Annotated in this window: 53 protein-coding genes (2 of these 53 only partly in view); 27 read left to right on the forward strand and 26 right to left on the reverse strand. The window is 72.9% G+C overall.

Going from position 1 to position 55,062, the window contains the following annotated elements:
• Positions 1 to 297 carry the 3' portion of a carboxymuconolactone decarboxylase family protein gene (locus AMK29_RS21805; protein ID WP_073815441.1) on the forward strand. It extends 192 nt beyond the left edge of the window, so only the last 297 of its 489 coding nucleotides appear in the window; its start codon lies beyond the left edge, outside the window; its stop codon occupies positions 295 to 297.
• 98 nt (positions 298 to 395) lie between these two features.
• On the opposite strand, the gene AMK29_RS21810 is transcribed toward AMK29_RS21805, so the two are convergent.
• Both AMK29_RS21810 and AMK29_RS21815 read right to left on the reverse strand, forming a co-directional pair.
• Positions 396 to 2,048 (reverse strand): GMC oxidoreductase, encoded by a 1,653-nt coding sequence (locus AMK29_RS21810; protein WP_073815443.1) that lies wholly within the window; start codon positions 2,046 to 2,048, stop codon positions 396 to 398.
• 178 nt (positions 2,049 to 2,226) lie between these two features.
• Entirely contained in the window at positions 2,227 to 3,336 is a 1,110-nt protein-coding gene (locus tag AMK29_RS21815) for an asparaginase (protein WP_073815445.1), read from the reverse strand.
• A 117-nt stretch (positions 3,337 to 3,453) separates the two neighbouring features.
• Between AMK29_RS21815 and AMK29_RS21820 the strand changes: the two genes are divergently transcribed.
• The 6 genes from AMK29_RS21820 to thpD all read left to right on the forward strand — a co-directional run bounded on the left by AMK29_RS21820 (position 3,454) and on the right by thpD (position 8,593).
• Positions 3,454 to 3,918 (forward strand): Lrp/AsnC family transcriptional regulator, encoded by a 465-nt coding sequence (locus AMK29_RS21820; RefSeq protein WP_073815447.1) that lies wholly within the window; start codon positions 3,454 to 3,456, stop codon positions 3,916 to 3,918.
• A 245-nt stretch (positions 3,919 to 4,163) separates the two neighbouring features.
• Positions 4,164 to 4,967 carry an endonuclease I family protein gene (locus AMK29_RS21825; protein ID WP_073815449.1) on the forward strand — a complete coding sequence of 268 codons (804 nt, stop codon included), beginning with the start codon at positions 4,164 to 4,166 and terminating at the stop codon, positions 4,965 to 4,967.
• Positions 4,968 to 5,314: 347 nt separating this feature from the next.
• On the forward strand, positions 5,315 to 5,830 hold the full coding sequence (ectA, locus tag AMK29_RS21830) for a diaminobutyrate acetyltransferase (protein WP_073815450.1): 516 nt from the start codon (positions 5,315 to 5,317) through the stop codon (positions 5,828 to 5,830).
• 78 nt (positions 5,831 to 5,908) lie between these two features.
• Entirely contained in the window at positions 5,909 to 7,174 is a 1,266-nt protein-coding gene (gene ectB / locus AMK29_RS21835; RefSeq protein ID WP_073815868.1) for a diaminobutyrate--2-oxoglutarate transaminase, read from the forward strand.
• A 55-nt stretch (positions 7,175 to 7,229) separates the two neighbouring features.
• Positions 7,230 to 7,649 carry an ectoine synthase gene (locus tag AMK29_RS21840; protein WP_073815452.1) on the forward strand — a complete coding sequence of 140 codons (420 nt, stop codon included), beginning with the start codon at positions 7,230 to 7,232 and terminating at the stop codon, positions 7,647 to 7,649.
• Between the two features lie 59 nt (positions 7,650 to 7,708).
• Positions 7,709 to 8,593, forward strand: coding sequence for an ectoine hydroxylase (thpD, locus tag AMK29_RS21845; RefSeq protein ID WP_073815455.1), 885 nt, complete (start codon positions 7,709 to 7,711; stop codon positions 8,591 to 8,593).
• A gap of 117 nt (positions 8,594 to 8,710) precedes the next feature.
• Here the strand turns inward: thpD and AMK29_RS21850 are convergent, their stop codons facing one another.
• A complete protein-coding gene (locus AMK29_RS21850; protein WP_073815457.1) occupies positions 8,711 to 9,583 on the reverse strand; it encodes an RNA polymerase sigma factor SigF in 873 nt (290 codons plus the stop codon).
• Between the two features lie 177 nt (positions 9,584 to 9,760).
• Between AMK29_RS21850 and AMK29_RS21855 the strand changes: the two genes are divergently transcribed.
• Positions 9,761 to 10,186 carry an ATP-binding protein gene (locus AMK29_RS21855; RefSeq protein ID WP_241845620.1) on the forward strand — a complete coding sequence of 142 codons (426 nt, stop codon included), beginning with the start codon at positions 9,761 to 9,763 and terminating at the stop codon, positions 10,184 to 10,186.
• Between the two features lie 112 nt (positions 10,187 to 10,298).
• Here AMK29_RS21855 and AMK29_RS21860 read toward each other — a convergent pair whose 3' ends face one another.
• Both AMK29_RS21860 and AMK29_RS21865 read right to left on the reverse strand, forming a co-directional pair.
• The gene (locus tag AMK29_RS21860) at positions 10,299 to 10,523 is read right to left on the reverse strand and encodes a DUF6458 family protein (protein WP_073815459.1); all 225 of its coding nucleotides are present in this window, start codon (positions 10,521 to 10,523) and stop codon (positions 10,299 to 10,301) included.
• 76 nt (positions 10,524 to 10,599) lie between these two features.
• Positions 10,600 to 11,172 (reverse strand): HPP family protein, encoded by a 573-nt coding sequence (locus tag AMK29_RS21865; protein WP_079197034.1) that lies wholly within the window; start codon positions 11,170 to 11,172, stop codon positions 10,600 to 10,602.
• A gap of 220 nt (positions 11,173 to 11,392) precedes the next feature.
• Here AMK29_RS21865 and AMK29_RS21870 point away from each other — a divergent pair, with 220 nt between their 5' ends.
• Positions 11,393 to 12,667, forward strand: a complete 1,275-nt coding sequence (locus AMK29_RS21870; RefSeq protein WP_073815461.1) for a VWA domain-containing protein — start codon at positions 11,393 to 11,395, stop codon at positions 12,665 to 12,667.
• Positions 12,667 to 13,506, forward strand: coding sequence for a hypothetical protein (locus AMK29_RS21875; RefSeq protein WP_073815463.1), 840 nt, complete (start codon positions 12,667 to 12,669; stop codon positions 13,504 to 13,506). The genes AMK29_RS21870 and AMK29_RS21875 overlap by 1 nt, the downstream gene beginning before the upstream one ends.
• 81 nt (positions 13,507 to 13,587) lie before the next feature.
• Here the strand turns inward: AMK29_RS21875 and AMK29_RS21880 are convergent, their stop codons facing one another.
• A complete protein-coding gene (locus AMK29_RS21880; protein WP_073815466.1) occupies positions 13,588 to 13,809 on the reverse strand; it encodes a hypothetical protein in 222 nt (73 codons plus the stop codon).
• A 124-nt stretch (positions 13,810 to 13,933) separates the two neighbouring features.
• Here AMK29_RS21880 and AMK29_RS21885 point away from each other — a divergent pair, with 124 nt between their 5' ends.
• On the forward strand, positions 13,934 to 14,371 hold the full coding sequence (locus tag AMK29_RS21885; RefSeq protein WP_073815468.1) for an OsmC family protein: 438 nt from the start codon (positions 13,934 to 13,936) through the stop codon (positions 14,369 to 14,371).
• A 15-nt stretch (positions 14,372 to 14,386) separates the two neighbouring features.
• Here the strand turns inward: AMK29_RS21885 and AMK29_RS21890 are convergent, their stop codons facing one another.
• Complete coding sequence (locus tag AMK29_RS21890) at positions 14,387 to 15,079, reverse strand: RraA family protein (RefSeq protein WP_073815471.1); 693 nt, start codon at positions 15,077 to 15,079, stop codon at positions 14,387 to 14,389.
• A 191-nt stretch (positions 15,080 to 15,270) separates the two neighbouring features.
• Here AMK29_RS21890 and AMK29_RS21895 point away from each other — a divergent pair, with 191 nt between their 5' ends.
• Positions 15,271 to 16,770: an APC family permease gene (locus tag AMK29_RS21895; protein ID WP_073815473.1), complete on the forward strand. Its 1,500-nt coding sequence runs from the start codon at positions 15,271 to 15,273 to the stop codon at positions 16,768 to 16,770.
• 1 nt (position 16,771) lies between these two features.
• Positions 16,772 to 17,188, forward strand: coding sequence for a universal stress protein (locus tag AMK29_RS21900; RefSeq protein ID WP_073815475.1), 417 nt, complete (start codon positions 16,772 to 16,774; stop codon positions 17,186 to 17,188).
• Positions 17,189 to 17,200: 12 nt separating this feature from the next.
• Here AMK29_RS21900 and AMK29_RS21905 read toward each other — a convergent pair whose 3' ends face one another.
• Positions 17,201 to 18,652, reverse strand: a complete 1,452-nt coding sequence (locus AMK29_RS21905) for a carboxylesterase/lipase family protein (protein ID WP_073815478.1) — start codon at positions 18,650 to 18,652, stop codon at positions 17,201 to 17,203.
• Positions 18,653 to 18,852: 200 nt separating this feature from the next.
• On the opposite strand from AMK29_RS21905, the gene AMK29_RS21910 reads away from it, so the two are divergent.
• Positions 18,853 to 19,200: a hypothetical protein gene (locus AMK29_RS21910; protein WP_073815480.1), complete on the forward strand. Its 348-nt coding sequence runs from the start codon at positions 18,853 to 18,855 to the stop codon at positions 19,198 to 19,200.
• Here the strand turns inward: AMK29_RS21910 and AMK29_RS21915 are convergent.
• From AMK29_RS21915 to AMK29_RS21925, 3 genes are all read right to left on the reverse strand, one after another.
• The gene (locus AMK29_RS21915) at positions 19,191 to 19,538 is read right to left on the reverse strand and encodes a nuclear transport factor 2 family protein (protein ID WP_073815876.1); all 348 of its coding nucleotides are present in this window, start codon (positions 19,536 to 19,538) and stop codon (positions 19,191 to 19,193) included. The two genes, AMK29_RS21910 and AMK29_RS21915, sit on opposite strands and share 10 nt — an antisense overlap.
• Positions 19,539 to 19,609: 71 nt before the next feature.
• The gene (locus AMK29_RS21920) at positions 19,610 to 20,116 is read right to left on the reverse strand and encodes a DinB family protein (protein ID WP_073815484.1); all 507 of its coding nucleotides are present in this window, start codon (positions 20,114 to 20,116) and stop codon (positions 19,610 to 19,612) included.
• A 111-nt stretch (positions 20,117 to 20,227) separates the two neighbouring features.
• On the reverse strand, positions 20,228 to 20,599 hold the full coding sequence (locus AMK29_RS21925; protein WP_073815487.1) for a cupin domain-containing protein: 372 nt from the start codon (positions 20,597 to 20,599) through the stop codon (positions 20,228 to 20,230).
• Between the two features lie 365 nt (positions 20,600 to 20,964).
• Between AMK29_RS21925 and AMK29_RS21930 the strand changes: the two genes are divergently transcribed.
• The 3 genes from AMK29_RS21930 to AMK29_RS21940 all read left to right on the forward strand — a co-directional run bounded on the left by AMK29_RS21930 (position 20,965) and on the right by AMK29_RS21940 (position 23,382).
• A complete protein-coding gene (locus AMK29_RS21930) occupies positions 20,965 to 21,324 on the forward strand; it encodes an SPW repeat protein (protein ID WP_241845622.1) in 360 nt (119 codons plus the stop codon).
• 189 nt (positions 21,325 to 21,513) lie between these two features.
• Positions 21,514 to 21,867, forward strand: a complete 354-nt coding sequence (locus tag AMK29_RS21935) for a DUF805 domain-containing protein (RefSeq protein ID WP_073815492.1) — start codon at positions 21,514 to 21,516, stop codon at positions 21,865 to 21,867.
• 225 nt (positions 21,868 to 22,092) lie between these two features.
• Positions 22,093 to 23,382, forward strand: coding sequence for an ATP-binding protein (locus tag AMK29_RS21940; protein ID WP_073815494.1), 1,290 nt, complete (start codon positions 22,093 to 22,095; stop codon positions 23,380 to 23,382).
• On the opposite strand, the gene AMK29_RS21945 is transcribed toward AMK29_RS21940, so the two are convergent.
• The gene (locus tag AMK29_RS21945; protein WP_073815496.1) at positions 23,360 to 24,298 is read right to left on the reverse strand and encodes a carbohydrate kinase family protein; all 939 of its coding nucleotides are present in this window, start codon (positions 24,296 to 24,298) and stop codon (positions 23,360 to 23,362) included. The genes AMK29_RS21940 and AMK29_RS21945 overlap by 23 nt on opposite strands.
• Positions 24,299 to 24,486: 188 nt before the next feature.
• Here AMK29_RS21945 and AMK29_RS21950 point away from each other — a divergent pair, with 188 nt between their 5' ends.
• A complete protein-coding gene (locus AMK29_RS21950; protein WP_073815499.1) occupies positions 24,487 to 25,080 on the forward strand; it encodes a YdeI/OmpD-associated family protein in 594 nt (197 codons plus the stop codon).
• Positions 25,081 to 25,111: 31 nt separating this feature from the next.
• Here AMK29_RS21950 and AMK29_RS21955 read toward each other — a convergent pair whose 3' ends face one another.
• Entirely contained in the window at positions 25,112 to 25,636 is a 525-nt protein-coding gene (locus tag AMK29_RS21955) for a GNAT family N-acetyltransferase (protein ID WP_241845624.1), read from the reverse strand.
• Positions 25,637 to 25,755: 119 nt separating this feature from the next.
• Between AMK29_RS21955 and AMK29_RS21960 the strand changes: the two genes are divergently transcribed.
• Positions 25,756 to 26,433 (forward strand): NADPH-dependent F420 reductase, encoded by a 678-nt coding sequence (locus AMK29_RS21960; RefSeq protein WP_073815502.1) that lies wholly within the window; start codon positions 25,756 to 25,758, stop codon positions 26,431 to 26,433.
• Between the two features lie 303 nt (positions 26,434 to 26,736).
• Here the strand turns inward: AMK29_RS21960 and AMK29_RS21965 are convergent, their stop codons facing one another.
• Positions 26,737 to 27,744: a hypothetical protein gene (locus AMK29_RS21965; RefSeq protein WP_198942317.1), complete on the reverse strand. Its 1,008-nt coding sequence runs from the start codon at positions 27,742 to 27,744 to the stop codon at positions 26,737 to 26,739.
• Positions 27,745 to 28,127: 383 nt separating this feature from the next.
• Between AMK29_RS21965 and AMK29_RS21970 the strand changes: the two genes are divergently transcribed.
• Positions 28,128 to 29,612 (forward strand): PP2C family protein-serine/threonine phosphatase, encoded by a 1,485-nt coding sequence (locus AMK29_RS21970; RefSeq protein ID WP_073815504.1) that lies wholly within the window; start codon positions 28,128 to 28,130, stop codon positions 29,610 to 29,612.
• Positions 29,613 to 29,682: 70 nt separating this feature from the next.
• Here AMK29_RS21970 and AMK29_RS21975 read toward each other — a convergent pair whose 3' ends face one another.
• On the reverse strand, positions 29,683 to 31,176 hold the full coding sequence (locus AMK29_RS21975; protein ID WP_073815506.1) for a DNA-binding protein NsdB: 1,494 nt from the start codon (positions 31,174 to 31,176) through the stop codon (positions 29,683 to 29,685).
• A gap of 233 nt (positions 31,177 to 31,409) precedes the next feature.
• Here AMK29_RS21975 and AMK29_RS21980 point away from each other — a divergent pair, with 233 nt between their 5' ends.
• The 3 genes from AMK29_RS21980 to AMK29_RS21990 all read left to right on the forward strand — a co-directional run bounded on the left by AMK29_RS21980 (position 31,410) and on the right by AMK29_RS21990 (position 37,161).
• Complete coding sequence (locus AMK29_RS21980) at positions 31,410 to 32,543, forward strand: aminoglycoside phosphotransferase family protein (RefSeq protein WP_073815509.1); 1,134 nt, start codon at positions 31,410 to 31,412, stop codon at positions 32,541 to 32,543.
• Between the two features lie 340 nt (positions 32,544 to 32,883).
• The gene (locus AMK29_RS21985) at positions 32,884 to 34,803 is read left to right on the forward strand and encodes an N-acetylmuramoyl-L-alanine amidase (protein ID WP_073815512.1); all 1,920 of its coding nucleotides are present in this window, start codon (positions 32,884 to 32,886) and stop codon (positions 34,801 to 34,803) included.
• A gap of 159 nt (positions 34,804 to 34,962) precedes the next feature.
• A complete protein-coding gene (locus AMK29_RS21990; RefSeq protein WP_073815514.1) occupies positions 34,963 to 37,161 on the forward strand; it encodes a terpene synthase family protein in 2,199 nt (732 codons plus the stop codon).
• A gap of 60 nt (positions 37,162 to 37,221) precedes the next feature.
• Here the strand turns inward: AMK29_RS21990 and AMK29_RS21995 are convergent, their stop codons facing one another.
• The 6 genes from AMK29_RS21995 to AMK29_RS22020 form a co-directional block, all read right to left on the reverse strand.
• A complete protein-coding gene (locus AMK29_RS21995; RefSeq protein ID WP_073815517.1) occupies positions 37,222 to 37,587 on the reverse strand; it encodes an RNA-binding S4 domain-containing protein in 366 nt (121 codons plus the stop codon).
• A 17-nt stretch (positions 37,588 to 37,604) separates the two neighbouring features.
• Positions 37,605 to 38,105, reverse strand: coding sequence for a hypothetical protein (locus AMK29_RS22000; protein ID WP_073815519.1), 501 nt, complete (start codon positions 38,103 to 38,105; stop codon positions 37,605 to 37,607).
• Positions 38,106 to 38,319: 214 nt separating this feature from the next.
• Positions 38,320 to 39,486 (reverse strand): thiolase domain-containing protein, encoded by a 1,167-nt coding sequence (locus AMK29_RS22005; RefSeq protein WP_073815882.1) that lies wholly within the window; start codon positions 39,484 to 39,486, stop codon positions 38,320 to 38,322.
• Positions 39,487 to 39,490: 4 nt separating this feature from the next.
• Positions 39,491 to 40,561 (reverse strand): thiolase domain-containing protein, encoded by a 1,071-nt coding sequence (locus tag AMK29_RS22010; protein WP_073815521.1) that lies wholly within the window; start codon positions 40,559 to 40,561, stop codon positions 39,491 to 39,493.
• Positions 40,558 to 41,526, reverse strand: coding sequence for a Zn-ribbon domain-containing OB-fold protein (locus AMK29_RS22015; RefSeq protein WP_073815523.1), 969 nt, complete (start codon positions 41,524 to 41,526; stop codon positions 40,558 to 40,560). The genes AMK29_RS22010 and AMK29_RS22015 overlap by 4 nt, the downstream gene beginning before the upstream one ends.
• A 73-nt stretch (positions 41,527 to 41,599) precedes the next feature.
• The gene (locus AMK29_RS22020; protein WP_073815526.1) at positions 41,600 to 42,400 is read right to left on the reverse strand and encodes a crotonase/enoyl-CoA hydratase family protein; all 801 of its coding nucleotides are present in this window, start codon (positions 42,398 to 42,400) and stop codon (positions 41,600 to 41,602) included.
• 165 nt (positions 42,401 to 42,565) lie between these two features.
• Between AMK29_RS22020 and AMK29_RS22025 the strand changes: the two genes are divergently transcribed.
• Positions 42,566 to 44,206, forward strand: a complete 1,641-nt coding sequence (locus AMK29_RS22025) for an acyl-CoA synthetase (protein ID WP_073815528.1) — start codon at positions 42,566 to 42,568, stop codon at positions 44,204 to 44,206.
• A 101-nt stretch (positions 44,207 to 44,307) separates the two neighbouring features.
• Positions 44,308 to 45,123 (forward strand): pentapeptide repeat-containing protein, encoded by an 816-nt coding sequence (locus AMK29_RS22030; protein ID WP_073815530.1) that lies wholly within the window; start codon positions 44,308 to 44,310, stop codon positions 45,121 to 45,123.
• Between the two features lie 9 nt (positions 45,124 to 45,132).
• On the opposite strand, the gene AMK29_RS22035 is transcribed toward AMK29_RS22030, so the two are convergent.
• The 4 genes from AMK29_RS22035 to AMK29_RS22050 all read right to left on the reverse strand — a co-directional run bounded on the left by AMK29_RS22035 (position 45,133) and on the right by AMK29_RS22050 (position 49,811).
• A complete protein-coding gene (locus AMK29_RS22035; RefSeq protein ID WP_073815532.1) occupies positions 45,133 to 47,031 on the reverse strand; it encodes a serine/threonine-protein kinase in 1,899 nt (632 codons plus the stop codon).
• Between the two features lie 79 nt (positions 47,032 to 47,110).
• On the reverse strand, positions 47,111 to 47,911 hold the full coding sequence (locus AMK29_RS22040) for a GNAT family N-acetyltransferase (protein ID WP_073815535.1): 801 nt from the start codon (positions 47,909 to 47,911) through the stop codon (positions 47,111 to 47,113).
• 51 nt (positions 47,912 to 47,962) lie between these two features.
• The gene (locus tag AMK29_RS22045; protein ID WP_073815537.1) at positions 47,963 to 48,568 is read right to left on the reverse strand and encodes a cupin domain-containing protein; all 606 of its coding nucleotides are present in this window, start codon (positions 48,566 to 48,568) and stop codon (positions 47,963 to 47,965) included.
• A 16-nt stretch (positions 48,569 to 48,584) separates the two neighbouring features.
• Positions 48,585 to 49,811, reverse strand: coding sequence for a cytochrome P450 (locus AMK29_RS22050; protein ID WP_443334077.1), 1,227 nt, complete (start codon positions 49,809 to 49,811; stop codon positions 48,585 to 48,587).
• A 343-nt stretch (positions 49,812 to 50,154) separates the two neighbouring features.
• On the opposite strand from AMK29_RS22050, the gene paaK reads away from it, so the two are divergent.
• Positions 50,155 to 51,441, forward strand: a complete 1,287-nt coding sequence (paaK, locus tag AMK29_RS22055) for a phenylacetate--CoA ligase PaaK (protein WP_073815540.1) — start codon at positions 50,155 to 50,157, stop codon at positions 51,439 to 51,441.
• Here paaK and AMK29_RS22060 read toward each other — a convergent pair.
• A complete protein-coding gene (locus AMK29_RS22060; RefSeq protein ID WP_073815543.1) occupies positions 51,438 to 52,997 on the reverse strand; it encodes a fatty acyl-CoA synthetase in 1,560 nt (519 codons plus the stop codon). The two genes, paaK and AMK29_RS22060, sit on opposite strands and share 4 nt — an antisense overlap.
• A 156-nt stretch (positions 52,998 to 53,153) precedes the next feature.
• Between AMK29_RS22060 and AMK29_RS22065 the strand changes: the two genes are divergently transcribed.
• A protein-coding gene (locus AMK29_RS22065; RefSeq protein ID WP_073815545.1) for a penicillin acylase family protein crosses the window boundary here: on the forward strand, positions 53,154 to 55,062 show its 5' portion. It continues 479 nt past the right edge of the window; the window shows 1,909 of its 2,388 coding nt (coding positions 1-1,909); it begins with the start codon at positions 53,154 to 53,156; its stop codon lies beyond the right edge, outside the window.

Raw genomic sequence — 55,062 nt, forward strand, 5'->3', positions numbered from 1 at the left:
CGTACCGACCGGGACGGGGTGAAGGTCGAGGAGGGCTTCGACGAGGCCGTGGCGGCGTGGCGGGAGACGGAGGTCTCGGAGGCCTTCGACGAGCGGACGCGGCTCGCGGCCGAGTACGCGGAGCGGTACGCGCTGGACCACCACGGTCTGGACGAGGAGTTCTGGGAGCGGATGACGGCGCGGTACAGCCAGGCGGAGATCGTGGAGCTGACGATGAGTCTGGGCTCGTGGCTGGCGTTTGGCCGGCTCAACCGGGTGCTGGGGCTCGACACGGTGTGCGTGCTGCCGACCCACTGAGCGCGGGAGGGGGAAGGGCCGGCCGGACACACCGGCCGGCCCTTCCCGGCTCGGGCCCTCGTCGCACGGGAGGGTCCCGTCGTAAGGTGACGCCCCGGTCAGAAGTCCTGGGCGACGATCCGTTCGATGTTGCGTTCGGCGAGGGCCGTGATGGTGACGAACGGGTTGACGCTGGCGTTGCCGGGGATCAGGGCGCCGTCGATGACGTACAGGCCGTCGTAGCCGTGCAGCCGGCCGTGGTTGTCCGTCGCGCGGCCCAGGACGGCGCCGCCGAGCGGGTGGTAGGTGAGGTGGTCGCCCCAGATCTTGTACACACCGAAGAGGTCGGTGCGGTAGATCGTGCCCTCCTTCGCGTTGATCTTGTCGAAGATGGTCTTGGCGGCGTCGATGGAGGTCTGCTTCCACGCCCGGTCCCAGCTCAGGTCGACCTTGCCGGTGGCCGCGTTCCAGGTGAACTCGGCCCGGTGGGGGGTCTTGGTGATGGACAGGTAGAAGGAGGCGTAGGTCTCGATGCCGGTGGGCAGCGGGGCCACCTCGGCGAAGGCGCCGCCGGCGTCCCAGTTGTCGATGCCGGCGGTGGGCATGGCCGACTGGAGTTTGCCGGTCGGGTCCCACATGTGGTTGGCGCGGCCGCACATGACGTTGCCGTTGTCGCCCCAGCCCTTGCCGATCTGGTCGTTGAGGGCGGGCAGCGCGCCGGTGGCCTTGAGGCGGGTGAGGAGCTTGCTGGTCCCGACGCTTCCTGCGGCGAAGAAGACCTTGTCGGCGGTGACGGTCTTGCTCGCGAGGGTGGCGCCCGTGGTGTCGATCTGGTCGACGGCGACGGTGTAGCCGCCGCCGGCCGCGGGGGTGACGGAGGTGACCTTGTGCAGCGCGGAGACGGTGACGCGGCCGGTGGCGGCGGCCTGGGCGAGATAGGTCTTCTGCAGCGTCTTCTTGCCCGCGTTGTTGCCGTAGATGACCTCGCCGTCGAGGGCCGACTTCGGTACGGCCCCGGCGGCCTCCCGCTTCATGTACTCCCAGTCGTAGACGTTGGGGACGAACACGAAGGGGAAGCCGGAGCGCTGGGCGTGCTTGCGGCCGACGCGGGCGTACTGGTAGCAGGCGGCGCTCTCCCACCAGGCCTCGTCCACGGCGGTGACGCCGAGGCCGGCGTTGGCGCGCGGATAGTAGGTGGAGTACATCTCCCCCGCGTCGACGGTGGGCAGGATCGCGGCGAAGTTCTCGCGGCGGGGGGTGACGGCCATGCCGCCGTTCACCAGGGAGCCGCCGCCGACGCCACGGCCCTGGTAGACGGTGATGCCGGCGAAGTCCTCGGCGTCGAGGATCCCGGTGTGGCGGGGGACGTCCTTGTCGAGAGGGAAGCCGAGGAAGTTGCTCAGGGGCTGCTTGGTGCGGGTCCGCAGCCAGAAGGAGCGGTAGTCGGGCCGGGTGGTGTTGGCGAAGATCTTGCCGTCGGGGCCGGGGGTGTCCCAGGCCATCCCCATCTCGACCATGTGGACGTCGACGCCCGCCCGGGCCAGCCGGAGAGCGGCCACGGAGCCGCCGTACCCGGTGCCGATGACGAGTGCGCGGACGTGGGCGCCGGTGGGGAGGGGGGTGTCGGGGAGGGCGGCCGGTCCGGTGTCGGCGTGGGCGGGGGCGGCGTGACCGGCGAGGGCCGCGGCGCCGAGGAGAGAACCTGTTCCTGCCAGGAACCGGCGACGGCTGACGCCGCCGGTTCCCAGGGCAGGCAGGAGATGTTCACTCATGTGATGTTCCTCACTCGTGAGCGAATGGGAACATGTTCTACTGTCGGCGATCGGGGAAGTCACGCGAAACCGACGGGTAACTTGCGTCCGGGCATGCTGACCGACGGCCGCCACGGACCGCTCGCGCGCGCGGGAGGCGGGAGCGGGGACCGGGGGCCGTTCACCGCACGGGCGGCGGTCAGGTGCGGGCGGCGACCGCCGAGGCCGATCGGGAGGCGCCGGTGGCGAGCGCGGGTTCCGCGCGGACCGGCCCTTCGAGGAGGCGCCGCAGGAGAGCGGCGCTGCGGGCGGGGTCGCCCGGGCCGCCGTCGGCGAGGAGCGTCGCGAGGACGGCGATCCGTGCCTGGGCGGCGCGGAGCGTGCCGGTGAGCAGCGCACCGGCGGCGACCAGGTCCACCGCGCCGCCGCCGGTGTAGATCTCGGCGAGCGGCCCCGCGGGGACGCGGGTGGTCACGGCGACGAGGACCCCCTGGGCGACGGCGTCCGCCACGGCGGCGGCGATCTCGGGGGTGGCGTTGCCCGCGCCGGTCGCTTCGAGGACGATGCCCCGCGCACCGGCGGCGACGGCCGCGTTCAACAGGAACGGGTCGCCGTCGGAGTGGTGGCTGACGATGTCGACCCGGGGCAGCGGGACGGGCCCGGGAACGCCGGGGGTCGCGGTGTGGGCGGCGACGGGGAGCGGCAGCGGCGCGGGGCGCTCCGGGCGGCGCTCGATGTCGACGCGGGAGAACCCGACGCGCCCCAGACGCTCGGCCGACGGGTCGGAGAAGGCGTCGGCGGCCAGGGTCTGGCTCTTGACGGTGCCGCGGGCGGCGTGGACCCGGCCGTCGAAGACGACGAGGACGCCGAGGTCGCTGACGGATGAGGCGACCTGGAGCGCGTCGTAGAGGTTGCCGGGGCCGTCCCCGTCGCCGGTGCCGAAGGGACGCTGGGCGCCGGTGAGGACGACCGGGCGGACGTCGGTGTGGTGGAGGTCCAGGAGGAAGGCGGTCTCCTCCAGGGTGTCGGTGCCGTGGGTGATCACGATGCCGTCGACGCCGGGGTCGGCGAGGGTCTCGTGGACGGTGCGCAGGAGGGCCAGCTGATGGGCCGCGGTCATGCGGGAGCTGTTGACGTTGAACAGGTCGACGACCTCGACGGTGACGCCCTCGGGGAGGGGGGCGGTGGCGAGGACGTCGTCGCCCGAGGCGTCGGCGGCGTAGCCGGTGCCCTGCCAGCGGCTCGCGATCGTGCCGCCGGTGCTGATGACGACGATCCGGCGCGCTCCCCCGTCGTTCGTCCGCTTCATGCCCGTCACCCTCACTCGGTACCAGGATCTCCTGTCTCGCAACGATAAGGCAGAGGCCGCGCAAGGCGATTGCGAAATCACCCCGCCGAATGTTTCATCGTGGTAGATAATTGCGCCATGGACCGAATCGATCTCCATATCTTGCGTGAGCTGCAGAACGACGGCCGACTGAGCAACCAGGAGCTGGCACAGCGCGTCGGGCTGAGCCCGTCGCCCTGCCTGCGCCGGGTGCGCCAGCTGGAGCAGGACGGGGTGATCCGGGGCTACCGGGCGATCATCGACCCGGACGCGGTGGGGCGCGGCTTCGAGGTCCTCGTCTCGGTGGAGGTGCGGCGCGACCGGGAGACGGTGGAGGCCTTCGAAGCGGCCTTGCAGGACGTGCCGGACGTCATCGAGGCGTACCGGCTGTTCGGCAGCCCCGGATGCCTCCTCAGGATCGCGGTGGCCGATCTCGCGGCGTACGAACGGCTGTGGATCGAGCGCCTGACGACGCTGGCCGGGGTCACCGAGGTCAACTCGCAGATCATCATGAAGCGCGTCAAGGAGCCGAAGGGGATGCCGGTGGACGTCCGGGGCGTCTAGGGAGTGTCGGTGGATCGGGGGCGAAGGGGCATCGACCGTCACCGGTCACCCCGGGATCGGGACTGAGCGGCCGTCAGGGGGGAGCCGTATGCGAGAACGTCACGGAATCGCCTCCTCATGGATACACGGCCTTCCGCACGGCTGTGCGACGCTCCCGGCTACCACCACGCAACACGCGTAGAACGCGGAGCCGTTGAGCGGGCTCCGCGCCCTTCGCGTGACGTCCCCGGGAAAGGGCACCCCCCATGTCCGCTGCACAGACAGGCCGCTGGAAGGCGCGAGCGGCAGCGATAGCCGCCGTCCTCGTCACCCTCACGCTTCCGACGGTCACCGCGACTCCCGCGAGCGCCACGACCACCGCGTACGACAGCACCTATTACAAGAACGCGATCGGCAAGACCGGTACGAGCCTCAAGTCCTCGCTGCACACGATCATCAGCAGCCAGAGCAAGATCTCGTACGACGCCGTCTGGAACGCCCTGAAGGTCACCGACCAGGACCCCGCCAACTCCGCCAACGTCGTCCTGCTGTACAGCGGCGCCTCGCGCAGCAAGAGCCTCAACGGGGGTGACGTGGGCGACTGGAACCGCGAGCACGTGTGGGCCCAGTCCCACGGCAGCTTCGGCACCTCGGCCGGCCCGGGCACCGACCTCCACCATCTGCGCGCCTGTGACGTCCAGGTCAACAGCACCCGGGGGAACAAGGACTGGGACACCGGCGGCAGCCCGGTGAGTGGCGCCTCCGGCAGCTACACGGACAGCAACTCGTTCGAGCCGCGGAACGCGGACAAGGGCGACGTGGCCCGGATGATCCTCTACATGGCCGTGCGCTACGAGGGCGACGACGCCTGGGCCGACCTGGAGCCGAACGACTCGACCACCAACGGCAGCGTCCCCTTCCACGGCCGCCTCTCGGTCCTCAAGCAGTGGAACGAGCAGGACCCGCCGAGCGCTTTCGAGGAGCGCCGCAACGACGTCATCTTCAACACCTACCAGGGGAACCGGAATCCGTTCATCGACCACCCGGAGTGGGTCGAGGCGATCTGGTAGTCCGACCAGGTCGGAGATCGGACGGAGCCGGGCCCGGTGCGCGCACCGGGCCCGGCTCCGCGCATGTCGACCCAAGATCCTGACCGCTCGCGGCACGTTCAAACGCCAAATGGCGGATGTTCTCACGGTCTTCGCACAGGCGCGGGACACACCCCGGAGACGTTATGTGTCCGTTATAAACGGTGACTATGTCCCATTCTGTACGCCTTTTTCATGTGAGGAAGCTTGCATTCCAGCCTCACGGGACACCGGAGCACCTATCACGGACTCCTGTCCAGAACAAGCCCTTGGGTCGAGGAAGTTCCCGGATCCACTGGGTAGCTTCGGCCCCCATGACCACAGCCCATATGACAGCCCCGGTCGGCGGCCTCGACATCGGCCCCGCCTCCATCGACGACGGCGCCGAGCTCTGGCGGATCGCCCGCGGATCGGGGGAACTCGACCTCAACTCGCCCTACAGCTACCTGCTGTGGTGCCGCGACTTCGCCGACACGACCGCCGTCGCCCGTGACGCCTCCGGACGCCCGGTCGGCTTCGTCACCGGCTACCTGCGGCCCGACGCGCCGGAGACGCTCTTCGTCTGGCAGGTCGCCGTGGAGGGTTCACACCGCGGAAGCGGGGTAGCCGGGACCCTGCTCGACGCCCTGACCGCACGGGTCGCGGCCGAGCACGGAGTCAGCCGCGTCGAGGCCACCGTCACCCCCGGGAACCTCGCCTCCGACCGGCTGTTCCGGTCCTACGCGCGCCGGCACGGCGCGGACCTGACGCAGGAGGTGCTGTTCCCTTCAGCCGCCTTCCCCGCGGCAGGACACGAGTCCGAGGTGTTGTACCGCATCGGTCCCCTCGGGCCCCGGGAGTCCTGAGCCGGCCCACCGCGTCCTGAGCCGTCGTCCGCACGCACCACGTTCCCGAACCACACCTGGAGAAGAGACTCCGTGACCCTGATCGACATCGCCGCCCCCTCCGTCTTCGAGGCCCTCGAGTCCGAGGTCCGCAGCTACTGCCGCGCCTGGCCGGTCGTCTTCGAACGCGCCAGCGGCAGCAGGCTGTACGACGAGCACGGGCGTCCGTACCTCGACTTCTTCGCCGGCGCGGGCTCCCTGAACTACGGCCACAACAACCCGGTCCTCAAGCGGGCCCTCCTCGACTACCTCGCCGACGACGGGATCACCCACGGTCTCGACATGTCGACGACGGCCAAACGCGACTTCCTGGAGACCTTCCACGAGACGGTCCTCGAACCCCGCGCCCTGCCCTACAAGGTGATGTTCCCCGGCCCCACCGGCACCAACGCCGTGGAGGCCGCGCTGAAGCTCGCCCGCAAGGTCACCGGGCGCCAGACCGTCGTCTCCTTCACCAACGCCTTCCACGGCATGTCGCTCGGTTCGCTGGCCGTCACCGGCAACGCCGCCAAGCGCGCCGGAGCGGGCGTCCCGCTGCACCACGCCTTCCGCATGCCCTTCGACGACTACCTCGACGGGCAGGTCCCCGACTTCCTCTGGTTCGAGCGTCTCCTGGGCGACTCCGGTTCAGGTCTCGACCACCCGGCGGCCGTGATCGTCGAGACCGTCCAGGGCGAGGGCGGCATCAACGTCGCCCGGGCCGAGTGGCTGCGCGGGCTCGCGGAGCTCTGCCGCCGCCACGACATGCTCCTCATCGTCGACGACATCCAGATGGGCTGCGGGCGCACCGGCGACTTCTTCTCCTTCGAGGAGGCGGGCATCACGCCCGACATCGTCACCCTGTCCAAGTCCATCAGCGGATACGGCCTGCCGATGGCCCTGTGCCTGTTCCGGCAGGAGCTCGACGTGTGGGAGCCCGGCGAGCACAACGGAACCTTCCGCGGCAACAACCCCGCCTTCGTCACCGCCACGGCCGCCCTCGACGCCCACTGGCGCGACGGCGCCCTGCGCGAGCGCACCCTGAGCCGGGCCGGCCGGGTGGAGAGCGCCCTCCTCGACCTGTGCGGGGGCGACGGACGGACCGGCGTCTCCGTCCGCGGCCGCGGCCTGGTCTGGGGCCTGGAGTTCGCCGACGGCGACCGGGCCGCGGCCGTGTGCCGGCGCGCGTTCGAGACCGGGCTGCTCCTGGAGACGTCGGGTCCCGACGGCGAGGTGGTCAAGCTGCTGCCGCCGCTGACCGCGACGGACGAGGACCTCGACGAGGGTCTCGGCATCCTGGCCCGCTCCGTGCGCCACACCGCCTGACCCCGCAGAGCCGCCACCGCACACGCATCGAGCACGCACCGAAAGGCAACACCCCATGATCGTCCGTTCCTTCGACGAGCTGGAGAACACCGAGCGGCACGTGAAGGCCGCCTCGGGCACGTGGGAGAGCAAGCGCATCGTCCTCGCCCGCGAGCGGGTGGGCTTCTCCCTCCACGAGACCGTGCTGTACGCGGGCACCGAGACGTCCATGTGGTACGCGCACCACGTCGAGGCCGTCGTCTGCACGGCGGGCGAGGCCGAGCTCACCGACCACGAGACCGGCCGCACGTACACGATCGTGCCCGGAACGATGTACCTGCTCGACGGGCACGAGCGCCACACCCTCAAGGTCAAGCGGGACTTCCGCTGCCTCTGCGTCTTCAACCCGCCCGTCACGGGCCGCGAGGACCACGACGAGAACGGCGTCTACCCCCTGCTCACCGAGCCGGACGAGACCGTCCGCGAAGAGAGCTGAGCCGGGCACGACACCGGACGCCCGAACGAACCCGCACAGGAAGGAAGGCACGCTCCCTCATGACCTCCGCACCCACCCGTCCCGTCGACCTCTACCCCACCCGTGGCCCCAAGGAGGAGCTGATCGGGCGCAAGGACCCCGTGGTGTGGTCCGAGCCCGGCACGGCGGGGCCGTTCTGGGCCCGTGAACTGGAGGAGTACGACCGCGACGGTTTCCTCACCGTGGACGAGCTGGTCGCCCCGCACGAGGTCGACGAACTCCGGGCCGAGCTGGACCGGCTCGTCACCGATCCCGCCGTACGGGCGGACGAACGGGCGATCGTCGAACCCAGCTCCCAGGAGATACGTTCCGTCTTCGAGGTGCACCGGATCAGCGAGGTCTTTGCCCGGCTGGCCGAGGACCCGCGGCTCGTGGGGCGCGCCCGCCAGATCCTCGGCTCGGACGTCTACGTCCACCAGTCGCGGGTCAACGTCAAGCCCGGCTTCGGCGCCAGCGGCTTCTACTGGCACTCCGACTTCGAGACCTGGCACGCCGAGGACGGCCTGCCGAGGATGCGGACCGTCTCGGTCTCGATCGCGCTGACCCCGAACCACACCACCAACGGCAGCCTGATGATCATGCCGGGCTCGCACCGCACCTTCCTGGGCTGCGCCGGTGAGACGCCTCGGGACAACTACAAGAAGTCGCTGCAGATGCAGGACGCCGGGACCCCGTCCGACGAGGCGCTGACCACCTTCGCCGAGGCCTGCGGCATCCGCCACTTCACCGGTCCCGCGGGGTCCGCCACCTGGTTCGACTGCAACGCCCTGCACGGTTCGGGCGACAACATCACCCCGTACCCCCGGAGCAACGTGTTCCTCGTGTTCAACAGCGTCGAGAACCGGCCCGAGGCACCCTTCGCGGCCCCGGTCCCGCGGCCCTCCTTCATCGCGGCGCGCCCGTGAGGACACCCGCTCGGGAGCGCGCCGACACGTTCCCGGACGCGGTCCGCTGAGAACGAGAGATGAGACCGAGAGAGGGGCCCGGCCTGATGGCCGGGCCCCTCTCGGCTCGCTGGTCCCTCAGCCGTCGGTGGCCGGCTCGACCATGCCCTCCCGCAGCCGGTTCAGGCTCCGGGCGAGGAGGCGCGAGACGTGCATCTGCGAGACGCCGAGCCGCTCCCCGATCTGCGTCTGGGTCAGCTCCTCGACGAAGCGGAGGTGCAGCAGCACCCGGTCGCGCTCGTCCAGGGCCTCCACGAGCGGGGCGAGGGTGTGGAAGTCCTCGAAGAGCTCGATCGCCGGGTCCTCCCGGCCGATGAGGTCGGCCAGCGCGGCGTCGTCGTCCTCGCTGTCGGCGCCGCCGATCGTGGCGTCGAGGGACGTGGAGTTGTAGCCGTTGGCGGCCACCTGGGCCTCGACGACCTCCTCCTCGGACAGGTTCATGAGCGGAGCCAGCTCCGCGACCCGGGGAGCCCGGCCGAGCCGGGAGCTCAGCTCGTCGGTCGCCTTCGCGAGCTCCACCCGCGCCTCCTGGAGCCGGCGGGGGACGTGCACCGCCCAGGTGGTGTCGCGGAAGAACCGCTTGATCTCCCCCACGATGTAGGGCACGGCGAAGGTGGCGAACTCGACCTCGCGCGAGAGGTCGAAGCGGTCGATCGCCTTGATCAGGCCGACCATGCCGACCTGGACGATGTCCTCCATCTCGTCGCCCCGCGCACGGAACCGCCCCGCCGCGTACCGCACCAGCGACATGTTCATCTCGATCAGCGTGTTGCGCACGTACTGGTGCTCCGCGGTGCCCTCCTCCCGTGCCGCCAGCTCGCGGAAGAACACCTTCGACAGGGCCCGCGCGTCCTGGGGCGGGAGTCGGTGCGGCGCGTCGAGAACCGGCAGGTCCTCACGCGTACCGTTCGTCGTGTACGTCGTCGTCGCCTCGGCCGGCTGGGTCCGCACGGGAACCTCCTCCTGCTCGCGGTCGGTTCAGCGGTCCCGGTTCTCGTACCCCGGCTTCCCTTGAGCACTCCTCGTCCGTTTCGGCCGCTTCCTCACCTGGTCGGGTGCATCAGGGCGGGAGGAACGGGCAGGCGAATCCCATCACCTGATGACGAACCAGGCAGAAAGGGACTCGTGATGAACACCCGGAGCGACACCCTGTCCCGGGCGGCCGCGGCTGACCCGCACGGTACGGGCCACGGCGGGTCGTCCCCGGTCCGTACACCGGCTCAGGCGCGCGGCCTCGTCCGCCACGCGCTCGCGGCTCTCGGCCCCCTGCGTCCCTCCCAGGTCGAGGATCTGCTTCTCGTCACCTCGGAGTTGGTCACGAACGCGCTCCGCCACGGGGGTGGGGTCACCGGCTTCGGGATCAGGGTCGGACCCGACGTGGTGACCCTGTCCGTGGCCGACGCCAGTGGGATCTCCCCGCTCTACCAGCTCCGCGACGAGCTGCGTCCCGGCGGCTTCGGCTGGCCGATCGTGCTGCGGCTGTGCCGTGAGGTGTCCGTCGACACCCGCCCGGACGGCAAGACCATCCACGCGACGGTGGCGGTCGACCGGTGACCCGGACACGGAGAAGAGACCCGCACACGGAAGAGGAGGGGTGGCCACGCGATTCGCGTGGCCACCCCTCCTCTTCCGTGTGCGGGGCCGTCCGGTGCGGACGGACACCGTCTCAGAGAAGGTCTCGTCGGTCGTTCTCGGCCACCGTGGTGGTGGCCGGCGGGACCACGAGCCGACGCCGCCTCAGAATGCTGGTGTAGACCGCCGTGCCGATGATGCCGACGGCCATGAGGATCAGACCGACCAGGTCGAGGTTGACCCCGTCGACCTGCCAGTCGGACGCGAACGTGAGAATGGCCCCGACCGCGATCAGGATGATGCACACTCCCAGACCCATGATGCCTCCCTAGTGGGTGAGATGGGCATCGGCTACCCCCGTCCTCGCGGGTCATCCCCGGATCGCGGTCGGGGACTCACCACCAGTAGGCGGGGTACCTCGGTGATCCGCGCCGGACGCGGGACGCGGCGAAGGCGGTCACCACGAGCAGGACCGTGGATCCGAACAGCAGCGGCACGAACCTGCCCGGCGCGGGCGCCTGCAGCACGATGACGACGGCGGTGGCGCAGGCGGGCGAGTGCGGGGTCCGGGCGAGCGTCGTCAGGGCGAGGGTGAGACCGGCGGCGAGGGCGGCGGCCCACGCGCTGCCCTGCGCGGCGACGGCGGCCACCGCGTAGCCGGCGGCGGCTCCGAGAAGGTGACCCACGACCACGCTCCGCGGCTGGGCCAGCGGAAGGGCGGGGGCGCAGTGCACCAGTGCGGCGCTGGCGGCGAGCGGCGGTATGAGCACCGGCTCGTGGATCACGGCGCCGATCGCGACGAGTCCCAACAGGGCGGCCGTGGCCGCGCTGACGTTGTGGAAGGCGGCCGCGGGCGCGGGCCGGGCGGGGGCGCGACCGGCCATCCGGCGCCGCCGCGGGCTTCGCTCGTCGGAGCCGGCGGCGGCGGTCGGGGCGGGCTCGGGGCGCAGGGCGGTGTCGGTGCTCATGGGGCGCGGTGTTTCCGGGGTGGCGGCCTGGGGGCCGGACGAGACGGGGGCTGGCTGGTGGTCGTACGGGACCCTGTGGTCGACAGTCGGCCCGGTCTCGCGCCTCGGCCTGGTGCGGCGGCGCGACCGCCCACCACTCTAACCAGCGGGTTCCCGGTGGCGCGGGCGGGGTCGGCGGTCTCGTTTTGGATTGTCGGAGGATCATCAATACGATCCGGCGATGATCACGAGAAAACGGCTGACGACCGGGGCCTGCGCGCTGCTCGCCGCCCTGAGCGTCGCGCTGCTGCCGACGAGCGCGGCCGCCGACGAGCCAGTGGCGAAGGAATCCCCCAAGGTCGAGCTGGTCCTCGACGTCAGCGGCTCCATGCGGGCCAAGGACATCGACGGCAAGTCCCGGATGGCGGCGGCCAAGCAGGCCTTCAACGAGGTCCTGGACGCGGTGCCCGAGGAGGTCCGGCTGGGCATCCGCACCCTGGGCGCCGACTACCCGGGACCGGACCGCAAGCGGGGCTGCAAGGACACCCGCCAGCTCTACCCGGTCGGCCCCCTCGACCGGACCGAGGCGAAGACCGCGGTGGCCACCCTGGCCCCGACGGGCTGGACCCCGATCGGCCCGGCGCTACTCGGCGCTGCCGAGGACCTGGAGGGCGGCGAGGCCACCCGCAGGATCGTGCTCATCACGGACGGCGAGGACACCTGCGCCCCGCTCGACCCGTGCCAGGTGGCACGGGAGATCGCGGCGAAGGGCATCCACCTCGTCATCGACACCCTGGGCCTGGTGCCGGACGCCAAGACCCGGCAGCAGCTCACGTGCATCGCGGAGGCGACCGGAGGGACGTACACCTCGGTCCACCGCACCGAGGACCTCTCCCGCCGCGTCCGCCAGCTGGTCGACCGCGCCGCCGACCCGGTCGTCACGCCCGTGGCCACCGAGGGCGCCGGGCGCTGCGCCGACGCGCCGCAGCTCAAGCCCGGCCTGTACACCGACCGCGAGTCCTTCGGTGAGCACCGCTGGTACCGGGTGGACCTGCTGCCGGGGCAGGAACTGCGCGCCTCCGTCAGCGTGTCGGCCGACCGGGCCGTCAACGACGACTACGGCGTGCTGCTCCGGGCCGTCACCCGGCACGGCCGGGAGATCGTGCGCGGCTCCGAGGCGAGCGACGGACGCACCGACGTGATCTCGACGGGCCTGCGCTACCCGAAGCCGGAACGCGACGACGGGCCGGGGGACGCGAAGCCGGTCGCCGAGACGGTCTGTCTCCAGGTCAGCAACTCGTTCTCCGCTCCCCCGTCGGTCAAGACGACGCCGGGCATGCCCATCGAGCTGACGGTGGACGTCGTCGACGGTCCGGCGGCCGCCTCGGACGTGGCCTCGTTCGGCCTGGGCCGCGGCTGGTGGCTGCTGGGCGCGCTGGTGCTCGTCGGCTTCGTGGCCGGTCTGCTCTGGGGCTGGCTGTCCCGCTGGCGCGTCGCTGTCTGGAGGACCCACTGATGCGTACCGTACGCATGCTCGCCGCGGCCGCGCTCACGGGCGCCGCTCTGTTCGGCGTCGCGGCTCCGGCCGCCGTGGCCGACTCCCCGTCCGCCACGGCCGACCCCGGCGAGGACACCCGCTCCACGGCGGGACCGACGGAGGCCGGCACGACCTTCCGTACCGCCGCCCGGTTCCTTCCGGGGCAGCAGGCCACCGCGCGGGCCGCTACGGGTGACTACCTGTACTGGGTGTTCCCCGCGGACACCGGTCAGCGCCCGACGGTGAACGCCACCGTAACCCTGCCCGAGGCGGCGCTGCGGCACGGACCCACGACCTGGCGGGTCGACGTGTACGACGGACTGCGGCGCCGTCAGCCCTGCATGTACGGGACGCAGTCCCGTACGGCGGCCCGGGAGACCGCGACCGTGGAACTCGCCTGTGTGCTGCGTCCGGTCCGCGCGGCGGCCGACGCGTGGGCGAACGACCCGCTGCCCGGCAGCTACTACGTGCGGCTGACCGTCACGGGCCTGCCGGACGAGGACCTCGGCCAGCCGTTCTCCGCCCGGATCGGGGCGAGCATCCACGACGAGGGCGGCGCCCACGCCTCGGACGGCGCACTCGCCGCGCCGCTCGTCCCGGGGGCGACGACCGCCGACGAGGCGGAGGCCGCCGCCGACGCCGGCCGTCCCTCGGCCGTGGAGGCCGCGGCCCCGGAGGACGGCTGGTCCTCCGGCTGGTGGTCCGACCGCTGGCTCTGGACCGCGGCGGGCGGCGTACTCGCGGCCCTCGCGGGCATCGGCGGCTACGTCCTCACACGCGGCGCGGGACGCCCGTCCCGCGTCCCGCCGGCCGCCTGACGCCTGACGCCGACACTCTGAAGGCCCCCACCGTCTCCGTGCGGTGGGGGCCTTCGTGCGTGGTGGCTCGGCCGGTCCGGTTCACCGGCGGGCGAAGGGCGCGCGCGAGCGGAGCTGGGCGCGGGAGATCCGGGCGCGCTGGCCGCCGCCCGCGATCAGGGCGTTGACGGAGACCATCGGGTCGCCGCCCACCGACCGGGCGAGCAGGGCCCCGAGCACCAGCGGTCCGAGGGCGACCGCGAGGGCCGTACCGGTGGTCGTGACGTGCTGGAGGGGCCGGGTGCGCCGGGCGTCGGAGGTCATGACGACAGTTCAGCAGCGGGCGGCCTCCGACGTATCGGTCGTCGTACTCAGACGGGCGGCGCCGGGCTACTCAGCCGGGCGTACCGTATCAGGGGCGCATTCGACGACGAAGGAGACCGCCGCCATGGCCGATTACCGGATCGAGACCGTCCGCACCGGGTACCGGAACTGGACCGCCCGCAACGACCGGGGTGCGGAGGTCCGGATGGCCGCGGCGGACGACGCCGACGCCCAGCCCTCGTTCACCCCGGTCGAGTTGCTGCTCGCGGCGATGGGCGGCTGTGGGGGCCTGGTCGTGGACCGGACCGCGCGGGCGGTTGACCACGACGACCTGCGGATCGTGGTGGAGTCGGTCTCCGGCCCCGAGGACGACGGCCGGGTGGGCCGGATCCGCGTCAGCTACGAGTTCGAGCTGCCGGACAGCAACCCGCGGGCGGCCGAGGTGTTCGCCCGCGGGGTGCGGCTGACGCACGAGAAGTTCTGCACGGTGAGCAGGACCGTGGAGCACGGCGCGCGCGTGGAGGCGATCCTGCCGGACGGCACGGTCGGCTTCGAGGGCTGACGCCGTGCGCCGGCCTCACTCCTCGATCGCTCCGCCGATCCGGCGCAGATGCTGCCGGAAGGTGTACGAGGGGTCCTCGGCCCGGTCCGCCAGATAGGCGTCGAAGCGGGTCTGCGCGCGGAGGGTCTCCCCCGCCCTGATCCGGCGGGCCTGCTCGCGCTCCGTGTGGAAGAGGCCGCGGGCGGCCTCCAGGACGGCGGCCGCGCGGGCGGCCGTCACGAACAGCACGCCGTCGTCGTCGCCGAACACCACGTCGGCGCCCGTCACCTCGTGGTCGCCGAAGCGGGCGGTGACAAGCGCGTCCGGGTCCCGGGGGTCGACGCGGACGGGTCCGGGCGCGTGACGTCCGTAGGAGAAGACGGGCAGGCCGATCTCGACGAGGTCGGGGGTGTCCCGGTGCAGGCCCCAGACGACGACACCGGAGACGCCGGCCGCTTCGGCCTCCAGCACGGCGAGGTCTCCGATGCAGGCCTCGTCGTCGCGGCCGGCGTTGTCGACGACGAGGACGTCTCCGGGCTCGGCGTGCCCGAAGGCCTCCAGGAAGACGTCGACGCTTCCGTGATGGCGGGTGGGCAGCGCTCGTCCGGCGACGCGCCCGCCGGGGACGACGGGCAGGATCCCGGCGGGGGCCGCGCGCAACGGTTCCCCGAGGCGTACGCAGGCGTCGGCGATGAGTGGGGTGGAGAGGTCGGCGAAGTCCTTCAGCATGCGGGCGTTCCGTTCCGTGACGGGTGCGGCGGGCTGCGCGATGCTATCGGGCGGTGACGGCTCCGCGGCTTGTCCCGAACGTCATCCGGAATGCGGGCAAAGCCGGGCGTTCTTACGATGAGGGGACGTACGCCCCGGTGTGGTCGGGGCACCCGCGGAGTGCCGTCGGGCCGGAGCCGGAGCGAGGGACCATGACCGCAGAGGACGCCGCGCCGCAGGAACGGGACCCCGGCCTCAAACCCGACGCGATCGGCTTCGTCGACGCGCTCGTCATCGGGCTCAACTCGACCTCTCCGGCGTACTCCCTCGCGGCCGTCATCGGCCCGATCGTCGCCCTGGTCGGGATCTACGCCCCCGGCGTGATGTTCGCGTCCTTCGTGCCGATGCTGTTCATCGCGTCGGCGTTCTACTACCTGAACAAGGTGGACCAGGACTGCGGCACGACGTTCTCCTGGGTCACGCGGGCCATGGGGCCCTGGGCCGGCTGGCTCGGCGGCTGGGCCATCGCGATGACCGGCGTCCTGGTCGTCGGCTCGCTCGCGGACGTGGCCGTCAGCTTCGGGCTGCTCGCCGTCGGCCTGGACAGCTGGGTGGACAACGCCTTCGTACGCCAGCTGCTCACGGTGCTGCTCATCCTGGTGATGACGGCCGTGTGCGTGATCGGCACGGAGCTGTCGGCCAAGGTGCAGAACGTCCTGATCCTCGCGCAGGTCGCCTTCCTGCTGGTCTTCGTGGTGGTGGCGCTGTACCGGGTGTACGCCGGCACGAGCACGTACGACTCCGTCGAGCCGTCCCTCGACTGGCTCAACCCCTTCGGCGCGGGAGGCGCGGCACTCACCGGCGGCCTGCTGCTCGGCGTGTTCATCTACTGGGGCTGGGAGTCGGCCGTCAACCTCACCGAGGAGGTCGAGAACTCCGCGAGCGCCCCCGGCAAGGCGGGCGTGTGGTCGACCGTCATCCTCCTCGTCACCTACGTGTCCGTCGGCTTCGCGGTCGTCGCCTACGCCGGTCCGGCGTTCCTGGCGGAGAACGCGGGCGAGGAGGAGTTCCTCTTCGCCCAGCTGGCCACCGACGTGCTGGGCGGCTGGGACTGGGTCCTGCTCCTCGCCGTCTCCACGTCCGCCATCGCCTCCACCCAGACGACGATCATCCCGGCCTCGCGCACCGCCCTCTCGATGGCCCGCCGCCGCGCGCTGCCCGCGCCGTACGCTCACGTCAGCCCGCGCTTCCGCACCCCCGACGTGAGCACGTGGTGGGTCGCCGGCATCGCCATCGCCTGGTACCTGGTGGTGAACCAGATCAGCGCCAACGCCCTCCTGGACTCCCTGACCGCACTGTCCCTGCTCATCGCCTTCTACTACGCGCTCACCGGCGTCGCCTGCGCGGTCTACCACCGGCGCCACCTCACCGAGAGCGTCCACAACTTCCTGCTGATCGGCCTCGGCCCGCTCGTCGGCGCCGGGCTGCTGACCTGGCTGCTCGTGCGGTCGGTCGCCGACATGTCCGATCCCGCGAACTCGTACAGCGGAACCTCGTGGTTCGGCCTGGGGCCGCCGCTCGTCATCGGGATCGGCATCGCCCTCACCGGTGTGGTCCTCATGGTCGTGTGGCGGCTGCGGTCGCCCGCGTTCTGGCGGGAGCGGCCCGGGGTGGCCGACCCCGATCTGGTCCGCCGCGGCAAGGAGCACTGAGATGCCTGTCGTCCTCGGATACGACGAGTCCCCCGGCGCCCACCGCGCCCTGCGCATCGCGATCGAGGTGGCGGCCGCCTTCGACGACCGGCTCGTCCTCGTCTACGGGGCCGCCGCTCCCGGCCTCACGGGCGAGGAGTACCGGTCCCACCACGAGGCCGTCCGGCAGGCCGGCCGCGCCGGCCTGGAGCACGCCGTCGCGGAGGCCGACCGGGCGGGCGTGCCGACGGTCGTCGAGGTGCTCGACGAGAAGCCCGCCCAGGCCCTGATCGACGCGGCGCACCGGCACGAGGCCCGGGTCATCGTGGTGGGCAGCTGGGGCGAGAGCCCGATCCGCGGGGCGCTTCTCGGCTCCACGCCCCACAAACTCCTGCACATGTCGACGGTGCCGGTGCTCTGCGTCCCTCCGGAGACGTGACCGGCCGGGGCGTCAGCCGAGCCAGAGGGCGCGCACCGGGCCCAGCGGGTCCGCCTCGATCCGGGGCTCGGCGTCCCAGATCATCGTGGCGCGCCCCTCGGGGGTGTAGCGCGGCCAGTCGGCACCCGGGTCCTGATGGGTCACGAAGGCGACCCAGGCCCGGTGCAGCGCGTCGGCGAGCACGCGCGGCGGCGCCTCCCCTGCGGCGGCCGTGACCCCTTCGGCGTCGAGGAGGTCGAAAGCGAACGGCAGGTCGAGGCAGTGGACGGCGAGCCCGACGACCGGGGACCGCCAGGCGAACTCGTAGAGCCAGGTGGGGCGCCCGCGCGCGGCGCGGGCGTCCGCGACGGCGAGGTTCGGGGCGCGGAAGGTCGCGTCGGTGAGCGCCTGGCCGAAGAGCCGCTCGGCGCCGTCCTTCGCGTACGCCTCGGCGAAGGCGTCCGCCTTGGCGGGGTCGAGGCCGAGCCCGCCGAGCAGCACCGGCAGGGGCGGACCCTCGGGCCCCGGCCCGGGGAACATCGTGAACTCGTGCGCGGTGAAGCCGAGCATCAGCGGGACGTCGGCGCCCGCGTCTCCCGTCGTGAGCGCGTCGAGAGCGGGCCGGGGAATCAGCTCGCCGTCGGCGAAGGGGGCGAGGGCCAGCAGCGGCGGCAGGCCCTCGCGGTCCGGGCCCGGCTCCGCCAGGCGGTCCTGGAGGGCGAGGAGTTCGTCGTCGCCGAGGTCGCGGAGGGCGGCGGCGGTGGCGGGGACTCCGGTGCGGGAGGTGAGGAGCAGGGAGGCCGCGCGGGCCACCTCGGGGCCGTCGGGGCGCGGGACCGCGCCGGAGACGGAGAGAGCGCCCCGGAAGAGGCCCCGGGCGGCGGGGCAGGCGAGCAGGGTCTGGACGGCGCCGCCGCCCGCCGACTGTCCGGCGACGGTGACCTTGGCCGGGTCGCCGCCGAAGGCCGCGATGTTGTCCCGCACCCAGGCGAGGGCGGCGACCCAGTCCCGTACGCCCCGGTTGTCGGGGGCGTCCTCCAGGTGCAGGAAGCCCTCGATGCCGAGCCGGTAGCCGAGCGAGACGAGCACCACGCCGTCCCGGTTGAACGCGGCTCCGTCGTACCAGGGGCTGGCCGCCGAGCCGGCGACGTAGCCGCCGCCGTGGATCCACACGAGCACGGGCAGGGCGGCGGACGGTGCGACGGACGGGGTGAAGACGTTGAGGTTGAGGATTCCGGCGCCCGGGACGGAGGGCTCGGGAATGGTGGTGACCTCGGCGAAGGGACGGCGCTGTGCGGTCGGCCCGTACCGGGTGGCGTCCAGCGGTTCCGACCACGGTTCCGGCGGTACGGGCGCGGCGAACCGGAGGTCGCCCACGGGCGGCCGCGCGTACGGGATGCCCAGGAAGCGGAGGCTGCCGTCGGCGCGGCGCTCGCCTCTGACGGGCCCTCGGGCGGTGGAGACGACGGGGCCGGAGGTGCTCATGGGTCACTGGCTCCTTCTCGCGCGGTGCGGCGGGGGCACGCGCCGGGGACGCGGGGCCCGGGAGGAGCCTGCCATCGCCATTTACACGTGTCAATGAGTGATCGCACCCCTCGCGAGATTAGGGTGAGCTCTAGACTCGGAGGGATCGTCCGGAGTCCCGGGGCCTCGCCCCCGCGAGGGGAAGGCGGTACCTCGAAGCCATGGCCGGGTTCCTCATCGTCCTCCTGATCGGGGTGGGGCTCATGACCGCCGGCGCGGTCTGGAAGGGGCGGTCGGTCCGCCCCTTCGCCGCCTCGCGGGCCCGGTCCGTGGCCCAGCGGGAGTACGCCCGCGACCTGCTGCGCGCCGCCGACCTCGTGATCGCGACGGCACGCCGGTCCGCGGGCGAGGGCGAACCGGCGATCGTCACCGTCGAGGCGGTGGTCCTGACGACCCGCGAGCGCTACGGGTACGCCGTGGTGGAGAGGCGCGACGCGGCGGCGGCCCTGCGCCGCCGGTTCGAGTACCGGCGGTGCGCGGTCGACTGCGTCACGGACGCCTACGGCTGACGGTCCGCCTCCGGCACGGGCGTTCCCTGGTGGTAGTACATGCGCAGGCCCGAGCCCTGGGGCGCGCCGGGGTCGCGGCGCCAGAGCGAACTGCGCCGGACCCGGCGGCCCTCGCGGACCGTCTCGTAGGTGAGGTGGACGAGTCCCGGGGCGAGCAGGACGCCGGTGAAGGCCTCCGGTTCGTGGCGCGGACCGTCCTCGGCACCGCCGTCCATCTCGGGCAGGTCGGCGAGCATCTCCTCGTACGTCCAGCGTCGGCCGGACGCGCCCACCTCGACGAACTCCGGGTCGAGCAGCGTGGCGGCGAGCGTCCGCGAGCCGCGCACCACCGGGTCCATGAGACGCAGTTCGCCCGCGACGGCCTCGGCGACCTCCGGGTCCTGGAGCGCCTGGGGCGCGGTCACGGACCTCACTCCCCCGTCGTGCCGTCGAGCCGCTCGCGCAGCAGGTCGGCGTGGCCGTTGTGCCGCGCGTACTCCTCGATCATGTGGGCGAGGACGTAGCGCAGGGAGTACGACTCCTCCCCGTGCGTACCGGTGATGTCGAGGGATTCGGCCGCGTCCACGAACGCGCGGGATCGGGCGCACTCCTCGCGCCAGATCGTGAAGGCCTCGTCGACGTCGGCTCCGTCCACGTCGAAGTCGGCCCGCTCGGTGGAGCCGGGCGGGGTCCAGTGGCTGCGACTCCGCTCGCCGGCCAGGGTGTTGCGGAACCAGCCGCGTTCGACGTCGGCGGCGTGACGGACGAGTCCGAGCAGGGAGAGGTCCGAAGGGGCGACCGCCCGCTCCCGCAGCTGGTCCGGCGCGAGCCCCGCGCACTTGAGGGCGAGCGTGTCGCGCTGGAAGTCCAGCATGGCGGTGAGGGTGGCGCGTTCGTCGGCGGCGTACGGAACGGGCGTGCGGTGATCTTGAGTCATGCGGGCATTGTGCCCGGGGCGGGCATCGGGCGGCCCGTTTCCGTGGCCGACCGCCGGTCGGCCACGGTGCCAACCGCGGCCCCGAGGGGGTGGGCCGGATCGGTCGGAGCGTCAGCCCCCGGCTCGCTTGGCGTAGTCGCCGAAGCCCGACCAGTCGAGGACCACGCAGGCGTCGTCGCCGAGCACCCAGGCGTCGTGGCCGGGCGTGACCTCCATGAAGTCCCCGCTGCCGAACTCCGTGGACTCGCCGTCGTCCATGACGACCTTCATCCGCCCGCTGACCACGTAACCGACGTGCGAGGCCTGGCAGCTGTCGGTGCCGGCGATCGGCTTGACGTGCTTGGACCACTGCCAGCCCGGCTCGAACACGGCCCGGCCGACCGGGCCGCCTCCGCTGGTGAGCAGGTCGAGCCTGCCCTTGCCGTCCTCGAAGGGACGGGTCTCGTCCGCTGTGTCGAAGCTCTTTCGTACGATGCCGGCCATGATCCACTCCCGGCGCTGGAGAGGCCCCGAGTCCTCTTCCAGGCTACGCCGGGATGCCGCAGGACACCGTGCACGGTGACGCACCCAGGTCGTTCATATTTAAACGAATTCCTGTCGAACAGGAGGAGTCGCTTGGCGGTTCTCTGCAGAGTGCGGACCGGAATTTTGTACGCATCCCTGAGGGGACGGATCTACACATAAAGGATATGTAAGGGCACAATGAAACAGCGGCCTCATTCGCCGCACATACGGTCACACGTGCAGGACGCCAGAAGGAGGCGAGTCGTATGGCCGACGTTTCCCACCGTCCCGGTGATATCGCGGGGCACCCAGATGCGCCGGAAATGCGGGACCGATATGCCCGTATGCTCCAGACCCGAGGTGTGGCGGCCGTCGAGGAACTCGTGATCCTCGCCGGTGTCTACGCCGCGATCTCCGCGTGGACGGTCCACTTCTCCGCGGCCCAGCCCTCGTTGGCCCTCACCAACCTGGTCGTCGGCATCGCCCTCGCGGTCCTCGGCCTGTGCATGTCGATGGTTCCCGAGCGGTCGCAGGACCTGAACTTCGTCGTCCTGCTGATGGGCGCGTGGCTGATCATCGCCCCCTGGGTGGTCGGACAGAGCCCCGACACCGGCACCGTCCTCAGCAACGTGATCACCGGCGCGTGCGTCTGCCTGTTCTCTCTCACGGCCGGCGGACTGCTCATGACCAAGCGAAGGACATGACCTTCTGATCCTCTCCCCGAGCGGCGGCACCTCCACCCCGGAGGCGCCGCCGTTCATCGCGTCCGAACCCGGAACGGCCACCGCCCGGTAACGAATCGACCCATGCGGTTTCAGCCACCTGCGTACTGCGCAAAGCTTCCTCCACAGGGACAGGCTCCCGCTCGCACACCCAGTCCTCGGGGGGACAAAGTGAACTGGTACCTCGAAGCCTTCAAGAAGTACGCGGTGTTCAGCGGCCGGGCGCGCCGCAAGGAATTCTGGATGTTCCAGCTGATCAGCCTCATCGTCTCGATCATTCTGTACGGCATCGACCTGGCGATCGGCATGCCGCTGCTGGGCTCCCTCTACGCCCTCGCCATCCTCCTGCCGGCCCTGGGCCTGTTCGTCCGCCGGCTCCACGACACCGACCGCTCGGGCTGGTGGATCCTCATCGGTCTGGTCCCGCTGGTCGGCTCCATCGTGCTCATCGTCTTCGCCTGCCTCGAGGGCGACCAGCGCGAGAACGGGCACGGCCCGAACCCGAAGCCGGCCCCGGCCCACTGACCGTCCCGCCGCCCGACGGCCCGACCGTCCGACGGCCCCGGTCTCCGGCACAGCCCCTGGAAGGAACTCCTTCCAGGGGCTTCTCGCATGCCGGACCACACGGAGCCCGCATAGCGCCGGTCCGGCGCGTTCGCCCGCACCGGCTTGTGCAGGATGGCGCACGACCGGGGTCGGGGACCGCGCCTAGCCTCGCCGCAACAGCACCAACGAGGGGCGGCACCACCGGTGAACTGGCACATCCACGACTACCGCGAGAGCGATCTCGCCGCCGTCGTCCATCTGATCGACACCACCGCCGAACTCGGACAGGAGTCCGTGTTCTCCCTTGCCGAGTGCATCGGGGCCCTGACCACACGCCAGCCCGCCGTGGTCGCCGTCCACCAGGGCGTGCCCATCGGGGCGGCGCTCGCCTGTGTGTCCGGCGAGCGGGCGTGGGTCATGCGGATCGCCATCTCCTCCGCGTGGCGCGGGCGTGGCCTCGCCAGCGCCCTGCTCGTGGAGTTGGAGCGGCGGCTCGTCGCGGCCCGCGTCGGGCGGATCGCGTACGTCCTGCCCGAGGAGGAACTCCTCGGCGAAGGCCTCCTGAACGCCGGATACACCCGTCAGCCGGCCGTCGCCTACTTCGAGAAGACGGAGCCGCTGCACGGACCGGCCGCCGGGCTCCTCGACGACCTGGGCGGCCGGCTGCTCCCCGGCGACCTGTGGGCCAAGGTCGCCGGGATGGAACGGGAGAAGGACCTGATCGAACGCCGGGTCGTGCTGCCGCTCGCGGAGCCTGAACGGGCCGGGCGGCACGGGGTGCGTCCACCGCGCGCGATCTGCCTGTTCGGCCCGCCGGGCACCGGCAAGACCACGTTCGCGCGCGGCATCGCCTCACGCCTCGGCTGGCCGTTCGTGGAGATCCTGCCTTCCCGCCTGGCGGACGAGGGGAACCTCGCCGCGGCCCTGCGGTCCGCGTTCGCCCGGATCGCGGAGCTGGAGCGGGTCCTCGTCTTCATCGACGAGGTCGAGGAGATCGCTCCGGTGCGCGCGGAGCCCGCGCAGCCCGGCGGCATGCACGGGGTGACGAACGAACTCCTCAAGCTGATACCGGGCTTCCGCGAGCGGGACGAGCGGCTGCTCGTCTGCGCCACCAACTCCATCCGGTCCCTCGACCCGGCCTTCCTGCGCCCCGGACGCTTCGACTACCTCATCCCCATCGGTACGCCGGACAAGGCGGCGCGGGCCGCGATCTGGGCCCGCTACACGGACGGCCGCGCGGACGTCGACATCGACGAACTGGTCGTCGCGAGCGAGCTGTTCACACCCGCCGACATCGAGCACGCGGCCAGGATCGCCGCCCAGTCCTCCTTCGGGCGGGACCTGCTCGCGGTCGGCGGGCGCGGCGGCGACGGTCCGGCACCGGGCGCGAGCACCGCGGACTATCTGGCGGCCATCGGGGAGTGCCGGCCGACGGTCACCCCGGAGATGGTCGAGCAGTTCGCGTCGGACATCACGACACACGCCCGGACCTGAGCGTGAACGCCTCCCCGGCCGCGTCCAGTTCGGCGCGGTCGGGCGGGTGGGCGCCGGCCCGGGAGACGGTCACGGCCGCCGCCGCGCCCGCCGTCCGCAGCAGCCCCGCGAGGTGCTCGGCGCCGAGCGCGCCGAGTTCCTCCCGCCCGTGCCCGGCGAGGGTGTCGAGGACGGCGGACATGAAGGAGTCGCCCGCGCCGACGGTGTCGACGACGGCGACCGGGGGAGCGTCCGCGACGACCGTCCCCCGTCGGGTGACGGCGAGCGAGCCGGCCGCGCCCCGGGTGACCAGCACGACACCGGGACCGAGGGTCAGCCACCGGGCGGCGACCGTGCCCGGGTCCTCGCCGGGGTACAGCCAGGCCAGGTCCTCGTCGCTGGCCTTGACGAGGTCGCTGAGGGCGACGCACCGTTCGACGCGGGCGACGGCCGCGTCGTGCTCCCCCATCAGCGCGGGCCGTACGTTGGGGTCGTAGCTGACCGTGGCCCGGCTCCGGAGCCGCTCGGTCTCGGCGAGGACGGTGGCCGCGCCGGGGTCCGTGACGGCGGCGATCGATCCGATGTGGACATGGGCGGGCGCGAGGTCGGCCGGCGCGCCGGCCGTGAGCGTCCAGGCGATGTCGAAGGTGTACGAGGCCGTGCCGTGCGCGTCGAGTCCCACGACCGCCGACGGGGTGCGCTCGGGAGCGCCGCCGACCTCCACCCGTACGCCCGCCGCCGTGAGGTGCTCGGCGATGCGGCGGCCGTGGGGGTCGTCGGCGAGCTGGGTGAGCAGGGTGACGTCCCGGCCGAGGCGGCCGAGGCCGTAGGCGACGTTGGCGGGGCTGCCGCCGGGGTGGACACGGTCGGCGACGTCCGAGCCGACGGGGGCGCGGACGACGTCGGCGACGCATTCGCCGATCACCAGGAAGGACATGGTCGGAGCTCCTCGGCGTAGGTGTCCTGCCGGCCGGTGGACGATCCGCAGATCGTACGCGGCTCCGCGCCGCACCGGGTCGGACGGGGCGGCCCGCCGGGATCGTCTGCCCGGCCGGCCGGCGCGCTGTCACTATCGTGTTCACGTCGAGGTGCCGTCGGATCCGCCGGTGGTGCCGGTCAACGGGGATGAGGGGCGTTCCGGTGGAGACGGTCGAGGGGCTCGCGGTCATGTCGTTCTCCGACGGGACGGAGCTGGAGGCCTGGCTGGAGCAGCACCACGGGGACACCCCCGGCATCTGGCTGCTGCTCGCCCGCAAGGGCTCGGACCTCGCCTCGCCGGACGCGGAGGAGATCCTCGACGGCACGCTGATCTACGGCTGGATCACCGGCAAGCGCAAGGCACTCGACGAGCGTTCCTATCTGCAGAAGATCACCCCGCGCCGGCCGCGCAGCCTCTGGTCCCAGGTCAACGTGCGCCAGGTGGAGGCGCTCACCGCCGCCGGCCGGATGCGGGAGCCGGGCCTCGTCGAGGTGCGGGCGGCGCAGGCCGACGGACGGTGGGAGGCCGCGTACCCCTCCCAGAAGGACGCGACGGTGCCGGAGGACCTCGCGGCGGCCCTGGCGGCGCAGCCGAGGGCCGCCGAGGCCTTCGAGGCGCTGGGGAAGACCGACCGCTACCTGGTGATCCTCGGCCTGCTGCAGGCGCGCACCGCGAAGACCAGGACGGCGCGTCTCGAACGGGCGGTTGCCCGGCTCGCGGCGGGCGAGCCGCCCCGCTGACGGCGGGTGCTCCTCCGGGCGGACGTCGGGGTCAGGCCCGGTGGCGGCGGTACAGCACCTGGTGGGCGTCCCACTCCACGAAGGACTCGGCGTACTCCAGGCCGACGGCCTCCAGGAGCCGGCGTGAGCGGTGGTTCGCCTCCTGGGTGACGGCGACGACGCTCGGCGTGCCCTCCAGGGTCCTCGCTACGACGGCACCGACCGCCTCCCGTGCGTAGCCCCTCCCCCAGTGCTCGGGCAGGAACTGGTACGACAGCTCCGTCTCCCCGCCCCGCGCGCCCGGCTCGACCGTGACGAGGCCGAGGAAGACACCGTCCTCGGCCCGGACCACGGCGTGGAAACCGGGCGCCCCGACGATCCGGCGCCGCCTGATCCGGATCACCGACTCGATGACGGGGCCGCCGAGGTGGCGCCGTACCTCGGGGTCGGTCCACAGGCGGGTCACGGCGTCCAGGTCGGAGTCCCGGACGGGCCGCAGGAGCAGACGCCCGGTGCCGAGCGTCTCGGGGGCGGCGGCCGGCACGGGGGCCGGGGCGGAGTGCGGGGGGATGGCCACAACTCCGATCATCGCAGGACCGCCGGCTTCGCAAGGAACCGCGTCGGCGGTCCTAGACCGAAGGGCCGACCGAGGTCGGGTTCCGGGACCGAGGTGCGGGTGCGGCCCGCGCGGCCACGATGAGCGGCATGCGAATCGGAATTCTCGGAACGGGAAACGTAGGACGGGCGCTCGCGTCGGCGTGGGCGCGGGCCGGTCATGAGGTGGTCATCGGGTCACGTCGGCCCGACGACCGGGAGCTGCGGGCGGAGCTGGAGGAACTCACCGCGGCGGGCGTACGGATCGACGGTTCGGCGGGCGCCGCGGCACACGCGGAGGTGCTGGTGAACGCCACCCCGGGCACGGAGTCCGTGGCCCTCCTGACCACCGTCGGGGCGCCCGCGCTGGCCGGGAGGATCATCCTGGACGTCGGGGTCGGCTTCCTGGAGGACGGGACGCTCTCGCATCCGGTGGTCAGCCTCGGCGAGGAGATCCAGCGGGCGTTCCCGGGGACGCGGGTGGTGAAGACGCTCGCGACGGTCGACCGGAAGGTGATGGTCGCGCCGCACTCCCTGGCGGGTCCCGGCACAGTGTTCCTCTCCGGTGAGGACGCCTCGGCGAAGAAGGTGGTGCGCGGCCTGGTCACCGATCTCGGCTGGTCCGACGACGCGGTGCTCGACCTGGGCGGCATCGCGACGGCGCGCGGCCAGGAGCACTTCGCCCTGCTCTTCATCGGCATCGCGCAGGCGACCGGCACCTACGAGTTCGGTATCCGGGTGGTCCTCCCGGCGACGGGCGGGAGCGGTCCCGACCACTAGGGGTGTCGGGCGGGCGGGTCACGGGGCCGCCCGCCCGTCCGCCAGGGCGGCTTCGATCGACGGCCGGTCCGGGGCGTCGGCGCGAGCGAGGTCACACGGCTCCTTCGGGAGCTCATGGGGTGGTGGGCTCGTGTCATGGACGACCAGGAGGACTCCGGCGCGGATCCCGGTCCGTGGTGGACGACCAGGACTCCTGTGCGGCTCCCCGGTCCGTCGTGGACGACCAGGACTCCGGCGCGGCTCCCGGTCCTTCGTGGACGACCAGGACCCCCGTGCGGCTCCCCCGTCCGCCGTGACCGGGACTCAGCCCGTCATGCGGCGGGTCAGCGCGGCCAGGGCGCCGGGCTGGCGGCCCGGGACCCGTTGCCGCAGGGCGATGAGCGGAGCGCCGAGTGCGCGGGCCCGCGCCGGGTCGCCGAGCTGTTCCCACTGGTGGTGGGCCCGGTCCACGGCCGCCTCGACCTCGGGGTCGTCGGTCCGCTGTCCGAGTGCGAGCCGGGCCTCGGCGGCGGCGAGCCACAGTTCGCAGCTACGGGCGGGTTCCCCGGCGAGGCGCGCGAGGTCGGCCCGTACCTCCGTCCAGTGGACGGCCTGCGCGGACCGGGGCCCGTGACGGCGGAGGGCCTCGCGCTCCCAGGCCGCCGCCACCGACGCCGCCTCCCCGTGCCGCCCGGCCATGGCGGCGGCCAGGATCGCGGGGTGCGGGTCCTGGTCCACCACCGGGGCGGGAGCGGGCGCGGGTGCGAGAAGGACCGCCTCCGGTACGGCGGAGGCGGCGTGGGCGGCGGCTTCCGCGTGGAGCGTGGCGTACGGGAGGCGCGCGCCGGAACGCCAGAGTTCCGCCCATGACCGCAGATAGGCGGGGGCCAGGGGTTCACCGCGCCGGGGGGCGGGGGCGACCCGCCCGTAGAGGAGCGGTCCGGGCCCCAGGGACAGGAGGTCGGGTGCGGTGGTGAGGCGCTCCCACACGTCGGGGTCCGCGGCGAGGTCCGCGACGACGGTCGTGGTGCCGGGGGCCCGCACCGCGAGTTCACCGGCGAGCCAGTGCCAGGGCAGCGCGGTGTAGCGGAGGGTCGCCGGGGTCGTGCGGGCGAGCGCCAGGTGCGGCAGCCGCTGCCGACGGTCGAGGTGGAGTTGCCCCGCGAGGCAGACGAGCAGCGGGCCGGGGGTCGTCGCGGCGGCCCGCAGGCGGGTGAGCACGGTCTGCGGGTCGAGCGGATCGGCGAGTTCGACGACCGTGGCGGTGGCGGTGCCGGTGAGGACCCCGGGCGGCACGGCGGCGAGGGCCGGCAGCACGGCGGCGGCGTCCATGGCGCGCCCCCGCCCGGCGGGCGCCGCCGCGAGCAGGACGGCGGTACCCGTCCCGGTCGTACCCGTCCCCGTGCGCGTATCCGTCCCCCTCGCACCCGTCACCGTTCGCGTCCCCGTCGTGCCCGTCCCCGTGCGCGTACCCGTCCCGCCCGTGGCCGCCGCACGCGTGCCCGCCGTGCCGATTCCGTCGTCGTTCACCACCCCCGCACCGTAACGCCTTGTGCACTGGCCGGTAATCGCCGGGCCGTTGACATATGCCAGAAGCACCACCGGATCGAGTGTTGCCAAATCCCTTACGGGCTCTCCCGGGCTGTGCAACAGTCGTATCCGGGCCTACCCTTCACACCCGGCCTGGCCGTTCCGCGCCTGTATCGGAGTACCACATGCCGTCCCCCCTGTTCGCGGACCGCCCCGCCCAGCAGCCGGAGCCGGGCGCGGTGGACGCACTGATCTCGCAGACCCGCCGCCTGCGCGGCGAGCTGGTCGCCGTGCGCCGGGACGCCGTGGTGGACGACGACGACCCGCAGCAGCGCTGGCAGCGTGCCCTCTGCGATCTCGCGGTGAGCCAACTCGACGATCTCGGCGCCCACTTGGGACAGCTGCGGGCGGGCGTCCCGGAGCAGACCGCCCCGGAGCCGCTCGACTCCGACGAGGGCCCCGAGACCGCGCCCGACACCGGCCTCGCGACCGACCCCGGCACCGCCTACGGCGAGATCCCGCCGACGCGCACGGGCTCGCTGCTCTCCCGCGTCGGCAGTGCCGAGTGGAACCTGCTGACCGACGAGGTCAGCTGGTCCGAAGAGCTGTTCCAGATCTTCGGACGTACGCGCGAGAGCGGCCCGATGTCGCTGGACGAGATGCCCACGATGGTCTTCGCCGAGGACCAGCCGCTCCTCCAGAGCCTGGTGACGGACTGTCTGATCGACGGGAAGCCGATCGACGGCGAGTTCAGGATCGTCCGCACCGACGGACGCGTCCGGACGGTGCACATGACGGGCGAGCCCGTCCTCGACGCCGACGGGTGCACCGCCTCGATGTGGGCGGTGCTCCGCGACGTCAGCGAACTGCGGCGCAGCCAGCGGGCGGTCCGGGAGAGCCGGGACACCCTGGAGCGCAGCCGCCACATCGAGCAGACCGAGCGCCGGGTCGCCGTCGAACTCCAGGAGGCGGTGCTCCCGCCGTGGCGCGGCTCGCTCCGCTTCGCCCACGACGGCCCCGCCCCGCTCGACGTGGCGGCCCACTACCTCCCGGCCGCCAGTACCGGCCTCATCGGCGGCGACTGGTACGACGCGCTCGCCCTGCCCGACGGGGACGCGCTGCTCACCGTCGGTGACCTGACGGGCCACGGGGTCGCCGCGACCTCCTCGATGGCCATGCTCCTCGGCGCCCTGCGCGGGATGGCGGTCGCGGGCATCCGCCCCGCCGCCCTGATGGGCCACCTCAACCAGCTCCTGGACACCTCCGTACAGCCCGCGCTCGGCAGCGCGATGTGCTGCCGCTACGACCCGGTCGCCCAGACGCTGACCTGGGCGCAGGCAGGACACCCCGCCCCGCTGCTGTTCCGTGACGGGACGGGGCACCTGCTCCGCCGGCCCGAGGGCGTGCTCCTCGGAGCGACGACCGGGGCCGTGTACGGCGAGGCCGAGACCCGGCTGCTCCCCGGTGACCTGCTCGTCCTGCACACCGACGGGCTGACCCGGGGCAGCGGTACGGGCGACGACACCGGCGCACGACGGCTGCTCGCCCTCGGCCCCCGCCTCACCGGGGCGCGGGACGCCCAGGAGGGTGTGCGCGCGGTGGTCGAGGAGTTCGGCGAGGAGCAGCGCGAGGACGACGCCTGCGTGATGGTGGTCCGGGTCGGCCGCTGAGGCACCCGACGGCGGTCGCCTGACCGGCGCGCCCTCGTACCGACCGTGGAGCGGGGGCCGTGGCCCCCGCTCAGGCCTGTCCCGTCCTCGGGCGGTTGACCGGCGACTGCGGCAGGGCCTCCGCGATCTCCTCGCGCAGGTGCTCGATCCTCGTGTAGCCGGCGTACTGCCCGGTGAGCCGGTACATCTCCCGCAGCCGGTCCCAGGTGCGGTGGGACGAGGTCTCCCCCATGGCCATCAGGGCGAGCCGGGCGTAGCGGTCGGCCTGCTCCGGGTCGTCGGCGATGAAGCAGGCCGAGGCGAGCGAGATGTGGTCGAAGAGCTTCGAGCGGTTGTGACCGTCGTGCCGCAGCTCGATCGCCAGCCGGGCGTGGCGCTGGGCGGGGACGGCGGCGGTCGGGTCGTGGTCGGCGAGGGTGCGGTAGGCGAGGGCCTGCATGCCGTGCATGTCGGCCTCGTCGAAGTTCTGCATCCAGCTCGGCGTCTCCTCGTCGCGCCGGTCCGACACGAACAGGTCCTCGGCCTCGCCGAGGGTGCGGCGCATGGCCTGGCCACGGCCCATCGACGCCTGCGCCCAGGCCTCGATCGTGTGGAACATGGCCCGGGTCCGGGGCAGGACCCGTTCGCCCGAGCCGTCCTTGGCCAGCTTCATCAGGTCGAGGGCGTCGTCGGGCCTGCCCAGGTGCACCATCTGGCGGGCGGCGCGGGAGAGCGCCTCGCCGGCCCGGGGCCGGTCGCCGCCCTCGCGGGCCGCGTGGGCGGCGATCACGAAGTACTTCTGCGCCGTGGGTTCGAGGCCCACGTCGTGCGACATCCAGCCGGCGAGGACGGCCAGATTGGCGGCGACGCCCCACAGGCGCCGCTGGAGGTGGTCGGCGTGGCGGTAGGCGAGCATGCCTCCCACCTCGTTGAGCTGGCCCACCACGGCCTTGCGCTGGAGACCGCCACCCCGTGAGGCGTCCCAGGCACGGAACACCTCCACCGAGTGCTCCAGAGCCTCGATCTCCTCCGACCCGATGGGGGCGGCCTCGTAGCGGTCGAACCCGGCGGGGTCGGCGTGGAGGGGATCGGTGGCCCGCTGGGGGACGGACTGGCGTGAGGGGTCGGTCTGCAGCCAGTCGTGCATGGCGTTGCTGAGTACGGAGCCGGCGGCAAGCGCGGCACCCGCGCCCACCAGACCGCGTCGGTTGAGCATGAGGTCCATTCCCGTGAATTCGGTGAGGACCGCCGCCGTACGATCGGGTGCCCAGGGCAGCCCGTCAGGGTTGTCCGTCTTCCTGACGTCCTGCCGGTTTCCGGCGCGCCCGTGTCGTACGAACCCGAGGTCCTCGATGGTCACGACACGGCCGAGTCGCTCGGTGAACAGTGCTGCCAGCACCCGGGGGACGGGATCGCGCGGGGTCTCACCGCGGTCGATCCAGCGCCGGACCCGCGAGGTGTCGGTCGCCAGCTGGGGGTGGCCCATGGCCGCCGCCTGCCGGTTGACGAGTCTCGCGAGTTCGCCCTTGGACCAGCCGGCCAGGCCGAACAGGTCTGCCAGGCGGGTGTTGGTTTGTCCGGTCACGTCTAAGCCCCCAGGTTCTCGGCTGAGTTGACAGTAACCCCCTGTCATAGGGCTGGCGACTATTCGCCAGGGTTCGCCAGGGTGCGCCCGATGTTCCGCCACCCGCGCCCGGGTGTCAGGTAGGAAAGCGCCACCCCGCCCCGCCGACCGGCCCTCATTCCCCAGGGTGCGGACCGGGGGCGGGCGGGGCGACGCACGCAACTCGTCGGCACACGAAGGGATCTGTCACCTCCATGTACACAGCATCGTCCTCCGTGTCCGCCCCGCCCCGGCCGCAGCACCGCATCGTCCCGGCCGGCACCGGGCCCTACCTCGCTCCCGCGCCCCAGGCCGTCCGGCCGCGGCGCTGGACGGGCGGCACCGGCACCGGCACCCAGCCGATCAGTGGACGCATCGATCTGTCGGGCCCTCAGGGGGCGCAGCTGAAGAGGGCGATCGCCTCGGTCCACCGCATCTGCCCGGAGTTCAACCCGGTGCAGGTGCTGCGGCGCAGCGGACGCTCCGTACTGATCGTCGGGACGACCGGGCGGACCACGGCGGTCGCGAAGTGTTTACTGGACCACTCCCCCGCGTGGGTCGAGCGGTTCCAGCACGAGATAGCGTCCTACCGCTCCTTCGTCCGCCACCGTCCGCCGGTGCGGGCGCCGCGGCTGATCGCGGCGGACCCGGAGAACTGCACGCTGGTGATCGAGCGGATGCCCGGACGGGCGGCGGCGCTCTCGCGCCACCCCGTCGAGGCGCCGCCCCGGGCCGACGTGCGGGCCGCGCTCGGCGCGATCGCCCGGCTCAACGCCTGGCGGCCGCCGGCCGGGACGTTCGACGCCCCGCTGGACTACGGCACGCGGATCGCGCGCTACCACGAGCTCGGTCTCTTCACCGACCGGGACCGGGACGACCTGCAGAAGCTGCTGCACGGTCTGGCGCACGCGGGCGGCCGTCAGGGCATGGGGCAGTTCTGTCACGGGGACGCCCTGCTCTCCAACATCCTGCTCTCCCCCACCGGGCCCGTCCTCGTGGACTGGGAACACGCGGGCTGGTACCTCCCGGGGTACGACCTGGCGACGCTCTGGACGGTGCTCGCCGACGCGCCGCTCGCCAGGCGGCAGATCAGTCAGCTCGCCCAGCAGGCGGGCCCGGCCTCCCGGGACGCCTTCCTGGTGAACCTGATGATCGTGCTGACGCGGGAGATCCGGACGTACGAGACGGCGGTGCAGCGCACGATGAAGGAGGCTCCGCCGGCCGGCTCCGTGCCGGTGCCCACGGGGGCGCTCGCCCCGGGTGAGGAACAGCGGCTGCTCCTGAGGCGGCTGCACGACGACTGCGCCATGGCACGGCGGGCCGTGCGCGCGGCGGTCGGGACGCGCTGAAGGGCGGGGCCGGCCGACGGAACGGGGGGTGCGCCGTGCGCCCGGTGCCGACACACCGGGACGCGGCGCACCGGCATGTGGGGACCGAGCCAGTGGTCCACTCCACTGACGGGTCCCTGGCCGGGGGCCCGTCTCCGTGAAACTCCGCCGTACCGCCTTCATTTCGCCTCTGACGTGCGAAGTTGCTTTCGGGGACGTGTGATTGACGGATCGTCCGGGAGCCGATACCCCTGTACGGGTTCGGTCCCGCACGCCCCGGTGTCACCCCCCGCCCCTGGAGGCTGCCTTGCTCCGTTCCGCGTCCCCCGGACGTCCATCGTCCCTCCGTCCACCCCGGGCGGTGGGACTGCTCGCATCCGCGGCCCTGTTGCTCCCGCTGCTCTCCGCGGCCCCTCCGGCCGGTGCCGACGTGCCCGAGGCGGGTTCCCTCCAGGCGCAGTTCGCGCGGGCGGCCGCGAGGCACGGTGTACCGGAGAGCGTCCTGCTCGCCGTCTCGTACCTCCAGTCGCGCTGGGACGGGCACGGCGGTGCGCCGAGTGTGACCGGCGGCTACGGGCCGATGCATCTGACGGACGCGGTGACCGCGCTCGCCGGTGCCGCCCCGCACCACTCGGACGGTGAGGAGGATCCTCGCGGCGACTCGTCCCGCGCGGTGCGTTCCGGTGCGGAGGCGCCGGTCCCGGCGGCGGACTCGCTGCCCCCGCGGCTGCGGACCCTGGAGCGGGCTTCCGCGCTGTCCGGGATCCCGGCCGAGGAGCTGCGGACCGGCACGGCGGCGAACATCGAGGGCGGGGCGGCGCTGCTCGCCGCCGCGCAACGGGAGGCCGGGCTGCCGGCGAGCACGGACCCGGCCGACTGGTACGGGGCGGTGGCCCGGTACTCCGGCGCGGACGACTCGGCGACGGCGACGACGTACGCGAACGACGTGTTCGACGTGATCCGGACCGGGGAATCCCGGACGACGGACAGCGGGCAGGTGGTGACGCTCCCGGCCGCGCCCGCGGTCGCGCCCGCCACGGAGCAGGTGGCCGCCCTCGGGCTGCGGCGGCCGGCCGGCGGCCCCGTGGAGTGTCCGCGCTCGGTGGCCTGCGAGTGGATCCCCGCGCCGTACGAGGAGTTCGGTGACGGCGACTACGGCAACCACGACAAGGCGGACCGGCCCACCTCCCAGTCGGTCGACTACATCGTCATCCATGACACCGAGGCCGTCTGGGACGTCACCCTGAAGCTGGTGCAGGACCCGACGTACGTGTCCTGGCAGTACTCGCTGCGTTCCTCCGACGGGCACATCGCCCAGCACCTGCCGCTCAAGGACGTCGGCTGGCACGCGGGCAACTGGTTCGTGAACGCCAAGTCGGTGGGCCTGGAGCACGAGGGCTTCCTGACCTCGCCGGACTCCTGGTACACGGAGGCGATGTACCGGACGTCGGCGCGGCTCGTGCGGTACCTGGCCGCCCGGTACGGCATCCCGCTCGACCGGCAGCACATCCTGGGGCACGACAACGTGCCGGGCACGGTGACGTCCACCATCAGGGGCATGCACACGGACCCGGGGCCGTACTGGGACTGGGCCCACTACTTCCGGCTGCTCGGCCGTCCGATCACGCCGAGCGCCGGTCCGGACGCCTCGGTGGTGACGATCCGGCCCGAGTACAGCGCCCATCAGCCGGTGTACACGGGCTGCGCGGTGGCGGGCGAGGCGTGTGCGCCGCACGGGAGCGGGGCGGTGCGCCTGCACACCGCGCCGAGCGCCGACGCGCCCCTGGTGAAGGATATCGGCCTGCGGCCGGGCGGGCAGGACTCGACGACCGGGGTCAACGACACCGGGGCGCGGGCCTCGACGGGGCAGAGCTACGCGGTGGCCGAGCGCAGGGGCGACTGGACGGCGGTCTGGTACCTCGGGCAGAAGGCGTGGTTCCACAATCCGGGGAAGCACCCCACCGCGGTGAACGCGCGGGGGCTCGTCCTGACCCCCCGGGAGGGTCTCGCCTCGGTGCCGGTGTACGGGCGGGCCTACCCGGAGGCCTCGGCCTACCCGGCGGGTGTGCCGGTGCAGGCGGTCTCTCCGCTGCCGTACCGGCTGCTCGCGGGTCAGCGGTACGTGGTGGGTGACCGGACCCCGGGCGAGTACTACTTCGCGCCGGTGTTCGACAGCAGCGGGCATACGGTCGTGCGCGGCCAGGAGGATTACTACCAGATCCAGTTCGGCCATCGGGTGGCCTTTGTGAAGGCCGCTGACGTGCGGGTTTCCCGGGTCTGACGGAGGCGTGGCCGAAACGCGCGGGGTGGTGCCGGAGGAGGGGGCCGGCACCACCCCTTCGGCGTTCATAGGACTATTCAAGAGATCGCGTGCGCCGTACGGGCGACGGGTAAAGGTGGGCCGGACACCGCACTTGCTCACCGGAAGGCCCCTCCGCACATGCCTCAGCCCTTCGTCATGCCGGATTTCTATGTTCCGTATCCGGCGCGGCTCAACCCCCATGTGGAGACCGCCCGCACACACACCCGGGACTGGGCGCGGGAGATGGGGATGCTGGAGGGTTCGGGCGTCTGGGAGCAGCACGACCTCGACTCCCACGACTACGCGCTGCTCTGCGCGTACACGCATCCCGACTGCGACAGCGAGGCCCTCGACCTCGTCACGGACTGGTACACGTGGGTGTTCTTCTTCGACGACCACTTCCTGGAGGTCTTCAAGCGGACCCAGGACCGGGCCGGCAGCAAGGCCTACCTGGACCGGCTGCCGCTGTTCATGCCGGCCGACCCGGCGACGGGCATGCCCGAGCCCACCAACCCCGTGGAGGCGGGTCTCGCCGACCTGTGGCGGCGTACCGTCCCCTCGATGTCCGGGGGCTGGCGGGTGCGGTTCGCGGAGGCGACCGAGCACCTGCTGTACGAGTCGCTCTGGGAACTCGACAACATCAACGGGGGGCGCGTCGCCAACCCCGTGGAGTACATCGAGATGCGCCGCAAGGTGGGCGGCGCGCCCTGGTCGGCGGGGCTCGTGGAGTACGCGGCGGGGGCGGAGGTCCCGGACCGGGTGGCGTACTCCCGGCCGCTCCGCGTCCTCAGGGACGCCTTCTCCGACGCCGTGCACCTGCGCAACGACCTCTTCTCGTACCAGCGCGAGGTGGAGGACGAGGGCGAGAACAGCAACGGCGTCCTCGTCCTGGAGCGGTTCCTCGGCTGTACGACGCAGGAGGCAGCGAACGCCGTCAACGACCTGCTGACCTCGCGGCTCCAGCAGTTCGAGAACACGGCCCTGACCGAGGTCCCGCTGCTGGCCGCCGAGAAGGGTCTGGGGCCGGAGGAGTGCGCGGCCGTGGCGGCGTACGCCAAGGGGCTCCAGGACTGGCAGTCCGGCGGTCACGAGTGGCACATGCGCTCCAGCCGGTACATGAACGAGGGCATGGTCGCCGGGCCCTCGCGGCTCGACGGGGTGATCGGCACCTCCGCCCTCGACATCCGGACCCTGTTCGGCCGCCCGGCCGCCTCCCGGCTGCGGACGCTCACGCACGTGCCGCACCAGCAGGTGGGGCCCTCGCTCCTGCCGGAGTTCGACCTGCCGTACCCGTTGACGCTCAGCCCGCACCACCAGGAGGCCAAGCGGCGCTCCGAGGACTGGGCGGAGCGGATGGGGCTCCTGGACGACATCTGGGACCGTCCGCTGATGGACGGCTTCGACCTGGCGCTCTGCTCGGCGGGGCTCGACCCGGACGCCACCCTGGAGGAGCTGGAGCTCAGCGCCGAGTGGCTGACCTGGGGGACGTACGGGGACGACTACTACCCCCTCGTCTTCGGGCGGCCGCGCGACCTGGCGGGTGCCAAGCGCCTCACGGAGCGGCTCAAGTCCTGCATGTCGGTGAAGGATCCGGCGGCCGGGCGGGCCCTCGCCTCCCATCCGATGGAGGTCGCGCTCGCCGACCTGTGGGCGCGGACCGCGGGCCCGATGGGCCCGGAGGCGCGGCTCCAGCTCCGGACCGCGCTGGACGCGATGCTCGACAGCTGGCTGTGGGAGCTGCACAACCAGGCGCAGCACCGGGTGCCCGATCCGGTGGACTACATCGAGATGCGGCGGACCACCTTCGGCTCCGAGCTGACGATGCTGCTGTGCCGGCTGCGGCACACCGAGGCCCTGCCGTCGGAGATCTACCGGACCGGTACGGTCCGCGCCCTGGAGCACTCGGTCTCCGACTACGCGACGCTCCTCAACGACCTCTTCTCGTACCAGAAGGAGATCGAGGTCGAGGGTGAGGTGCACAACGGCGTGCTGGTGCTGCAGAAGTTCTTCGACTGCGACTACCCGACGGCGGTGGCGATGGTCGACGACCTGATGCGGGGGCGGCTGCGCCAGTACGAGCACCTGAAGGAGACCGAAGTGCCCGTGCTCTACGAGGACTTCGGTCTCGACCAGGAGGGCCGGGCGGCGTTCGAGGCGTATCTGCGAGAGCTGGAGGACTGGCTCGCCGGGATCCTCAACTGGCACCGGAGCGTGCGGCGTTACCGTGCCGAGGACGTCCACGGGGGCAGCGGCAACCCGCTGGTGGGCCGTGGACCGACGGGTCTGGGCACCGCGGCCGCGCGGGTGGCCTCCCTCATCGGGTCCGCGACGCGCTGAGACACGGACGGGGGCCGGCCACGGGGGTGCTCCCGTGGCCGGCCCCCGGAGCCGTACGGATCAGGGGCGTCGGCCGCGCAGCTCGTCGAGTTCGCGGCGGTCGCGCTTGGTGGGGCGCCCGGCGCCCCGGTCGCGCACGGCGGCGACGGCCACGTGCTCGCGCGGCGGCGGGGGCGGACTGTTGTCCACGTACGCCTCGACGGCGACCGGCGGGCCCACCCGCTTGGTGTGGAGCTCCTTGACCTCGACGATCCGCTCGCGGCCGCCGTGGAAGAGCCTGACCTCGTCGCCGGGCTTCACCGGCTGGGCGGGCTTGGCCCGCTCGCCGTTGACCTTGACGTGTCCGGCCCGGCAGGCCGCGGCGGCCTGGGAGCGGGTCTTGGTGAGCCGGACCGCCCAGATCCAGCTGTCGACGCGTGCGCTCATCGGCCCCCGCTCCTCCGTCAGCCCTGCTGGAACAGCTCGGCGGGAAGCGGCTTGAGCAGCGCGTACAGGTCGTCCGTGATCGGCCGGTCCCAACTGGCGATCGTCACGAGGACGTTGTCGCTGCGGTCGAACTGGACGCAGGAGATACGGCTCTCGGAGAGCTTGAGGCGGCGGACGATCAGGAGGTTGTCGCCCTGCATCACGGGGACGTCCTCGATGTCGAGGACCTCGACCGGCTCGTCGTTCTCGAGGGCGGCGAGGAGCTGGGCCACCTCGAAGGGGATCTGGCCCTCCGCGAGCTCGCGCGCCGGGGAGCCCTCCGGCAGGTTGCCGATGATCATCGCGGGGCCGCGGCCGCCGAACAGGTCGTAGCGGAGGAAGACGCCCTGGCAGGAGCCGTCGGGTGCGGGCAGCAGGCCGGCGCCGAGGTTGCCGGGCCAGTCCCCCGGGTCCATGGCCAGGACATCGAAGTCCGGGCCCGCGGGTGTGGCGGCGCTGCGGCGGCGGAGGAAGGACATACGGCCATGGTACGTGCCCGGGCGCGCGACGCGACGCGCCGGGCGGCTCCGGGCGGCGGGCCCCGCGCGGCGGGGTCCGGGAGCCTCGCACGGCGCTCCCGGACCGTGCCGGCGCGGTGCTGCCGAGGCTCCCGCCCCGGTCGCGGACGGTGACCTGGGGGGCGCGGTCCTCACGGACGGTGAGCACGCCCGGTGCCCCGCGCCCCCCCGTGGCTCAGCTCGTGGGCGGCGTGTCCCCGACGAGCCACATCGAGAAGAACTGCGCGCCGCCTCCGTAGGCGTGCCCGAGGGCCCGGCGCGCGCCGTCGACCTGGTGCTCGCCCGCCTCCCCGCGCACCTGCAGGGCGGCCTCGGCGAAGCGGATCATCCCGGAGGCTCCGATGGGGTTGGTGGAGAGCACTCCTCCGGAGGGGTTCACGGGCAGGTCGCCGTCGAGTTCGGTGACCCCGGCCTCGGTGAGCTTCCAGCCCTCGCCCTCCTCGGCGAAGCCGAGGTTCTCCAGCCACATCGGCTCGTACCAGGAGAACGGCACGTACATCTCGACGGCGTCGATCTCCCGCCGGGGGTCAGTCACGCCGGCCTGCCGGTAGACGTCGGCGGCGCAGTCCCGTCCGGCCCGCGGCGAGACGAAGTCCTTGCCGGCGAAGAGGGTCGGTTCGCTGCGCATCGCGCCGCCGTGCACCCAGGCGGGCGGCCGGGGCGAACGGGCCGCGCCCGCACGGTCGGTGAGGACCATCGCGCAGGCGCCGTCCGACGAGGGGCAGGTCTCCGAGTAGCGGATCGGGTCCCAGAGCATCGGGGACGCCTGCACCTTCTCCAGGGTGAGGTCGTGCTCGTGGAGGTGGGCGTACGGGTTGAGCAGCGCGTTGCGCCGGTCCTTGTACGCGACGAGGGAGCCGATGGTGTCGGGGGCGCCGGTGCGGCGCATGTAGGCCCGGACGTGAGGGGCGAAGAAGCCGCCGGCGCCCGCGAGCAGCGGCTGCTGGAAGGGGACGGGCAGGGAGAGGCCCCACATGGCGTTGGACTCGGACTGCTTCTCGAACGCGAGGGTGAGGACGGTCCGGTGGACGCGCGCGGCGACCAGGTCGGCGGCGACGAGCGCGGTGGAACCGCCGACCGATCCGGCGGTGTGCACCCGGATCATGGGCTTGCCGACCGCGCCGAGGGCGTCCGCGAGGTACAGCTCCGGCATCATCACGCCCTCGAAGAAGTCGGGGGCCTTGCCGATGACGACGGCGTCGATGTCCGCCCAGGTCAGCTCGGCGTCCTCCAGGGCGCGGACCGCGGCCTCGCGGACGAGTCCGGCGATCGACACGTCCCGGCGGGCGGCGACGTGCTTGGTCTGGCCGATGCCGACGACGGCCACCGGTTCCTTGGCCACGGGCTCACCGGACACGGTTCTCCCCTTCCAGGACGGCGACCAGGTTCTGCTGGAGGCAGGGGCCCGAGGTCGCGTGGGCGAGGGCGCGGTCGGAGTCGCCGCGGTGGATGCGGGCGGCGGCCTCGCCGAGCCGGATGAGGCCGGTGGCCATGACGGGGTTGGCGGCGAGGGCGCCGCCGGAGGGATTGACGCGGACGGTGTCGTCGAGGCGGAGGGCCTTGGCGAGCACGACCTCCTGGGAGGTGAACGGCGCGTGGAGTTCGGCGGTGTCGACGGGCCGCTCGAAGGCTCCGGCGCGTTCGGCGGCGAGGCGGGTGGAGGGCGAGTCGGTGAGGTCCCGGACCCCGAGGGAGTGGGCCTCGACGCGGTGGTCCATGCCCCGGATCCAGGCGGGCCGGTCGCAGAGTTCACGGGCCCGGTCCCCGGCGGCCAGGATCACGGCGGCGGCGCCGTCGCCGATGGGCGGGCAGTCGCCGGTGCGCAGCGGCCGGACGACGTAGTCGCCCTGAGGGCGGGGACCGGGCAGCTGGGCGTGGGGGTTCGCGGTGGCGTCCTCACGGCTGCGGGCGGCGATCGCGGCGAGGGCGGGTTCGTCGGTGTCGCCGGCGTCGACGAGCGCCTGCGCCTGGAGGGCGGCGAGGGCGACGGAGTCGGGCCAGAGCGGGGCGAGGTAGTACGGGTCGAGCTGGCGGGTGAGGACGTCCCGGACGGAGCCGGGCGAGGACTTTCCGTAGGAGTAGACGAGGGCGGTGTCGGCCTGGCCGGTGAGGAGCTTCACCCAGGCCTCGTACAGCGCCCAGGCGCCGTCGGTCTCGACGTGGGACTCGGAGATGGGGGGCCAGGCGCCGACGCCGTCGAGGGCCATGGTGAAGGAGAAGGCCCGGCCGGCGAGGTAGTCGGAGGAGCCGGAGCAGGTGAAGCCGATGTCGGAGGTCTTGAGCCCGGTCCGCCGGAGCACCTCGTGGAGGACGGGCATGACCATCTCGACCTCGGAGAGGTCGTCGGTGCGGCGGCGGTGGTCGCTCTGGGCGAAGGCGACGATCGCCACCTCTCGGCCCGGCCGGTGCGGCGTCACAGCAGCTCCTTGTAGGTGTCGTAGTCGGCGTCGGGCTCGCCGGTGGGGCGGTAGTGGTCGGGGTAGCGGCCGTCCTCGCTCCACACGGGTTCGACGCGCAGACCCATGCGGACCTGGTCGTACGGGATGCCGCCGATGCGGCCGTGGAGGGCGAGCCCGGCACCGTCGAGGGCGATGTGGGCGTAGACGTACGGCACCTCGATGGCGTCGTTCCCGGCGTTCCTTGCCTTGATGTTGACGATGCAGTACGTGGTGACGGTGCCCCTCGGCCCGACCTCGACCTGGTCGGTGGTGGCGACGCCGCAGGTGGGGCAGGCGCCGCGGGGCGGCACGTACACCTTGGTGCAGGAGGGGCAGCGTTCGCCGACCGTCCGGCGCTCGGCGAGCGCGTGCAGATAGCGGGTCTGGGCGCGGCCGGGGCTGTAGGTGTAGTCGAGGCGGGCGGCGGCGACGATGCCGGTGACGGGGGCGTCGAACAGGCCGTCGTGGGCCTGTGGTCCGGGCGCGGGACCGCTGTCGTGCGGTTCGAAGCAGGCGATGTCCGTGATGGCGCCGATGCGGTCGGCGGCCCACCGGATCCTGACCCGCAGCCCGGTGTGCACGGCGTCGGGGCCGGGCGCGTCGAGGGCGTGGAGCAGGGCGGTGTCGGCGCCGTCGAGGCGGACGAGGACCCAGGCGAAGGGGGTCGTCAGGGGCTGGCCGGGGCGGGGCTCGTGGTTCCAGGCCCAGGTGGTGACGGTGCCCGTGGCGGCGACCTCGACGAGGTCGCGCAGCTCGGCGGCGGTGGCGGGGTCGTACTCGACGGGCGGGACGAGCACCTCGCCGCTCCCGGTGCGGACTCCGAGCACGGTCCGTTCGCGCAGTCCGGTGAGGAAGGCGGACTGGACGGGGCCGAGGGAGCGGGTGAAGGGGAACTCGACGACGAGGGGGGCGCGGAGGGCCTCCGGCGGTGGGGTGACGGTCATGCGGCGGGCTCCTTCGTGGGACGGTCGGTGGGCGTACGGGTCGAGCCGCTGCGCGGGGCCTCCGGGGAGGACGTCACTCCCGGCGGTACACCGGCGCCCGCTTCTCCGCGAACGCGCGCGCCCCCTCCTTCGCGTCGGCCGTGTCGAAGATCGGCCATCCCCGGTCGAGTTCGGCGGCCAGCCCCTCCGTCTCGGACATCGCGGCGGTCTCGTAGACGGAGGCCTTGACGGCCTCGACGGCGAGCGGGCCGCACGCGTTGACGCGCTCGGCGATGTCGAGGGCGGTCTCGAGGGCCGTGCCGTCGGGGACCACCCGTCCGACGAGTCCGATGCGGGCGGCTTCCTCGGCGGTGTACGGGCGGCCGGTGAGGAGCATCTCCAGGGCGTGGGTGCGGGCGATCTGGCGGGGCAGGCGGACGGTGGAGCCGCCGATGGGGAAGAGGCCGCGCCGGACCTCGAAGAGGCCGAAGGTGGCGGAGGCGGCCGCGACCCTGATGTCGGTGCCCTGGAGGATCTCGGTGCCGCCGGCGACGCAGTACCCCTCGACGGCGGCGATGACGGGTTTGCGGGGTCGGTGGTGGCGGAGCATCGCCTTCCAGTGGAGGTCGGGGTCGGCCTTCAGCCGGTCCCGGTACCGCTCGCCCTCCATCCCCTCGCCGGCCAGGGCCTTGAGGTCCATGCCGGCGCAGAAGGCGCCGCCCGCGCCGGTGAGGACGACGGAGCGGACGCTGTCGTCGGCGTCGGCTTCGAGCCAGCCGTCGTAGAGGCCGACGAGCATCGGCAGCGAGAGGGCGTTCTTGGCCTCGGGGCGGTTCAGGGTGAGTACGAGCGTGCCGCCTTCGCGCCGCACGGTGAGGTGTTCGGTGCCACCCATGGGGTTCTCCCGTCTCCAGTTCTGGAACAGGTTGCAGGAGCCCGGGGCCCAGTTCAATAGTTTTCTGACACCTAGTCAGATTCTTCTGCGCGGACTCTTCCCCCCGTCGGCGTACGGCGCTCTAATGACCGCCCGAGTCCGTACGTACCGGGGTCAGGAGGAACGGTGGAGTACAACCTTGCCGACCTGTTCGAATCGGTCGTCGACGTGGTCCCCGACCGCGAGGCACTGGTGTACGTCGACCATCCGGGCACGGGCGCGGAACGGCGCCTCACCTACGCCGAGCTGGACGCGGCAGCCAACCGGATCGCCCACCACCTCACCGCCGCGGGCATCCGGCCCGGCGAGCACCTCGGACTCCACCTGTACAACGGCGTCGAGTACCTCCAGACCGTCCTCGCCTGCCTCAAGGCACGGATCGTGCCGGTCAACGTGAACTACCGCTACGTGGAGGAGGAGCTGGTCTACCTCTACCGGGACGCCGACCTGGCCGCGCTCGTCTTCGACGCCGAGTTCACGGACCGGGTCGCGGCGGCGCTGCCGCGGACGGAGAAGCTGCGGCACCTGGTGCGGGTGGGGACCCCTCCCGACCGTGGCGAGGGAGCCGCGGCGCTCGACTGCGTGCCCTTCGCCGAGGCGGAGGCCTCCGGCTCACCCGAGCGGGGCTTCGGTGCGCGCTCGGCGGACGACCTCTTCATCATCTACACCGGCGGGACGACCGGGATGCCGAAGGGCGTCCTGTGGCGCCAGGAGGACCTGTTCTTCGCGGGGCTCTTCGGCGGGGACCCCGCGGGCGAGCCCGTGAAGCGGCCCGAGGAGCTGGCCGAGCGGGTCGCGGCCGGCGGCTCCGGGATCACCTTCTTCCCCGCGCCGCCGCTCATGCACGGCACGTCCACGCTGACCGCGTTCATCGCCCTCAACTACGGCCAGCGGGTCGTCCTGCACCGCAAGTACGTCCCGGAGGAGGTGCTCCGCACCCTGGAGAAGGAGAAGGTGTCCAGCATCTCCCTGGTCGGGGACGCCATGCTGCGGCCGCTGGTGGACGCGCTGCGCGGGCCGCTCAGGGGCACGGATCTCTCCGCCCTGTTCAGCCTGTCCTCGTCCGGGGCGATCATGTCCGACACCGTGCGGGCCCAGCTCCAGGAGCTCATGCCGAACGTCCTGCTCCTCAACAACTTCGGCTCCACCGAGTCCGGTTCCAACGGCCGGGCGACCGACGACTCCGGTCCCGCCCGGGGCTTCCGCCTCCACGTGAACGAACGCACCCAGGTGGTCGACCCGGCGACGCGCGCCCCCGTCGCCCCCGGCGAGATCGGCCGGCTCGCCCAGCGCGGCCATGTGCCGCTCGGCTACCACAACGACCCGGCCAAGACCGCCGAGACCTTCTTCGAGCGGGACGGGGTGCGCTGGGTGCTCCTCGGGGACATGGCGACCGTGGACGAGGCCGGGGTGGTCACCGTCCTGGGGCGCGGTTCCCAGTGCATCAACACGGGCGGCGAGAAGGTCTACCCGGAGGAGGTGGAGCAGGCCCTGAAGGCCCACCCCGACGTGTACGACGCGCTGGTCGCCGGCGTCCCCGACGCCCGCTGGGGCAGCCATGTCGCGGCGGTCGTCCAGCTCCGCCCCGACGCCCCGCCGCTCGATCTGGAAGCCCTCCAGACCCACTGCCGCCCCCGCCTCGCCGGGTACAAGGTCCCCCGCCAGCTGGTCCTCACCGACCGCATCCAGCGCTCCCCCAGCGGCAAGGCGGACTACCGCTGGGCCCGCTCGGTGGCGGTCGACGCGGACGCGGCCGACACCTCCTGAGGCGTGTCCGAACCGGCCCCGGACGATCTTCGCGATCGGTCTCACCGAGATCGCGATACGGTGGACAGTCCGTCCCCGATCAGCGAAGGAACCGTCCCACCGTGCCCGAGACCCGGGAATCCGCACTGCGCGGCGACTGCGCGAACTGCTTCGGCCTGTGCTGTGTGGCGCTGCCCTTCGCGAAGTCGGCCGACTTCGCCGTGGACAAGGCGCCCGGCGAGCCCTGCCGGAACCTCCAGGAGGACTTCCGCTGCGGCATCCACACCCGGCTCCGGCCCAGCGGTTTCCAGGGCTGCACGGTGTACGACTGCTTCGGCGCGGGCCAGCAGGTCTCCCAGGTGACCTTCGGCGGCGTGTCCTGGCGCGAGGCGCCGGAGACCGCGGGCCGGATGTACGACGTGTTCTACGTGATGCGCCAGCTCCACGAACTGCTCTACTACCTCACCGAGGCACTGGCCCGCCCGGCGGCCCGGCCCGTCCACGCCGACCTGAGGGGGGCGCTCGACCGCGTCGAGGCGCTCACCCGGAGTTCGGCGGACACGCTGAAGCAGCTGCGCGTCCCCGAGGTCCGCGCCGACGTGAACCGGCTGCTGCTGCGGACGAGCGAGCTGGTCCGCGCCACGGCCGGCGGGAAGCCGAGGAGCCGGCGCGGCGCGGACCTGATCGGCAAGCGGCTGCGCGGCGCGAAACTGCGCGGCACCGACCTGCGCGGAGCGCTCCTCATCGCCGCCGACCTCACGGGAGCGGATCTGTCGCTCGCGGATCTGATCGGCGCGGACCTGCGGGACGCCGATCTGTCGGGGGCGGACCTGACCGGCGCCCTGTTCCTGACGCAGCCCCAGCTGAACGCGGCGCGCGGGAACGCCGACACCCGCGTCCCGGAGGGATTCGAGCGCCCCGCGCACTGGACGGCCTGACCGACCCCCTTACGAGGAGGCGGCCGCGTCGCGCCAGACCGTGACGTCGAGCGTCAGATACGTGCTGGGCGAGTCCTCCGGGGAGATGCCCCTGACCGTGACGAGGGCCAGGTGCCCCGTACCGGTCGTGACGCAGATCTGGCGGCCCGTGGACAGCTTGTTCACGTAGACGTCCGGAGTGAACCGGGTCTCCGCGCGGCACGCGGCGAGGGAGCCCTTCTGACCCGGGTCGAGGAGGGCCATGCTGCTGCCGTTGGTCTCCGCGTCGAGGTACCCGCCGGTGTCGTAGGAGAGTTCGTACCCGCCGTCCTCGCCCTTCTGCGGCCGCATGGCGTCGTCGCCGAGGGTCAGGTGGTAGCCGGCGGTGAGGTTGATGCCCGGGTAGTCGGCGGGCTGCGGGTCGCCCCCGGTCGAGGGCGTCGCACTCGGGGTGCCGCCGGTGGCGGCGGGGGTCGTCCCCGCGTCCTGGCCGCTCGGCCCGGAGCCGGCCGTGTCGCCGGTCGGCTTGGCGCCGGTCGAGGTGCCGCCGGTCGGCTTGCCGCCGTCGGCCGTGGTCTCCTGCCCCTTGTCCTTCAGCAGGACGTACGCCGTCAGACCCCCCACCGCGCCGAAGGCGAGCACGGCGGCGAGGGCGACCAGCAGTCCTCGCCCGGCCTTCCCCCGTGCGGCGCCCGGCGGCTGCCCGCCCGGGACGCCGGGGTGCTGGTACGGCGTGGGGAAGGGTCCCTGGGTCGGCGCGTACGCGTGGACGGGGGTGGCGTGCGCCGGCGGAGGCGTGCGGTAGGGGCCGGGTTGCTGCCCGACGGGGGGCCCGTAGCCGCCGGGCGCGGCGGCCGGCGGGGCCGGTGCGGTGGGCGCGTAGGCCGCGGCGGTCGGACCCGCGGGCGCGGTGGGCGCGTGGCCGGGGGGCGGGCCCGAGGGAGCGGTGGGTGCGTAGCCGGGCGCGGGGGCGGTCTGCGGGGGCGGAGGCGTCTGGACGGGGGCGGGAGCCGCCGCCCGCGCCGTGATGTCGGCGGAGACCGGGGCCGGCAGCCAGTCCTCGGGCCGGCGGAGCACCGTCGCCGCGTTCGCCTCCTGGCAGAGCTGGATGACCTCGGCGAGCGTCGGCCGCGCCTCGGGGTCCTTCGCGAGGCACCGCGCGACCAGCTCGCTCAGCCGCTCCGGCACGGCGCCGAGGTCCGGCTCCTCGTGCACGATGCGGTACAGCACGCCGTGCGAGGTGCCCTCGCCGAACGCCGGGACCCCCGTCGCCGCGTAGGCCGCGACCTGCCCCAGCGCGAAGATGTCCGTCGCCGGGGTCACCTTGCGGCCCGCGGCCTGCTCGGGAGCCATGAACGACGGGGTGCCGATGGTGACGCCGCTGCCGGTCAGCGAGGTCGCGTCGGCCGCGTGGGCGATGCCGAAGTCGATGACGCGGGGCCCGTCGGAGGCGAGCAGCACGTTGGACGGCTTGAGGTCGCGGTGGACGATCCCGGCGCCGTGGATGACGTGCAGGGCCTCGGCCATCCCCGCGACGAGCAGCAGCACCGTCTCCACCGGCAGCGCTCCGTGCGCGACGACCGCGTCGGCGAGCGACGGGCCGGGGACATAAGCGGTGGCCAGCCACGGCTGGGCGCCCTCGGGATCGGCGTCGATCACGGGCGCCGTGAAGAGTCCCTGCACGCGCTGTGCGGAGCGCACCTCCTGCGCGAAGCGGCGGCGGAACTCCGCGTCCTCGCCGAACTCGGGGCGGATCAGCTTGATCGCGACGGGTCGGCCGCCGGGCGTGTACGAGAGGTACACCTTCCCCATGCCGCCCGCCCCCAGCTTGGCCGCGAGCCGGTACCCCGCGACCGTGGTGGGGTCGTCCGCCGCGAGCGGTCGGAAGATCTCGCCCGTGTCGCCCCGACCCGGTTGCTGACCACTCATGAACTCTTGTCTCCCCACGCGGACTTCTGTTGCCGGACGGCACCCTACCGTCGCGGGGCGGTCCGGTCCGCCGCGCGGCCTACGGATGGACAGCCGGGTCCGTCCGTACGTCATGGGTGTACGGGGTCGTGGTCGTCAGCGCGAGGAAGCCGAGGCGCTGGAGGATCGGGCGGCTGGTGTCGGCGGCGTCGACCTGCACGAGCCGGTGGCCGCGCCGGGCCGCGACGCGGGCGCGATGGGCGACGAGGGCGCGGTAGAGGCCGCGGCCCCGCCAGCCCTCGACGGTGCCGCCGCCCCAGAGGCCGGCGAAGTCGGTGCCGGGGCACAGTTCGAGGCGGGCCGCGCTCACGGGTTCACCGGCCGCGAGGGCGACGACGGCGGTGACGGTGCCGGGGTCGGCCGCGAGGCGGTCGAGGAGTCGGCGGCCGATGTGGGCGCTGTCGGTGCCGAAGGCGCGTTCATGGACCTCGACCACCTGGCGTACCCCCGCCTCGTCGGTGACCTCGCGGAGCTCGACGCCTGCGGGGAGCGGTACGTCCTGCGGCAGGGAGGTGGCTTCGGCGACCATCAGGGTCTCGGTGTCCTCGGCGGTGAAGCCCGCCGCGAGGAGCCGCGCACCGAGGTCGCCGGGGGTGTCGTGGGCGTACAGCTTCCACTCGAAGGACAGGCCGGCGGTGCGGTAGTGGTCGATCTGCCCGGCGATGGCCCGGTCGGCGGCAGGGGCGTCGAGCCGGGACCAGAGCACTCCGTTCCAGGCGTGCGCGGGTCCGGTCTGCCGGACGACGTCGCCGACGCGCTCGATCCGGCAGCCGGGCCCGTCGGGTCTGGCCTCCCGGCGGAGCTGACGGTCGTACAGGTCACGCAGGTGCTGGGGGTCCATGGGGGCCACTCCAGCACCGCGTCCGCCCCGTGGCAACGGGATTTCGGCCGGTCACCCGGCCCCGACGGCCGTTCTTCCCGCGTCTCTTCCCGCGTCCGTGCCCGCCGGGTCGGCCCTTCCCGCGTCGTGCCGGAGCGGGGTGATCTGATCGATGTCGTAGCGGATCCGGAGCCGTTCGACGGCCGCGTGGTCCACCTCGCCGCCCGAGCCGAGGATCTCCATGAGTTCCTCGAAGTACCGCTCGTGGTCGGGCGGCGGCGAGGCCTGGAAGAGCATGCGTACGGGCTCACCGGTGGGGTTGGCGAAGGCGTGCGGGCAGCCGGGCGGCACCAGGACGAGGGTCCCTGGAGTCGCCCGCACGGCCCGCTGCCCGGAGGAGGACTCCCAGGCGCGCCAGCTGTCCTTCGTGCGGACGAGAGGCTCGAAGGCGAGGACGTCCAGCTCGCCCTCCAGGACGTAGAAGAGCTCCTCGCTGTGTCCGTGGGCGTGGGCGCCGACGTCGAAGCCGGGCGGGACGACGACCTCGAAGGTGGAGGCGGTACGGGAGTGCTCGCCGGTCACCTTGAAGGTGACGTGCTGGGCGGCGGTGGTGAGGGTCTTCCCGTGGCCGGGCGGCACGATGAGGCCGCCGCCCGGTCCGATCGCGGTGGCTGTCACGGTGTGCGAACCCCTCTCACCAGGTGACCGGAAGGGCCTCGGGGCCGCGGATGAGGGCTCCGCGCTGCCAGCGGAGCTGGTCCTCGGGCACGGCGAGCCGCAGATCGGGGAAACGGGTCCACAGGCTTTCGACGAGGATCTCCGACTCGATGCGGGCGAGCGCGGAGCCCGGACAGTAGTGGGGGCCGTGTCCGAAGGCGACGTGCGGGTTGTAACCGCGGTCGAAGTCGAGCCGGTCCGGGTCGGGGAAGACGGCGGGGTCTCGGTTGGCGGTCAGGTAGGAGACGTAGACCGGATCGCCGGCCGGGATGGTGACCCCGCCGACCTCGACGTCCTCCAGGGCGATCCGGGAGAGGCCGACGGCGTTGCGGTGCGGGATGTAGCGGAGGAGTTCCTCGACGGCCTGGGGCACCAGCGCGGGTTCCGCGCGGAGCCGGGCCAGGTGCTCGGGGTGGGTGAGCAGCGCGTACACCATGTTGGCGCTGTTGTTGCGGACGGCGTGGGCGCCGCCGATCTGGATGAGGACGGCGAGTCCGGTGGCCTCGTGCGCGGTGAGGGTCTCGTCGTCGACGGCGTCGGCGAGGACGGCGGCGAGGGTCTCCTTGCCGGTGCCGTGGTTGCGACCGACGAGTTCGGTGAAGTAGCGGCCCATGTCGGCCTTCGCCTGTTCGCTGGCCTCGCGGCCGGCGGCGGCGGAGATGATGGTGTCGGACCAGCGGGCCATCAGCGGCTGGTCGCCCTCGGGCACCCCCATGAGTTCGCTGACCATGGCGAGGGGGAAGGGCCGGTTGACGAGAGCCATGAGGTCGGCGGGCGCGCCGTGCTCGTCGACCCGGTCCAGGAGCCGGTCCATGACCTCCTGGGCGTGGTCGCGCAGGGCACGCAGGGCGCGGGCGCCGAACGCGCGGGCGACGACGCGGCGCATCCGGGTGTGGTCCGGCGGGTCGGCGAAGCCGACGGCGCCCTCCATGGGGATGAAGTGGGGGGCGACCCTGGTGACGGAGCGGCCCCAGACGGCCTGGCGGCTGAAGCGCGGGTCGACGGAGACGAACTTGACGTCCTCGTAGCGGGTGACGAGCCAGGCGTGTCCCTCGCCGTGCGGCAGCCGGACCCGGGTGACGGGGTCCTCGTGCAGCAGCTTCGCGAGCAGCGGGTCGAAGTCGAGACCGGTGAGGTCGGGCACGGCCCAGAAGTGGACCTGGGGGGTGCCGGCGTCGGTGGCGGTGGTGGTGGCGGCGGTCACGGGGCCGTCCCCTCGGGGGCGGTGACGGCGGGGCGGTGCGGGTGGGGCATGACGTTCACTTTCGTCCGGGCGCGCGGGCGGGCCGCCGCCGGGGCCGGGGCGGCGGAACCGAGGCCGGGCGGACCTCGGCTGATCCACCCTTCCCGCCGTGGACGCGCGGGGGTCGGAGCCCGCCGGAAAGGCACCCCAAGGGGTGATGACCGGGCCGCACCCGGCGGTGCCGGGAATTGTTCCGCCGTGCCCCTTGCCAACCCCCGGGTCCCTCCGGTTTTACTGACCCGGAAGGCATCTACCGAATGATCGGTCGTCCGTCTGACGAGCGGGGCCGTGGAGGAGTGGCGCGATGACGGACCTGCTGGACAGCGGCGAGCGGCTCGGACGCGAGGAGTTGGCGGCGCTCCAGCTGGAGCGCCTGCGTGCCACCCTCCGCCACGCGTACGAGAACGTGGACTTCTACCGGCGCTCCTTCGACGCGGCCGGGGTGACCCCGGACGACTGCCGGACGCTCGCGGACCTGGCCCGTCTCCCCTTCACCACGAAGGCGGACCTCCGCGACCAGTACCCCTTCGGGATGTTCGCCGTCGCCCCGGAGCGGGTCCGGCGCGTCCACGCCTCCAGCGGCACCACGGGCCGCCCGACCGTCGTCGGGTACACCGACGGCGACCTCGACACATGGGCGGACGTGGTGGCCCGGTCGCTACGGGCCGCCGGCGTCCGTCCCGGGCACAAGGTGCATGTGGCGTACGGGTACGGCCTGTTCACCGGAGGACTGGGCGCCCACTACGGGGCGGAGCGGCTGGGGTGCACGGTGATCCCGGCGTCGGGCGGTATGACGGCCCGGCAGGTGCGGCTCATCCAGGACTTCCGGCCCGAGGTCATCATGGTGACCCCCTCGTACATGCTCACGCTGCTCGACGAGTTCGAGCGGCAGGGCGTGGACCCGCGGTCGACCTCGCTGAAGGTGGGCGTCTTCGGCGCGGAGCCGTGGACGGAGGCGATGCGGAAGGAGATCGAGGAGGCCTTCGCGATCGACGCGGTCGACATATACGGCCTGTCGGAGGTGATCGGGCCCGGCGTGGCGCAGGAGTGCGTGGAGACCAAGGACGGGCTGCACATCTGGGAGGACCACTTCTACCCGGAGGTCGTGGACCCGTTCACGGGCGAGGTGCTCCCGGACGGGGAGGAGGGGGAGCTGGTCTTCACCTCGCTCACCAAGGAGGCCATGCCGGTGATCCGCTACCGGACCCGTGACCTGACCCGTCTGCTGCCGGGGACCGCGCGGGTGTTCCGGCGGATGGAGAAGGTCACCGGCCGCAGCGACGACATGATCATCCTGCGCGGGGTGAACCTCTTCCCGACGCAGATCGAGGAACTGGTGCTCCGTACCCGGGCCGTGGCCCCGCACTTCCAGCTGCGGCTGACCCGGGAGGGACGGCTCGACGTCCTGACCGTGCGCGCCGAGGCCCGCTCCGGGGCGACCGGCGAGGAGCGGGCCGAGGCGGCCCGCTCGCTCGCGGCGGCGGTCAAGGACGGCATCGGGGTCTCGGTCGGGGTCGAGGTGGTGGACCCCGGGACGCTGGAGCGCTCGGTGGGCAAGATCAAGCGGATCGTGGACCTGAGGGAGTCCTAGGGGGTGTCGGGAACGTTCCGCCTGCTCGCGGCGCCTGGCATTCCCCAGGGGGTGTCGGCGAAGCGGTCGCGGAGTTCGCGCTTGAGGATCTTGCCGCTGGCGTTGCGGGGCAGTTCGGGGGTGAAGTGGATGCGCTTCGGGGCCTTGAAGTGGGCGAGCTTCTCCCGCGCGTGGGTGAGGAGTTCGGTCTCGGTGACCTCGCCGCGCGGGACGACCACGGCCGTGACCGCCTCGATACAGCGGTCGTCCGGGAGGCCGATCACGGCCACCTCCGCGACGCCGGGATGGGTGTAGAGCGCGTCCTCGACCTGACGGGAGGCGACCAGGACGCCTCCTGAGTTGATGACGTCCTTCACCCGGTCGACGATCGTGTAGTAGCCCTCGGCGTCGCGGACGGCGAGGTCGCCCGAGTGGAACCAGCCTCCCCGGAAGGCCTCCTTCGTCTCGTCGGGCTTGCGCCAGTAGCCGTCGCACAGCTGGGGCGAGCGGTAGACGATCTCGCCGGGGGTGCCGTCGGGGACGTCGTCGCCGTTCTCGTCGACGACGCGGGCCTCGACATGGCGGACCGGACGGCCGCAGGACTCCATCCGGCCCTCGTGCTCGTCGGGGCCGAGGACGGTCGCCAGCGGGCCGATCTCGGACTGGCCGAAGCAGTTGTAGAAGGCGAGCCCCGGCAGCCTGGTGCGCAGCCGCTCCAGGACGGGCACCGGCATGATCGACGCCCCGTAGTACGCCTTGCGCAGGGCGGACAGGTCGCGGGCGTCGAACTCCGGGTGGTTGGCGAGGCCGATCCAGACGGTCGGCGGCGCGAACAGGCTGTCCGCGCGTCCGGCCTCGATCAGGTCGAACAGGACGGCCGGGTCCGGACCGTCGACGAGGGTGTTCTCGGCGCCGACGGCGAGGTAGGGCAGCAGGAAGACGTGCGTCTGCGCCGAGTGGTAGAGCGGCAGCGCGTGCACCGGCCGGTCGTCCTCGCTCAGGTCGAGGGCCTCGATGGCGCTCGCGTACGCGTGGACGAGCGCGCGGTGGGTCATCATCGCGCCCTTGGGCAGGGCGGTGGTCCCCGAGGTGTACAGCAGCTGGACGTACTCGCGGGCGTCGCGGTCGGTGTCGTACGTCTCCGGCGTGGCGAGCGCGTCGAGGAGTGAACCGGGCGCGTCCCGCAGGGCCTTGACCGCGAAGCCGTCAGGGACGCGGTCCGCGAGGGCGGGGTCGGCGAGGACGAGCGAGGTGTCCGACTGCTCCAGGAGGTACGCGAGGTCGTCGCCGGTCAGGTGGTGGTTGACCGGCACGTGGATCAGGCCGGCGCGGGAGCAGGCGAGGAACGCGACGAGGTAGGCGTCCGAGTTGTGGCCGTAGGTGGCGACCCGGGCGCCGTCGGGCAGACCGATTCCGTGGTGCGGCTCCCGCAGGACGGCCGCGGCGGTGGAGACGGCCGCGTCCAGCTCGGCGTACGTCCAGGTCCGGTCGGCGTAGCGGACGGCGATCCGGTCGGGGACGCGCTGGGCGCTCATGCGCAGGACGCCGTCGACGGCGCGGCTGAGGAGTCGGTCCATGCGGTGATCCTCGGCGCGTACCGGGCGGAAGGTCAAGTACCGGGAGGCGTGCCGTACCCGCTCGGACCTCGGATACCGAACGGGATGTTGACAAGGGGACGCATGGCTGCGTGCATGGTCCAACCAGCCGTGCACATCAGTCCGTTGGGAGACACGTTGCATCTCCGCACCCGTCTGAAACACCTGGCGCTCACCGGTGCCGCCCTCGCCGTCGTCACCGCCTCGCTGCCGGGGGCGGCGGTCGCCGACTCCGGAGGCCGGGGCCACCACCCGTCCGACCAGGGCCTGTCGGCCGTCATCCGGTACACCGAGTACGGCGTCCCGCACATCCTGGCCAAGGACTACGCGAACCTCGGTTTCGGGACCGGCTGGGCCCAGGCCGCCGACCAGGTCTGCACGCTCGCGGACGGTTTCCTGACCGTGAACGGGGACCGCTCCCGGCACTTCGGCCCGGACGCCGCCACGGACGGCTCGCTCTCCTCCGCCGCCACGAACCTCTCCAGCGACCTGTACTTCCGCGGGGTGCGGGACGCGGGGACGGTCGAGGACCTGCTCGCGACCCCGCCGCCGGCCGGGCCGAGCCGTGACCTGAAGGAACTCATGCGCGGCTGGGCGGCCGGGTACAACGCCTGGTTGCGGAAGAACCGGATCACGGATCCGGCCTGCGCGGGGGCCGACTGGGTCCGTCCGGTGACCGCGCTCGACGTGGCCCGCCGCGGGTTCGCCGTGTCGGTGCTCGGCGGGCAGGGCCGGGCCGTCGACGGCATCACCGCCGCCCGGCCGCCCGCCGCCCCCACGGGGACGCCCGCCGAGGCGCCCGACCCGGCGCGTACGGCCGCGGCGGCGCGGGACCTGTTCGCCGCGGAGAACGCCACCATGGGCTCGAACGCCGTCGCCTTCTCGGGCGCCACCACGGCGAACGGGCGCGGGCTGCTCCTGGGCAACCCGCACTATCCGTGGCAGGGCGGCCGCCGCTTCTGGCAGTCGCAGCAGACCATCCCGGGCGAACTGAACGTCTCCGGCGCCTCGCTCCTCGGCACGACCGTCGTCAACATCGGCTTCAACGACAAGGTCGCCTGGAGCCACACCGTCGCCACCGGGGTACCGCTCAACCTGCACCAGCTGACGCTCGCCCCTGGCGACCCGACCTCGTACCTCGTGGACGGCAGGCCGGAGCGGATGACCCCGCGCACGGTGACGGTGCCGGTCAAGGACGGCGCACCCGTCACCCGCACCCAGTGGTGGACCCGGTACGGCCCGGTCGTCGGCGGCCTCGGCCCCCAGCTCCCGCTGCCGTGGACCACCACCACGGCGTACGCCCTCAACGACCCCAACGCGGTCAACCTGCGCGGCTCCGACACGGCGCTCGGCTTCGGCAAGGCACGGTCCACGCAGGACATCGCCGACACCCTGAAGCGCACCCAGGGCCTGCCCTGGGTCAACACGATCGCCGCCGACTCCTCGGGGCACTCCCTCTTCACCCAGGCACAGGTGCTCCCCCGCGTCACCGACGAGCTCGACCGGCGCTGCTCCACCCCGCTCGGCCGGGCCACCTACCCGTCCTCGGGTGTGGCGGTGCTCGACGGCTCGCGGTCGGACTGCGCGCTCGGCTCCGACCCGGACGCGGTCCAGGCGGGGGTCTTCGGCCCGGCGCGGATGCCGGTGCTGCGGGACACCCCGTACGTCGAGAACTCCAACGACAGCGCCTGGCTGACCAACGCCGACCGGCCGCTGACCGGCTACGAGCGGATCTTCGGCACGGTCGCGACCCAGCGCTCGCTGCGCACCCGGGGCGGTGTGGAGGACGTGGCGGCGATGGCGGAGCGCGGCCGTCTGACGGTGGCGGACCTCCAGCGCCAGCAGTTCGCCAACCGGGCGCCGGCCGGTGACCTGGCGGCCGCCGACGCGGCGGAGGCCTGCGCGACCGTGCTCCCGGGGGACGCGGAGGTCTGCCGGGTGATCGGGGCCTGGGACCGGACGGTGGACACGGACAGCCGGGGCGCGCTGCTCTTCGACCGGTTCTGGCGGAAGTTCACCGCTGCGGTGAAGCCCGCCGACCAGTGGA

Origin of the sequence: Streptomyces sp. CB02261 (assembly GCF_001905665.1) — a bacterium.
Lineage (GTDB): Bacteria > Actinomycetota > Actinomycetes > Streptomycetales > Streptomycetaceae > Streptomyces.

What these genes read in the sequence shown, in the direction of transcription:
- AMK29_RS21960 (WP_073815502.1), top strand. Translation starts at nt 25,756, where the DNA reads ATGAGCGGCATGCGAATCGGAATTCTCGGAACGGGAAACGTAGGACGG.
- AMK29_RS21860 (WP_073815459.1), bottom strand. Translation starts at nt 10,523, where the DNA reads ATGGGTCTGGGAGTGTGCATCATCCTGATCGCGGTCGGGGCCATTCTC.
- AMK29_RS21915 (WP_073815876.1), bottom strand. Translation starts at nt 19,538, where the DNA reads ATGGACCCGGTGGTGCGCGGCTCGCGGACGCTCGCCGCCACGCTGCTC.
- AMK29_RS22060 (WP_073815543.1), bottom strand. Translation starts at nt 52,997, where the DNA reads ATGGACCGACTCCTCAGCCGCGCCGTCGACGGCGTCCTGCGCATGAGC.
- AMK29_RS21930 (WP_241845622.1), top strand. Translation starts at nt 20,965, where the DNA reads ATGCTCCAGACCCGAGGTGTGGCGGCCGTCGAGGAACTCGTGATCCTC.
- AMK29_RS21905 (WP_073815478.1), bottom strand. Translation starts at nt 18,652, where the DNA reads ATGAGCACCTCCGGCCCCGTCGTCTCCACCGCCCGAGGGCCCGTCAGA.
- AMK29_RS22015 (WP_073815523.1), bottom strand. Translation starts at nt 41,526, where the DNA reads ATGACCGTCACCCCACCGCCGGAGGCCCTCCGCGCCCCCCTCGTCGTC.
- AMK29_RS22035 (WP_073815532.1), bottom strand. Translation starts at nt 47,031, where the DNA reads ATGAGTGGTCAGCAACCGGGTCGGGGCGACACGGGCGAGATCTTCCGA.
- AMK29_RS21965 (WP_198942317.1), bottom strand. Translation starts at nt 27,744, where the DNA reads ATGGACGCCGCCGCCGTGCTGCCGGCCCTCGCCGCCGTGCCGCCCGGG.
- AMK29_RS21875 (WP_073815463.1), top strand. Translation starts at nt 12,667, where the DNA reads ATGCGTACCGTACGCATGCTCGCCGCGGCCGCGCTCACGGGCGCCGCT.
- ectA (WP_073815450.1), top strand. Translation starts at nt 5,315, where the DNA reads ATGACAGCCCCGGTCGGCGGCCTCGACATCGGCCCCGCCTCCATCGAC.
- AMK29_RS22000 (WP_073815519.1), bottom strand. Translation starts at nt 38,105, where the DNA reads ATGTCCTTCCTCCGCCGCCGCAGCGCCGCCACACCCGCGGGCCCGGAC.
- AMK29_RS21980 (WP_073815509.1), top strand. Translation starts at nt 31,410, where the DNA reads ATGTACACAGCATCGTCCTCCGTGTCCGCCCCGCCCCGGCCGCAGCAC.
- AMK29_RS21895 (WP_073815473.1), top strand. Translation starts at nt 15,271, where the DNA reads ATGACCGCAGAGGACGCCGCGCCGCAGGAACGGGACCCCGGCCTCAAA.
- AMK29_RS21990 (WP_073815514.1), top strand. Translation starts at nt 34,963, where the DNA reads ATGCCTCAGCCCTTCGTCATGCCGGATTTCTATGTTCCGTATCCGGCG.
- AMK29_RS21820 (WP_073815447.1), top strand. Translation starts at nt 3,454, where the DNA reads ATGGACCGAATCGATCTCCATATCTTGCGTGAGCTGCAGAACGACGGC.
- AMK29_RS22020 (WP_073815526.1), bottom strand. Translation starts at nt 42,400, where the DNA reads ATGGGTGGCACCGAACACCTCACCGTGCGGCGCGAAGGCGGCACGCTC.
- AMK29_RS21945 (WP_073815496.1), bottom strand. Translation starts at nt 24,298, where the DNA reads ATGTCCTTCCTGGTGATCGGCGAATGCGTCGCCGACGTCGTCCGCGCC.
- AMK29_RS21900 (WP_073815475.1), top strand. Translation starts at nt 16,772, where the DNA reads ATGCCTGTCGTCCTCGGATACGACGAGTCCCCCGGCGCCCACCGCGCC.
- AMK29_RS21910 (WP_073815480.1), top strand. Translation starts at nt 18,853, where the DNA reads ATGGCCGGGTTCCTCATCGTCCTCCTGATCGGGGTGGGGCTCATGACC.
- AMK29_RS21995 (WP_073815517.1), bottom strand. Translation starts at nt 37,587, where the DNA reads ATGAGCGCACGCGTCGACAGCTGGATCTGGGCGGTCCGGCTCACCAAG.
- AMK29_RS21840 (WP_073815452.1), top strand. Translation starts at nt 7,230, where the DNA reads ATGATCGTCCGTTCCTTCGACGAGCTGGAGAACACCGAGCGGCACGTG.
- paaK (WP_073815540.1), top strand. Translation starts at nt 50,155, where the DNA reads ATGACGGACCTGCTGGACAGCGGCGAGCGGCTCGGACGCGAGGAGTTG.
- AMK29_RS21950 (WP_073815499.1), top strand. Translation starts at nt 24,487, where the DNA reads ATGAGGGGCGTTCCGGTGGAGACGGTCGAGGGGCTCGCGGTCATGTCG.
- AMK29_RS21825 (WP_073815449.1), top strand. Translation starts at nt 4,164, where the DNA reads ATGTCCGCTGCACAGACAGGCCGCTGGAAGGCGCGAGCGGCAGCGATA.
- AMK29_RS21920 (WP_073815484.1), bottom strand. Translation starts at nt 20,116, where the DNA reads ATGACTCAAGATCACCGCACGCCCGTTCCGTACGCCGCCGACGAACGC.
- AMK29_RS21865 (WP_079197034.1), bottom strand. Translation starts at nt 11,172, where the DNA reads ATGAGCACCGACACCGCCCTGCGCCCCGAGCCCGCCCCGACCGCCGCC.
- AMK29_RS21815 (WP_073815445.1), bottom strand. Translation starts at nt 3,336, where the DNA reads ATGAAGCGGACGAACGACGGGGGAGCGCGCCGGATCGTCGTCATCAGC.
- AMK29_RS21925 (WP_073815487.1), bottom strand. Translation starts at nt 20,599, where the DNA reads ATGGCCGGCATCGTACGAAAGAGCTTCGACACAGCGGACGAGACCCGT.
- thpD (WP_073815455.1), top strand. Translation starts at nt 7,709, where the DNA reads ATGACCTCCGCACCCACCCGTCCCGTCGACCTCTACCCCACCCGTGGC.
- AMK29_RS21890 (WP_073815471.1), bottom strand. Translation starts at nt 15,079, where the DNA reads ATGCTGAAGGACTTCGCCGACCTCTCCACCCCACTCATCGCCGACGCC.
- AMK29_RS21855 (WP_241845620.1), top strand. Translation starts at nt 9,761, where the DNA reads ATGAACACCCGGAGCGACACCCTGTCCCGGGCGGCCGCGGCTGACCCG.
- AMK29_RS21870 (WP_073815461.1), top strand. Translation starts at nt 11,393, where the DNA reads ATGATCACGAGAAAACGGCTGACGACCGGGGCCTGCGCGCTGCTCGCC.
- AMK29_RS21810 (WP_073815443.1), bottom strand. Translation starts at nt 2,048, where the DNA reads ATGAGTGAACATCTCCTGCCTGCCCTGGGAACCGGCGGCGTCAGCCGT.
- AMK29_RS21970 (WP_073815504.1), top strand. Translation starts at nt 28,128, where the DNA reads ATGCCGTCCCCCCTGTTCGCGGACCGCCCCGCCCAGCAGCCGGAGCCG.
- AMK29_RS22040 (WP_073815535.1), bottom strand. Translation starts at nt 47,911, where the DNA reads ATGGACCCCCAGCACCTGCGTGACCTGTACGACCGTCAGCTCCGCCGG.
- AMK29_RS21880 (WP_073815466.1), bottom strand. Translation starts at nt 13,809, where the DNA reads ATGACCTCCGACGCCCGGCGCACCCGGCCCCTCCAGCACGTCACGACC.
- AMK29_RS21885 (WP_073815468.1), top strand. Translation starts at nt 13,934, where the DNA reads ATGGCCGATTACCGGATCGAGACCGTCCGCACCGGGTACCGGAACTGG.